The sequence below is a fragment of the Mesotoga sp. UBA5825 genome (assembly GCF_002432955.1).
GTDB lineage: Bacteria > Thermotogota > Thermotogae > Petrotogales > Kosmotogaceae > Mesotoga.
Genome location: NZ_DJHG01000099.1, coordinates 1 through 57,671 on the forward strand (window position 1 = coordinate 1; position 57,671 = coordinate 57,671).

53 protein-coding genes and 3 tRNA genes (1 of these 56 running past the window's edge) are annotated in these 57,671 nt (G+C 44.8%); 24 read left to right on the forward strand and 32 right to left on the reverse strand.

Annotated features, from left to right (window positions below; all coding sequences use genetic code 11):
• Positions 1-327 precede the first annotated feature (327 nt).
• On the forward strand, positions 328-1,146 hold the full coding sequence (locus B3N33_RS09820; protein ID WP_214060964.1) for a protease complex subunit PrcB family protein: 819 nt from the start codon (positions 328-330) through the stop codon (positions 1,144-1,146).
• Here the strand turns inward: B3N33_RS09820 and B3N33_RS09825 are convergent.
• The 10 genes from B3N33_RS09825 to B3N33_RS09870 all read right to left on the reverse strand — a co-directional run bounded on the left by B3N33_RS09825 (position 1,121) and on the right by B3N33_RS09870 (position 7,419).
• Positions 1,121-2,467 carry a deoxyribodipyrimidine photo-lyase gene (locus B3N33_RS09825; protein ID WP_292593216.1) on the reverse strand — a complete coding sequence of 449 codons (1,347 nt, stop codon included), beginning with the start codon at positions 2,465-2,467 and terminating at the stop codon, positions 1,121-1,123. The two genes, B3N33_RS09820 and B3N33_RS09825, sit on opposite strands and share 26 nt — an antisense overlap.
• Positions 2,464-2,853 (reverse strand): YbgA family protein, encoded by a 390-nt coding sequence (locus tag B3N33_RS09830; RefSeq protein WP_292593218.1) that lies wholly within the window; start codon positions 2,851-2,853, stop codon positions 2,464-2,466. Before B3N33_RS09830 ends, B3N33_RS09825 begins: the two co-directional genes overlap by 4 nt.
• A 290-nt stretch (positions 2,854-3,143) precedes the next feature.
• Positions 3,144-3,431 (reverse strand): DUF523 domain-containing protein, encoded by a 288-nt coding sequence (locus B3N33_RS09835; RefSeq protein WP_292593220.1) that lies wholly within the window; start codon positions 3,429-3,431, stop codon positions 3,144-3,146.
• 17 nt (positions 3,432-3,448) lie between these two features.
• A complete protein-coding gene (locus tag B3N33_RS09840; protein WP_292593222.1) occupies positions 3,449-4,366 on the reverse strand; it encodes an alpha/beta fold hydrolase in 918 nt (305 codons plus the stop codon).
• A gap of 309 nt (positions 4,367-4,675) precedes the next feature.
• Positions 4,676-4,891: a DUF2089 family protein gene (locus B3N33_RS09845; RefSeq protein WP_243392211.1), complete on the reverse strand. Its 216-nt coding sequence runs from the start codon at positions 4,889-4,891 to the stop codon at positions 4,676-4,678.
• Between the two features lie 380 nt (positions 4,892-5,271).
• A complete protein-coding gene (locus tag B3N33_RS09850) occupies positions 5,272-6,549 on the reverse strand; it encodes an MFS transporter (protein WP_292590330.1) in 1,278 nt (425 codons plus the stop codon).
• Positions 6,550-6,561: 12 nt separating this feature from the next.
• Positions 6,562-7,074, reverse strand: a complete 513-nt coding sequence (locus tag B3N33_RS09855; RefSeq protein ID WP_214060682.1) for a 3H domain-containing protein — start codon at positions 7,072-7,074, stop codon at positions 6,562-6,564.
• Positions 7,075-7,180: 106 nt separating this feature from the next.
• A tRNA-Phe gene (locus B3N33_RS09860) sits at positions 7,181-7,256 on the reverse strand.
• Positions 7,257-7,263: 7 nt separating this feature from the next.
• Positions 7,264-7,338, reverse strand: a tRNA-Val gene (locus B3N33_RS09865).
• 5 nt (positions 7,339-7,343) lie between these two features.
• A tRNA-Glu gene (locus tag B3N33_RS09870) sits at positions 7,344-7,419 on the reverse strand.
• A gap of 149 nt (positions 7,420-7,568) precedes the next feature.
• Between B3N33_RS09870 and minC the strand changes: the two genes are divergently transcribed.
• Genes minC through B3N33_RS09970 form a run of 20 tightly spaced genes read left to right on the forward strand, consistent with a single transcriptional unit; the run spans position 7,569 to position 25,069 of the window.
• Positions 7,569-8,225, forward strand: coding sequence for a septum site-determining protein MinC (gene minC / locus B3N33_RS09875; RefSeq protein WP_099828751.1), 657 nt, complete (start codon positions 7,569-7,571; stop codon positions 8,223-8,225).
• Entirely contained in the window at positions 8,222-9,235 is a 1,014-nt protein-coding gene (locus B3N33_RS09880) for a M20/M25/M40 family metallo-hydrolase (protein WP_214079197.1), read from the forward strand. The genes minC and B3N33_RS09880 overlap by 4 nt, the downstream gene beginning before the upstream one ends.
• Entirely contained in the window at positions 9,232-10,272 is a 1,041-nt protein-coding gene (locus B3N33_RS09885; protein ID WP_292590332.1) for a M42 family metallopeptidase, read from the forward strand. The genes B3N33_RS09880 and B3N33_RS09885 overlap by 4 nt, the downstream gene beginning before the upstream one ends.
• Positions 10,269-11,279 carry a M42 family metallopeptidase gene (locus tag B3N33_RS09890; protein ID WP_292590333.1) on the forward strand — a complete coding sequence of 337 codons (1,011 nt, stop codon included), beginning with the start codon at positions 10,269-10,271 and terminating at the stop codon, positions 11,277-11,279. Before B3N33_RS09885 ends, B3N33_RS09890 begins: the two co-directional genes overlap by 4 nt.
• On the forward strand, positions 11,276-12,265 hold the full coding sequence (locus B3N33_RS09895; RefSeq protein ID WP_292590334.1) for a 3-dehydroquinate synthase: 990 nt from the start codon (positions 11,276-11,278) through the stop codon (positions 12,263-12,265). Before B3N33_RS09890 ends, B3N33_RS09895 begins: the two co-directional genes overlap by 4 nt.
• Positions 12,262-13,002 (forward strand): SPOR domain-containing protein, encoded by a 741-nt coding sequence (locus B3N33_RS09900; protein ID WP_214060889.1) that lies wholly within the window; start codon positions 12,262-12,264, stop codon positions 13,000-13,002. Before B3N33_RS09895 ends, B3N33_RS09900 begins: the two co-directional genes overlap by 4 nt.
• Entirely contained in the window at positions 12,999-13,775 is a 777-nt protein-coding gene (locus B3N33_RS09905; protein ID WP_292593223.1) for a ComEA family DNA-binding protein, read from the forward strand. The genes B3N33_RS09900 and B3N33_RS09905 overlap by 4 nt, the downstream gene beginning before the upstream one ends.
• Positions 13,772-14,551, forward strand: coding sequence for an epoxyqueuosine reductase QueH (locus tag B3N33_RS09910; protein WP_292590336.1), 780 nt, complete (start codon positions 13,772-13,774; stop codon positions 14,549-14,551). The genes B3N33_RS09905 and B3N33_RS09910 overlap by 4 nt, the downstream gene beginning before the upstream one ends.
• On the forward strand, positions 14,551-14,856 hold the full coding sequence (locus B3N33_RS09915) for a hypothetical protein (protein WP_214060892.1): 306 nt from the start codon (positions 14,551-14,553) through the stop codon (positions 14,854-14,856). Before B3N33_RS09910 ends, B3N33_RS09915 begins: the two co-directional genes overlap by 1 nt.
• Positions 14,853-15,746, forward strand: a complete 894-nt coding sequence (locus B3N33_RS09920) for a DNA-3-methyladenine glycosylase family protein (RefSeq protein WP_292590337.1) — start codon at positions 14,853-14,855, stop codon at positions 15,744-15,746. Before B3N33_RS09915 ends, B3N33_RS09920 begins: the two co-directional genes overlap by 4 nt.
• The gene (trmFO, locus tag B3N33_RS09925) at positions 15,743-17,041 is read left to right on the forward strand and encodes a methylenetetrahydrofolate--tRNA-(uracil(54)-C(5))-methyltransferase (FADH(2)-oxidizing) TrmFO (protein WP_292590338.1); all 1,299 of its coding nucleotides are present in this window, start codon (positions 15,743-15,745) and stop codon (positions 17,039-17,041) included. The genes B3N33_RS09920 and trmFO overlap by 4 nt, the downstream gene beginning before the upstream one ends.
• On the forward strand, positions 17,038-17,829 hold the full coding sequence (locus tag B3N33_RS09930; RefSeq protein ID WP_214079205.1) for a type I phosphomannose isomerase catalytic subunit: 792 nt from the start codon (positions 17,038-17,040) through the stop codon (positions 17,827-17,829). Before trmFO ends, B3N33_RS09930 begins: the two co-directional genes overlap by 4 nt.
• Positions 17,826-18,998: a tetratricopeptide repeat protein gene (locus B3N33_RS09935; protein ID WP_292590339.1), complete on the forward strand. Its 1,173-nt coding sequence runs from the start codon at positions 17,826-17,828 to the stop codon at positions 18,996-18,998. The genes B3N33_RS09930 and B3N33_RS09935 overlap by 4 nt, the downstream gene beginning before the upstream one ends.
• The gene (thyX, locus tag B3N33_RS09940; protein WP_292593225.1) at positions 18,988-19,680 is read left to right on the forward strand and encodes an FAD-dependent thymidylate synthase; all 693 of its coding nucleotides are present in this window, start codon (positions 18,988-18,990) and stop codon (positions 19,678-19,680) included. The genes B3N33_RS09935 and thyX overlap by 11 nt, the downstream gene beginning before the upstream one ends.
• Positions 19,677-20,039, forward strand: a complete 363-nt coding sequence (locus B3N33_RS09945) for a hypothetical protein (protein WP_214060631.1) — start codon at positions 19,677-19,679, stop codon at positions 20,037-20,039. The genes thyX and B3N33_RS09945 overlap by 4 nt, the downstream gene beginning before the upstream one ends.
• Positions 20,032-20,991: a CBS domain-containing protein gene (locus B3N33_RS09950; protein ID WP_214060630.1), complete on the forward strand. Its 960-nt coding sequence runs from the start codon at positions 20,032-20,034 to the stop codon at positions 20,989-20,991. The genes B3N33_RS09945 and B3N33_RS09950 overlap by 8 nt, the downstream gene beginning before the upstream one ends.
• A gap of 1 nt (position 20,992) precedes the next feature.
• A complete protein-coding gene (locus tag B3N33_RS09955) occupies positions 20,993-21,328 on the forward strand; it encodes an iron-sulfur binding hydrogenase (protein WP_214060629.1) in 336 nt (111 codons plus the stop codon).
• A gap of 6 nt (positions 21,329-21,334) precedes the next feature.
• Entirely contained in the window at positions 21,335-22,054 is a 720-nt protein-coding gene (locus B3N33_RS09960; RefSeq protein ID WP_292593227.1) for a PHP domain-containing protein, read from the forward strand.
• Complete coding sequence (locus B3N33_RS09965; protein WP_292590342.1) at positions 22,045-22,608, forward strand: ATP-binding protein; 564 nt, start codon at positions 22,045-22,047, stop codon at positions 22,606-22,608. The genes B3N33_RS09960 and B3N33_RS09965 overlap by 10 nt, the downstream gene beginning before the upstream one ends.
• A complete protein-coding gene (locus tag B3N33_RS09970) occupies positions 22,598-25,069 on the forward strand; it encodes a POTRA domain-containing protein (protein ID WP_292590343.1) in 2,472 nt (823 codons plus the stop codon). Before B3N33_RS09965 ends, B3N33_RS09970 begins: the two co-directional genes overlap by 11 nt.
• Positions 25,070-25,122: 53 nt before the next feature.
• Here the strand turns inward: B3N33_RS09970 and B3N33_RS09975 are convergent, their stop codons facing one another.
• The 17 genes from B3N33_RS09975 to hpt all read right to left on the reverse strand — a co-directional run bounded on the left by B3N33_RS09975 (position 25,123) and on the right by hpt (position 50,323).
• Positions 25,123-26,085: a histone deacetylase family protein gene (locus B3N33_RS09975; RefSeq protein WP_292590344.1), complete on the reverse strand. Its 963-nt coding sequence runs from the start codon at positions 26,083-26,085 to the stop codon at positions 25,123-25,125.
• Complete coding sequence (gene rpiB, locus B3N33_RS09980; protein ID WP_292590346.1) at positions 26,082-26,543, reverse strand: ribose 5-phosphate isomerase B; 462 nt, start codon at positions 26,541-26,543, stop codon at positions 26,082-26,084. Before rpiB ends, B3N33_RS09975 begins: the two co-directional genes overlap by 4 nt.
• 26 nt (positions 26,544-26,569) lie before the next feature.
• A complete protein-coding gene (lexA, locus tag B3N33_RS09985) occupies positions 26,570-27,196 on the reverse strand; it encodes a transcriptional repressor LexA (RefSeq protein WP_099828772.1) in 627 nt (208 codons plus the stop codon).
• Between the two features lie 31 nt (positions 27,197-27,227).
• A complete protein-coding gene (gene gyrA / locus B3N33_RS09990; protein WP_214079209.1) occupies positions 27,228-29,654 on the reverse strand; it encodes a DNA gyrase subunit A in 2,427 nt (808 codons plus the stop codon).
• 22 nt (positions 29,655-29,676) lie between these two features.
• Positions 29,677-31,590, reverse strand: a complete 1,914-nt coding sequence (gene metG, locus B3N33_RS09995) for a methionine--tRNA ligase (RefSeq protein ID WP_292593229.1) — start codon at positions 31,588-31,590, stop codon at positions 29,677-29,679.
• 60 nt (positions 31,591-31,650) lie between these two features.
• Positions 31,651-34,425, reverse strand: a complete 2,775-nt coding sequence (locus B3N33_RS10000; RefSeq protein ID WP_292590350.1) for an O-antigen ligase family protein — start codon at positions 34,423-34,425, stop codon at positions 31,651-31,653.
• A 102-nt stretch (positions 34,426-34,527) separates the two neighbouring features.
• The gene (locus B3N33_RS10005; RefSeq protein ID WP_292590351.1) at positions 34,528-36,738 is read right to left on the reverse strand and encodes a GumC family protein; all 2,211 of its coding nucleotides are present in this window, start codon (positions 36,736-36,738) and stop codon (positions 34,528-34,530) included.
• A 14-nt stretch (positions 36,739-36,752) separates the two neighbouring features.
• The gene (locus B3N33_RS10010) at positions 36,753-37,415 is read right to left on the reverse strand and encodes a CpsB/CapC family capsule biosynthesis tyrosine phosphatase (protein WP_214060328.1); all 663 of its coding nucleotides are present in this window, start codon (positions 37,413-37,415) and stop codon (positions 36,753-36,755) included.
• A 12-nt stretch (positions 37,416-37,427) separates the two neighbouring features.
• Positions 37,428-42,155, reverse strand: a complete 4,728-nt coding sequence (locus tag B3N33_RS10015; protein WP_292590353.1) for an SLBB domain-containing protein — start codon at positions 42,153-42,155, stop codon at positions 37,428-37,430.
• A 23-nt stretch (positions 42,156-42,178) separates the two neighbouring features.
• A complete protein-coding gene (locus tag B3N33_RS10020) occupies positions 42,179-42,538 on the reverse strand; it encodes a response regulator (protein WP_214060387.1) in 360 nt (119 codons plus the stop codon).
• Positions 42,516-45,227, reverse strand: coding sequence for a GAF domain-containing sensor histidine kinase (locus B3N33_RS10025; protein WP_292590354.1), 2,712 nt, complete (start codon positions 45,225-45,227; stop codon positions 42,516-42,518). Before B3N33_RS10025 ends, B3N33_RS10020 begins: the two co-directional genes overlap by 23 nt.
• A complete protein-coding gene (locus B3N33_RS10030) occupies positions 45,224-45,673 on the reverse strand; it encodes a Mut7-C RNAse domain-containing protein (protein ID WP_292590355.1) in 450 nt (149 codons plus the stop codon). Before B3N33_RS10030 ends, B3N33_RS10025 begins: the two co-directional genes overlap by 4 nt.
• The gene (gene rsmD / locus B3N33_RS10035) at positions 45,670-46,227 is read right to left on the reverse strand and encodes a 16S rRNA (guanine(966)-N(2))-methyltransferase RsmD (RefSeq protein ID WP_214060389.1); all 558 of its coding nucleotides are present in this window, start codon (positions 46,225-46,227) and stop codon (positions 45,670-45,672) included. Before rsmD ends, B3N33_RS10030 begins: the two co-directional genes overlap by 4 nt.
• 1 nt (position 46,228) lies before the next feature.
• Complete coding sequence (gene recG, locus B3N33_RS10040) at positions 46,229-48,586, reverse strand: ATP-dependent DNA helicase RecG (RefSeq protein ID WP_292590356.1); 2,358 nt, start codon at positions 48,584-48,586, stop codon at positions 46,229-46,231.
• Positions 48,586-49,482 (reverse strand): DegV family protein, encoded by an 897-nt coding sequence (locus tag B3N33_RS10045; protein ID WP_214060391.1) that lies wholly within the window; start codon positions 49,480-49,482, stop codon positions 48,586-48,588. Before B3N33_RS10045 ends, recG begins: the two co-directional genes overlap by 1 nt.
• Positions 49,479-49,790: a hypothetical protein gene (locus B3N33_RS10050; protein WP_099828783.1), complete on the reverse strand. Its 312-nt coding sequence runs from the start codon at positions 49,788-49,790 to the stop codon at positions 49,479-49,481. The genes B3N33_RS10045 and B3N33_RS10050 overlap by 4 nt, the downstream gene beginning before the upstream one ends.
• Positions 49,790-50,323, reverse strand: coding sequence for a hypoxanthine phosphoribosyltransferase (gene hpt, locus B3N33_RS10055; protein WP_214060392.1), 534 nt, complete (start codon positions 50,321-50,323; stop codon positions 49,790-49,792). Before hpt ends, B3N33_RS10050 begins: the two co-directional genes overlap by 1 nt.
• Positions 50,324-50,494: 171 nt before the next feature.
• Here hpt and trmB point away from each other — a divergent pair, with 171 nt between their 5' ends.
• Complete coding sequence (gene trmB / locus B3N33_RS10060; RefSeq protein WP_292590357.1) at positions 50,495-51,436, forward strand: tRNA (guanosine(46)-N7)-methyltransferase TrmB; 942 nt, start codon at positions 50,495-50,497, stop codon at positions 51,434-51,436.
• A 118-nt stretch (positions 51,437-51,554) separates the two neighbouring features.
• Here the strand turns inward: trmB and fabF are convergent, their stop codons facing one another.
• Genes fabF through B3N33_RS10080 form a run of 4 tightly spaced genes read right to left on the reverse strand, consistent with a single transcriptional unit; the run spans position 51,555 to position 54,938 of the window.
• Positions 51,555-52,778: a beta-ketoacyl-ACP synthase II gene (fabF, locus tag B3N33_RS10065; protein WP_292590358.1), complete on the reverse strand. Its 1,224-nt coding sequence runs from the start codon at positions 52,776-52,778 to the stop codon at positions 51,555-51,557.
• Position 52,779: 1 nt separating this feature from the next.
• Positions 52,780-53,028, reverse strand: a complete 249-nt coding sequence (gene acpP, locus B3N33_RS10070) for an acyl carrier protein (protein WP_099828787.1) — start codon at positions 53,026-53,028, stop codon at positions 52,780-52,782.
• Between the two features lie 27 nt (positions 53,029-53,055).
• Positions 53,056-53,991, reverse strand: a complete 936-nt coding sequence (fabD, locus tag B3N33_RS10075; RefSeq protein WP_214060395.1) for an ACP S-malonyltransferase — start codon at positions 53,989-53,991, stop codon at positions 53,056-53,058.
• The gene (locus B3N33_RS10080; protein ID WP_292590359.1) at positions 53,985-54,938 is read right to left on the reverse strand and encodes a DUF561 domain-containing protein; all 954 of its coding nucleotides are present in this window, start codon (positions 54,936-54,938) and stop codon (positions 53,985-53,987) included. Before B3N33_RS10080 ends, fabD begins: the two co-directional genes overlap by 7 nt.
• 132 nt (positions 54,939-55,070) lie before the next feature.
• Here B3N33_RS10080 and fabZ point away from each other — a divergent pair, with 132 nt between their 5' ends.
• Entirely contained in the window at positions 55,071-55,484 is a 414-nt protein-coding gene (gene fabZ, locus B3N33_RS10085) for a 3-hydroxyacyl-ACP dehydratase FabZ (protein ID WP_214060397.1), read from the forward strand.
• A 103-nt stretch (positions 55,485-55,587) separates the two neighbouring features.
• Here the strand turns inward: fabZ and B3N33_RS10090 are convergent, their stop codons facing one another.
• Positions 55,588-56,985: a Do family serine endopeptidase gene (locus tag B3N33_RS10090; protein ID WP_214060398.1), complete on the reverse strand. Its 1,398-nt coding sequence runs from the start codon at positions 56,983-56,985 to the stop codon at positions 55,588-55,590.
• Positions 56,986-57,108: 123 nt separating this feature from the next.
• On the opposite strand from B3N33_RS10090, the gene B3N33_RS10095 reads away from it, so the two are divergent.
• A protein-coding gene (locus B3N33_RS10095; RefSeq protein WP_214060399.1) for an SLC13 family permease crosses the window boundary here: on the forward strand, positions 57,109-57,671 show its 5' end (the start). The gene runs 712 nt beyond the window's last position; the window shows 563 of its 1,275 coding nt (coding positions 1-563); it begins with the start codon at positions 57,109-57,111; its stop codon lies beyond the right edge, outside the window.

Sequence of the window (57,671 nt, forward strand, 5' to 3'; positions counted from 1 at the left end):
GCAGTAAGAAACTTAGTAAGTAGGGGGGGATCAGAGGTAAGGGGAATGAGGCTAGAGGTAAGAAGATCAAGATCTCTTCGCTCTTCCGACCTCTTGCCTCTGACCTCAGGCTCTTCCCACCAGATCCTGACCAAGAGCACGTCAGGATGACCAATTGAGTTAGTTCATGCAACCTAACGTCCTGCCCCTAGAAAGGTTCTCCCTCCCGGCGAAGCCAGCCTTACGTCCCCGGATGGTTGGGGGTGAAATCCCCCTGGGCTACTCACCAATTTGTTCGTACAAACAAACTGTCAGTTTATGTAGTCTTATTACCAGGGAGGTGATTGAATGAAGAAGACATTCTGGGTTTTCGTTGTTGTTTTCTCTCTTCTATCCTATCTATTTGCTTTTAACGTTGGCTATATTGAGCTTGCAGAACTTGAGCCGTTTGTTCTTACGGAGAGTGTAGGAAGTAGAACAAGCAATGTGAACTTCACAGTTCTCTCGAAAAGCAATTCAGAAGAAGTCGCAATTGTCTTGTCCGGCTGGTTGTTCGATCCAGGAAGCGAGAATTCGGAGCGAGAAGTATTCATTCAACTTAGAGGAAATGGGGAGAGTTATGAAAAAAAGATTTCATTGATGAGAGAGGGTATATACTACACAATGAATCCCTTCATTCTCTCGTTTCGAAGAGGTTATACACTCGTGGTAATGGGACTCGAAGTTGATTATGATAAAAATAGGGGGGATGATGCTATAGAACTTGCGTTTGAGGACGTCTCGATTGAAGTTGAGTGGCATAGCGATGTGAGCATTCTTCTCGGGGAGGTTAATGAAGGTCTTTTTACTCAGGTCTCTGCAGTCCTTGAAGAACCTGTATTGTTAGTCAAGGGGGGAGAAAGGCCTACGGGCGGCTACAACATCGTGATAGACGGCGTTTATCTCCACGAAGATAGAACCATTGAAGTAGCTGCGAAACTGCAGACTCCGGGAAGCGGAGATTTCGTTACACAGGCCTTCACTTATCCTCATAAAGCGATAAGAATTCTGGGGCTTCATTCCGGCAATTACGATGTCTCAGTTCGAATGGAAGTGCTCAAGGATGGCGAGGTGATTGATATCTATGAATACAGCTCGTGTTTCACTCTTTACTCGTCAAAGAACTGATCTTTTGTACATAGGCATCGGCATCAAACTTCCTTTTTAGGCCGTTTGAGTTCATATATCTGACTTTTCCGAATACTGAACGCTCCGCCCAAGCTCTGTCGTGTTTTCCGAAGCACCAGAGAATGCCGCTATAACCATTCGGATCTCTACCGTCTAGTTCGTACCTGTCGTTAAGATAGTTCGCCGAGCTGATTGCAGTTTCAGGATCAGGACTCCATTCGAGGATCTTCTTTCCCCAATACATACGCATATAACCGTGCATTTTGCCCTTCGCGACCATTTCTCTCTGTGCTGCGTTCCAGTAAGGATCGTGAGTCATCCCGTCCTCCAGTTCAGAAAGTGAGTATACGTATTCTCGCCTATCACTTCTATGTTCATTGAGTGTCTTCTGAGCCCACGGGGGGAGTGCTTCGAAGGAATCGTACCTGGAGTTATAGAACACGAAATTCATGCTCAGTTCTCTTCTAACAATAAGCTCTTCAAGATAAGCTTCTATTCCCGATGAACCAGACTCCATAACCCTCCTGGCGATCAGACAAGGGGAGATTTGTCCGAAGTGAAGAAATGGACTCATCTCTGATAGACAGTCACAATTGGGGTCATTTCTCTCTTTCTCGAACCTATCTATTTTGGTTTCTAGAAATATCTCAAGTTGTCTATTTGCTTCTTCCTGTCCGCCAGGAAAGTTGCTGACCACGGATGCCGTGTGGTCGATATTTGAAAGGTCCGGATTGTCGAGATCAAATGTGGTCTCAAAGTCGGTTACAGGGTCTCCGGGTTCGAACACGACGGATTCGAAGTCAGTTATGAAATCTTGAAGGCGACTCAACACTCTTGGCCTAAACGTAGCTGCGCTGTATTCCTCCTTATTACTGGCTGCTTTGACAGGAACAACTACGTTGGCTTCGACCGCGATTACCGGGCACGAGGATGCTTTCGCAATTTCCCTTCTCCATGCGATCTGGTGCCTGAGGTATCCAACGTCTGTGACGATCAAAGCACAGTTCCTTGAGGCCCGGGGGACGATTTCTGTTGGATTACCCTCTAGAACAGTGAATCTGATACCCATTTCTTTGAGCTTTGATTTAACGGCCTTGAGCCCGTCAATCATAAAGGAAAAGTTCCTGAGATTTGCAGAGGGGTAATCGGTGTTGAAGACGAAAAGGACTATAAGAGGAAGGCTATTTCTCTTGGCTTCTTGCTTTGCGATCTCGAGTGCGGGGTTTTCTTCGGTTCTTTGAGAGGCCTGCATCCAGTACATAATGAATCTACCTTTGATATCTCGTCTCTTACTCAGGTTATGAATCCTATCACTCTTCATTTTCCGGACCTTCCCTTCCCGGAGTCCGTTATCTCAATCAATTCAGCAGGGTAGGGTTGGAAAAATGTTTGACGAGCAAGATACTCACTGTCAAATGCAACAATGTAAGAACGCAATATGTAGAGAGGAACACTTAGCGGGATTTTTCCGTCTCGATATCTTTCAAGCGTCTCTAGAAAAAACCTCTTCTCAGAAGAAGAGATGTAATTGGAGAAGTAACCAAGCCCATGCATCAAGACGTTTATGTGTGAAGTATGTTTTGGGGGGGTGGACATCATCTTGTAGAAGTGGGATGAATAATCGCTGTATACTTCTTCAATACCTCTTGAATCCATCTTTCCGATTATTCTTCCCATGATTCTCATTTCGTTCTGGTTGTAGGACATGAAGAGCAGCTTGTTATCCGACTGAAAATCAACCAGACCTTTTCTGGTGAGATTTATGGAGAGGTCTCTGAAGCGCGTGACGGTGAATAGAATAGTTAAGAAATGCTCTCTTATTGTGAAATTAGAAAGTCTTCCCTCGTCTTCTATAGGAAGCCCACAGTATCTTTCTAGTACAATGCCTCCAAAAAAACCAGAATCCCTTCCTGAAGAGGCGACTTTCCCTTCTCCTGGATAGACCTTAACATCCTTTATGCCACACGTAGGTGAGGCCGACTTAAGAATGAAGCCATCTACCCTTTCCAGTCCAAAAAAAAACTCTCCGTAAACTCCAAGAGGCGTTCAGTAACGTCAACTCCCGTTAAGGGTTGCACTAGTCTTGTTTCGTTAGATCTGAAAACCATGCGGATGGGCGGCCTAGGAACTCCGAGCCCGATGTCGTATTCCGGACATACGGTCCTGTAATTGACGAACTTCTCCAGCTTCTCCACGAATTTGTTCGGGATCATCTGAGCGTTGTATCTGCAGCTTTCGAAGCCCAGGCACCTGCTCACGACCACTTCGGGTTTGGCTAGTCTCAACACATCGCCCTCCTCGTTTATTCCAGAAAACCGATGATTTCTTTTGCTATCCTTTCAGGTGATTCAAGAAATGGAGCGTGTCCGCTTCCCTCTACTACTTTCAGAATGCTATTGGGAATCTTTTTAGCCAGTGGCTCTCCATGCTCCGCAACTGGGAGAATAATATCATTTTCTCCCCAAAGGATCAGCGTGCTGCATTCGATTTCGCCAAGTTTATCCGATACAGAAGCTGTGTCATCACTGTTTATGAATTCATAAATAAAAGAAGAGGACATGTGGTCCACGAGCGAGAAATATCTGCCGAAAGTCTCAGAACTGAATAAGGATTTGTCTCCCAATCCTTTAGTGTAAAGTAATCTTTGAACCGGAAAAGTTTGGAAATAGAACCTCATAGCGATCCGCGTCATTATCTTGCTTCGCGCAAAGAAACCGGGGAGAATATCTCTATCCCCGTGAATGGAAGAGTCAATGAGAACAAGGCGGTTGACCCTTTCGGGAAAATAGTAGGCGATGTACAAAGAGACCTCTCCTCCAAATGAATGGCCAATCAAATCAGCTTTCTCAATGTTCAATAGGCTCATTAAATCAACCACAAGCTCAGCATAACCCTTTCTTGAATAGTCACCTTTGTTTGAGGCAGTGGACAGCCCAAAACCGGGCAAGTCCAACAAGTAGACTCTTCTATTCGATGAAAGCAGTTTAGCAAGCTCTAGAAAATCAAAATGTGATCCAGCAAAACTATGTATCATTAGAACTGGGTCCCCATCTCCAATAACCTTGAAGAAGACCTCCTCTTGTTCTACCTTCAAATACCTTCCGTCTCTCTCTATTCTTCCGAAATAAATCCTGGCTATGGTAACGCTGAAGATACTGTTGATAACGAGGAGAGCAGCACCTATTAGCAGAATCAAAAAGAGCGCTTTAATCAATTTCATCAGATACACCCCTTCACGGGAAGTATTCAAGCAACAATAATATACCATTTTTTCTTTGCAGATCGTTGGATGGTTACGAATACCGAGTATCTAGGAAAGCAATTCTTCTTTTCGAAGAGCAGTGCTTCTTTCTTTTGGAAGAAGCCACCATTCGAGAACGATTAAGAGAAGCTATTGCCTTTTCTTCTTCTTGCCTAGAAGCTCTACACCTTCCTTGGCACTGAGATTTCCTTCTTCCAATTTCCTGATGATCTTCGAAGCTTCCTGAATTTGGCGATTTGCAAGCTCATATCCGAGACTTGTGACCAGTTACTCCAGTTTGCTTCTTGCAGTGGGATAGGAAATACTTAGCTCCTTCTGGAGTTCAGAGAGATTTCCTCTATTCTTAATGAACACTTTCAGGAAGTCAAGGAGTTCTTCGGGCAGGTAAAGCAGCTCGTCTTGCACAAAGGTCCCGATAATCTTAATCTCGCAGTTCTTAAAGGTATACTCGGTAATTGTAGATATCCGCCGCAGCTGGGACACTTAGCAAGCCGCTTCTTCATCCAGAGCCCTCGATCCGATCGGCAATATGCGTGCTGCAAGAGAAAATATCGGTAAACCCGGGAAGAAGTCAATCTTTGGAGAGTCATCAATTCAATAAAGTTCAATAATATTATCTAATAATTGATAAATATATGACAATAACTAATAAGTGCAAATATTGCATAAGCAAAATCTTATTTCTTCTGAATTCTAGATATATTCCAACGATTCGATTTGATGGAGTGTGCGCATGACAGAGAAATGACCATTATTGAAACAATTCCTGAAATTCACCTGGAAAGAAAACTTTAGGTGTTTTCTGCAACGGAGACACGCTTCTGCAAGACAATCCTTGATGTAAATGAATGCGGAGATTCAAACTATTCAATTATCACCTGTCTTGTTTCGACACCCATTCTGAAGACAACTATAGCTGCAAATGTACTGAGAGCAGCCATAAAAATCATTACAACAAATACGCTACCGGTGGCTCCCATTAAAGTGCTGGTGAAATAGGGCGCGATAATTCCTGCTGACCTTGCCACAGCTCCTGAAGTACCGTTTCCAAGGCCACGCATCTCGGTTGGGTATAATTCAGGGGTATAAGCGTATACCATGCCCCAAGCTCCAAGAACGAATAGAGAAATCAGAACGCTGGCGAAAAGAAGAAGCGAAGAGCTGCTTACAAAAGCCATCACAATAGACGATACTGCCATTCCCGCAAAAAAGAATGTGAGAGATGGCCTTCTACCGAACCTCTCTATAAGAAGCGCTGCGGCAAGATATCCTGGAAGTTGCATGATAAGCATGAAAAAGGTGTACCAGAGAGATGAGACTGGGGTGAGCCCTTTCGACATGAAAATCTTTGGAGCCCAAGTATAGATTCCGTAGTACACAAAGCTAACCGAGAACCAGCTTATCCATATCATGATTGTCCTTCTCGCAAGACCGCTTCTAAAAAGCCCCAGAATAGGCTGCTTTGAGCGTTGGTGCATCTCAACTTCCTCATCTATACTCGTCGAAAGAATCTTTTCCAGAGCTGATTTTCCCTTCTTCATGAATTCATATTTTGGACTTTCAGGAAGAAGAAAGGATACGAATATAAGGGGAATACTGAAGAAGGCAAGCAAGTAGTATGACCACTGCCATCCAAGGGATTCCAGCGTTAACATTGTGAATCCGCCTATCAAGATACTTCCAATTGCCCAGCTAGATTCCAGGAGAGCAAGATAAAGGCCCCTGATTCTGATGGACGAGAATTCGGTAAGGTAGGCGTTTACAACAGGTAACAGTCCGCCATAACCAAATCCTGAGAAAAATCTTCCCAGGGAGAACACTCTCATTGAGTTAGAAGCGCCGGTGAGTCCTGTTGCAAATCCGGCGATCAACAAAAGAACAAGATTAGTCCACTTTCTTCCGAATCTATCTGAAATTGCACCGGAGAATAGTGCTCCAAGAAGCATACCTGCAAACACGGAACTCGCCATCATGTTCTGGCTTCCAACAGTTCCTGCGAGATCGTCAACAATAGAAGGAAGAGTCAGGGAGGTAATCATCACCCCTCCGGCCACAAGCATCCACTCCATTGATGTCAAGAGAAGCATTCGTCTTCTTCTACCGGAAGTGATATATTTCTGAATGACTTCGTCTATGTTCATTCGCTCACCCCTCTACTTGGCAAAAAAGCCCTTCTCCTCCAGCATGTTTCTGATACTCTCCAGTACCTCTTCAGAGTCCGCCTCAATAGTGTGAAGGTGGACTCCGTCTTTTGAAAGACTAAGAAGAGGAAGTGCATCTGATGCTTTCAGAGCAGATACAAACCTGTTTAGATGATCTATGCTTGATAGATTAAGCTGACCTTTGAGCTCACCATAGACTGCGTGAATCACGCTGACATCGATTACGCGTCCTCCAGCTCTTATTATTGCTGAAAGTTCATCGTAGATATCCTTTTCCTCGTGTTTTACGGAGACAACCATTCTTAAACTCTTTCTTCCGTCAAGAACATATCCTCTCGGAGTAGAGACGATTCTATAGCCTCTTTCCCTTAGCTCGTCAACATCCTTTACGATCATCTGTCTACTAACGCCTGTTTCAGCTGCCAGAGTCTGTCCCTTTACCGGAACGGTCGAAGCTTCAAGAGTCTCTAAGATGTGTTTGTATCGCGAAGATCTCTCCACCACCTCACCCCCAGCATAAAGCTAATTATAGCAGCTACTTTACAGTAATTCAGTCTAAAAAAATATGTCCGTAAGGACATGTCGTGAATTAAGAATCCACGAAAAACTCTGGTGGCAAGGGACGGAATCGAACCGTCGACACACGGATTTTCAGTCCGCTGCTCTACCTGCTGAGCTACCTCGCCATCAATCTGGTGGAAGCGACAGGGATCGAACCTGTGGCCTTCTGCTTGTAAGGCAGACGCTCTTCCTCTGAGCTACGCTTCCACCTCTGGCGCCCTCACGGGGATTTGAACCCCGGTCGCCGGCGTGAAAGGCCAGTGTCCTAGGCCACTAGACGATGAGGGCCGAAGCACGAATTTATATTACACTATAAACCGTCCCCGGTCAAGAGGTCGATGCTTTTCTTTCGTGGCTTTCGCCCACTACTTTGGGTTCATAATCCGCCTTGGGTAGGGTTTTTTCATGATAGAATCTTGAAGAAAGGGGTGATCGTGATGCCGATTGACTTCAGAATGACAAAAAAAGGGCTGATTCTTCTCATTGACTCTTACAGAACCGTCGATGAATTGAGGCAAGACATCATGAAGAAGTTTGCTGACGCGAAGGATTTCTTTCGTGAAGGAGATGAGATCTCGCTCATGCTTACTCAAGATACAAGCAAACCGGATGACATCGTTAAGATCGTCTCGCTGTTGAGTGATCTTGGTGTCCACGTTAAGGACATACTCGTGGGTAGTATGGAGCAAAAGGATGTGAAAGTCGGTCAGAAGTATGATCTTGTTAGAGAGAAGATTACTGAAGTTCGAGGAGCTCAGATCATTAGGCGTAATCTCAGATCAGGACAGATAGTCGTTCACAATTATGATGTTGTGGTGGTTGGCAATGTTCATCCCGGTGCAGAGGTAATCGCCGGTGGTAGCGTTGTAATATTTGGAAGTGCAAGAGGGGTTGTTAGAGCCGGTTACTCTCAGGGTGAAATCGGGATAATCGCAGCGATCGATTTGCAGCCTTCACTGATCCAAATTGGGAATTTCATAACTCAGGAATACGATCGTTTTGATAAGCCTGCCGTGGCACACGTAAGGACGGGTAGGATAGTAGTTGAAGAGGCGGACAATGTTAAGTTTGAAGTAAAGGGGGAGGCGAATTGAGTTTAGCCAGGTTATTGATTAATCTCTCCAATGCCTTTGGACCTGTGGGATACGAAGATGAAGTCCATTCGGTAATTAGGGAAGCGATAGGTCCGTTTGTGGATGAGACCTATACAGACGAGATTGGAAATCTGATTGCAGTTAAGAAAGGAAGTGGGAAGAGAATAGGCGTATTCACTCATGTTGACGAGGTATCGCTTGTGATTTCGAGAGTCGATGAAAGAGGGTTTGCAAGGTTTGAAGAGCTAGGAGGCGTCGATCCTAAGGTATTGATTTCTCAGAAGGTTAAGATCAGGAGCAGAGATGGAAAGGAAAGATCAGGAGTAATTGGAATGTTGGCTCCCCACCTTCAGAAAAGGGAGACAAGAGGAGAAGTCCCTTCTTTCGATGAGCTCTTCATTGATGCTTCGATTAATCCGGATTATGAGAAGATAGGTGTTGGCGATCTTGCAGTAGTAGACATTTTGGCGTTTGAGATGAACGGCAAGGTTGCTGGGAAAGCTCTTGACGACAGAGCGTGTGCAGCGATTAGCATAGAGACTGCAAGAGAGCTCTCGAAATACAGTACAACTCCTACCGTCTATTTCGTGTTCACAACAAGAGAAGAAGTCGGGGCAATAGGAGCAAAGGGCGCCGCTGAAGCTTTGGAAATCGATCTTGGTGTTGCCATGGACGTTACTCACCATGACAAAGAGAACGATGTCGAACTTGGAAAGGGTCCGGCCTTAACTGTTGGAGGCCCGAATATCCACAAGAAGTACTTTGAGTTACTCGATAAACATGCGAAAGACAATGAAATCAAAGTTCAATATGACTTCAGCTCAGGTAGAACGGGAACTGATGCAGACAATGTCCAAATAGCCGGTACCGGAGTTCCAACGCTTCTGCTTTCTCTCCCTGAAATGTTCATGCACACTCCAGTCGAAGTAGTTCAAGTTAGTGATGTTGCAGGAACGGCCAGATTACTTGCAGGATTTTTCATATCTCTGAAGGGGGCTGAGGAGCAATGAAGCTAGAACGCCTGAAAGACCTTTGCGAACTCCCGGGAATATCAGGTTTTGAGGAAAAAGTCTCTTCCTTCATCAGGAGCATTGTCGAGCCAAGAGTCGATTCGATCTGGACCGATACAGTTGGAAACCTAATCGCGGTGAAAAAGGGGACGGGGAAGAGTTCTAAGAAGCTTATGCTTCTTGCTCATACCGATGAGGTTGGTCTTATGGTGAGGAAGATCAATGAAGACGGCACACTCTCCTTCACCAGTGTAGGAGGAGTCGATCCAAGAGTATTGATGGGTAAAAAGGTTTTGGTGGGAAAGGATTTTGCTCCTGGAGTGATAGGGTTTGAAGCCATACACACTCAGGATCCAACCGCTTTGCTTAAAACACCAAGCATGGGCAAACTGAGAATCTATTTGGGTTATTCAAAGAAGGAAGAGGCTCAGAAGAACCATCGCATTGGCGACCCAGTATTCTTCGATACTCAGTACGAAGAGATTGGCGACTATGCGATTGCGAAATCATTTGACGACAGGACGGGGTGCGAAGTACTAATAAGGATTCTTGAGAGCCTTGAAGGATACCGTCTGGATTTTGATGTCTATTTCGCCTGGGTGGTCCAAGAAGAGGTTGGTCTGAGGGGAAGCGGGGTCGCGGCGAAACAGATAAAGCCGGACGCAGCTCTTGTGTTCGAGAACACTACGGCTGGAGACAACCCGGAGCTTCCTGATTACAGGTGGGCCACAAGTCTTGGAAAAGGCCCCGTCTTAACATTTGCCCACAGTGGATTGGTGCTAGATAAGAGGATACTCGACACAATCGTGGATACTGCTAAGAAAAACTCAATAAAATTCCAGTACAAGAGCAGGATAGCTGGGGGTACTGATGCAGCTAGGCTTGCAAGAGTAATTTCGGGTATACCGTCAGGTGTTATCTCGACTCCTTCGAGATACATACATTCTCCAACTTCTGTAATAAACGTCAATGATTTTCTCGGAGTGGTAAAACTTGCCAGTTTACTAGTTAAGGAAGGGAAGGTGCTGTCTAGATGAAAAAGCTGATTGAGAAACTGGTTACGATTAGTTCTCCCAGTGGTAGGGAGGATGCTATAAGGGAAGCGATCGCCGAAGAGATCAAACCATACGTTGATAGCATGAAGATAGATCCGTTAGGCAATCTTGTTGCTCTGAAGAAAGGAAAGAGTGGTAAGAAGCTGCTATTTGACGGTCACATGGACGAAATCGGTGTCGTGGTCACACATATCGACTCAAATGGTTTTCTCAGGATTGATTCGATAGGTGGGCTGTCTCCATATATGCTTTTGGGTTCGAGATTGATTTTTGAGACAGGAGCATCAGGTGTCGTTGACCTAGAAGGGGAGACGATCAAAGAGCTCGGGGAGACCATCAAGAATCTTGATTTCGACCACATTTTCGTTGACATCGGAGCAATAGATAAGAGTGATGCAGAGAGGAAGGCACCGATCGGGACTTTTGGAACATATGATTCAGAGTTCATCGATCTTGGAAAGAGACTCATCTCGAAATCTATGGACGACAGGATCGCCTGTGCTATTATGATACAGGTCTTGAAAGAGCTAAAGGATCCCAAAGACGATGTTTACTTTGTCTTCGCCGTTCAGGAAGAAGTTGGACTAGTGGGTGCAAGTGTCGCTGCATTTGATATTATGCCAGATATGGCTGTTGCAGTAGATGTTACCGCAGGACCCGACACCCCGAAATCTTTGAAGAGAATGGGATTCAAACTTGGAGAAGGACCTACGATAAAGATAAAGGATCGCGGAAGCATAAGCTCTTCGAGAGTAGTATCTAGATTGAAGGAGATTGCTGAGAAAAAGGAGATTCCCACTCAGTATGAGGTCTTGATTTTTGGAGGCACTGACGCTAGAGGTTACCAGACGACCGGAAGAGGAATAGCCTCAGGAACGGTCTCGGTTCCTTGCAGATACGTGCACTCGCCTCACGAGATGGTTGATTATGATGATGTTATTAATGCGGTTCGTCTGTTAAAGGCACTTGCTGAAGAAGGAGTGGAATGAGAAGAATCACATTTACCAGTGAATCAGCTGAAAGGTGTCAGTTGATTTTTGGGAAGGCTTTTGCTGGAAGACTTCCAGAGTCCCTGAAAATAGTAGACTCTGGTTTTAGAAAGGTCTTTGGCGAAAGACTGGAAGACGAATACTTGATGCCCGGTGGAGAACATGTGAAGTCAGTTGACAGAGTGTTCGAAATATATCAGGTTATAAGGGCTTCGAGAAGAAAAGCAATAACAGCCGTTGGAGGAGGTTCTCTCATCGATCTGGTAGGTTATGCGTCATCAGGTCATACCGATATTGAGAAGCTCTTCCTCTTTCCTACGACGACAGTTAGTCAGGTGATGCCTGCGCTGAAAGGATTCAGGGTGAATTTCGAGTTTGTGAAGGACCTTCTCTCTTTCAACTGTCTCCCGGACAAAGTCTTCATTGATTTTGAGGTCAGTTACAGAGAGTATGCTTGCTCGTCTAAGAGTGTTCTGATCTTTCCTTTGCTGGTTGCCCTTTCGTTTGATAATAGGCTTTTCAAGTATCTTTTTAACGTTGTGGTCTCTGGTAAAGATATCTCTGCTGAGCAATGGGAAGATATTGTTTTCTCGTCAGTGAAAGCTTATCTTAAGGGAATTGAAACTGGCCGATTCGTTGTAGGCACGGAAATTGGAAGGCTTATTGAAACTGCTTCTAGGCTTAAGGCTGGATATGATGCTTCACTTCTATTTGGAGCCATGATGGAATTACGTCTGGCCGAGAAATTTGGTACAGGGGATAGCAGTGTGACAGAAGACTTTTTTAGAGTGGTGAAATTGCTGTGGGACAGTAGATGGTCTTCCAGAATTGATATGTCGTCCTTGGTTGACTTGGTCGAACAGAAAGGTGGTGTAAGAATCAGTACTCCTGACGGAAATCTCGACAAGACTTACTTCGTGGGGTGTTCTGTATTTGAGAGATTTGTCAGGGAAAAGACCTGGAGGGGATTGGAGAATTTTGTATGAGCGAAGTATCGCATGATTATGTTCTGAAGACTCTTATCGTTATCGTTCTTGCATTGTCGGCAGTTGTCATGACGCTTGGAGGATATGCTATTTTTCTCCGGGAGGAAAACAGAAAGTCGGAACTCATAATTGAGGAAATCAGAAGTTCTGTGCTTTCTCAGGGGATCGATCAGCCTGAACAGCCGGACAATCCCGTACAGTTTCCCACAGGAACACAGGTTGTCAGAGAGACAATATCGATTCCAGAGACTCAGAACTTCTTTCTTGAGGTATTCGACTATAGGCGGCTAATACTGAACTCCTTCGACTTTCTTGCAGAAGGTTCCGAGTTTGGTTATGTTGTTGTGGAAGAAGATACAGCATTCAAGTTGTGCGTGGAGAAAGGTCTCGGGAAGTACTTTATCACCAGGGTGGGGGATAGTTTTGGCGTGATGTTTCTGGGGAAGAACCCACTTGACGGACTTTATGACTCAAAGACGGCGTATGGAATTCAACTCGTATCGCACACAGTCTCAGATGGGATAGCACCACAAGTAATGGATCTGAGGAGTGCAGGTTACCCTGCCTTTGTGTATAAGTCAATAACCGCGGACGGGAGAACATTCTATGCAGCTGTTTTAGGGGTTTTCCCTGATGCGGCAGCGGCCAGAGAGTACTCTTCATCAGTCGACGTTCAGGCACTCCAGAGGATAACGGGCTGGAATATCACTGACAGGTTTCCGAGGCAGTTGAGATGAGGAAGATTTCGGTCAAGGAGTTACAGATAATCGGATCAATTGTGATACTAGTGATCATGGGGTTTGTGGCCCTCTCAGGGTATAGCGGTAGCAACACAATGGCCATCGGTGAAAACTCTGATAAATCGAAGTCGGTTAGCTTCCCTATTGATTTGAACTCTTGCTCGGAGAAGGAGCTGGAGCTGTTGCCGGGGATAGGCCCTGCCAAGGCTCGAGCAATAGTCGATTACAGAGCTACGTCCGGTCCGTTTTTTTCCATTGACGATCTTCTTCTTGTCAGGGGAATTGGTGAAAAGACCCTGAGTAACTTGAGAGAAATGGTGACCGTTTCCGGTCAGCTGTATTCCAACGCAGAAGGAGTGGTTTTAATCGACATAAACACGGCTTCCTCTCAGTCTCTTCAGAAAATTCCAGGAATCGGTGAAGCTAAGGCAGCTGCTATAATCGAATACAGGGAACTCAAGGGACCCATAATAACTGAGGAAGACCTTCTCAATGTACCTGGAATCGGACCTTCCATACTTCCTGAAATCCTTGCTGCCATTATTCCTCTTATCGGGGCTGAAGAACAATCCGGTTCGAGAAAGGTGAATGTTAATAACGCAGATGTGGAAGACCTCTGTAAGCTTCCAGGCATCGGGCCCGTACTTGCTCAGAGAATAGTTGAGGCGCGTGCTCATTTCGGTCCATTTCGTTCGTGCGATGATCTGGCTAAGGTAAGTGGAATTGGTGATAAGACCATTGCCAGTTTGAAGGAGCTGGTTGAGTTTTGAATCTGCTTCATGTTTGCTGCGCACCGGATCTAGTTAGTTCTGTTTTGAGGAGAGAGGAACTGAAGCATTCAATGCTGCTTTTCTATAATCCGAATATCTATCCTGAAGAAGAGTTCTTCAAAAGATATCATGCTTTCCGAAGAGTCTGTCAAGAAATGGGAGTTGAGTGTCCTGAACCAGACTACAGCCCCGAGGACTTCTCTGCTATTCATGATTCCTTTGAAGATGAGCCGGAAGGGGGCATGAGATGTACGAAATGTATAGAATTAAGGCTGAGAAAGGCAGCGGAAGCTGCAAAATCCTTAGGTGCCAAGAGCTTCAGTACCACGCTTCTTGCAAGCCCCCAGAAGCCAATTTATCTGATCTGTCAGATTGGGCAGAAAGTTTCGGAATCGTTTGATTTGGAGTTCATTTCGGAAAACCTAAGACTAGAAAGGGGAAAGCTAAATCAGTTTTTGGGTAATGTCTATGTCCAGAATTACTGTGGCTGCAAATCTAGTCTCAACGAAATTGTCCAGACCAGAGAGATCAAGAAAAGGAGAGATAAAGAGGCGCTAGAGAGAGACTTTTCATGCTTCGCCGATCTCTGGAGATTCAGAGGTGCCGTAATTTCTCGAAGCAGCATCCCCGTTGAAGAGGTCTCCGTGTTGAAAGAGCTGATAACTCTCATTAAGCCTTGTGCACTTCTTGATGATGTCGAAGATGTTTCACTACAAGGCAAAAGATGGTTGAAAACCGGGAGTTACAACTGCCGGATAATCAGGGAGAAGAAGTAATGGATACTCTGGCAAAAAGAATCAGATCACTGGGGGAAGAGTGTGGCATGGTCTTTCGCCTGGTCGACGAAAAAGGAATTCCTTATGATGGGGATTTGGAATTTGATATCCCTCAGCTCATAATAGCGCTTTCAAAAGCTACGGGTTCGAGAAGCTCAACGGTTGTGAATGGGACGCAGATTACCGCTCTATATCTTGATGGAATTAGAAAGAGTTCTTATCTCATAGTGCTCGGTGAGTTCCTTGAAGACAACGCATATAGGCTTTTGAAAACGGTTATCGAGTCCCATGAGGCGAACCTGTGATTGAATTCACTTTGAAACCTGCGGGTCTAATTGATCTTGATTCGACACTTGACTGTGGTCAGACTTTTCGATGGCGAAAAGAAGGAGACTGGTGGAAGGGAGTTGTTCGAGATACAGTTCTCTTCCTGAAAGAGAACTCAGATGGAATTATTGTCAGATCTTCCTCCAAATCTTTGCTCGGAAAAGATATCTATGAGGAAATTGGGAACTACCTTGGACTTGGAGATAATCTGGAGGAGATTCACTCAATAATTCTGGAAAGACTGAAGTGTTTTGATCAAAGGGTTAGAATCGTGTCTGAAAAGGCTCTCAAGGAAGCCGAAGGATTGAGAATACTTAGGCAAGATCCTTTTGAGATGGTTGTGGAGTATATTCTCTCAACTAGAAACAGCATTCCTATGATTCGATGGATGAGCGACAAACTATCGGAACTCTTTCCCGAAAACAGGATCGATCTATGTCAGGAGAGTTACTACACGTTTCCTTCATTGGAGCAGGCCAAGGGAATCTCAGCAGAAGCTCTGACCGAGCTCAAAATCGGTTTCAGGGTTCCGTGGCTTATGAAACTCTTTTCAGACATAGAGACAGAAGGGTATTTCTCACGGCTTTCTTCACTGGCTGCCGAAGACTTGCTCGAAGAATTGATGAAGCATGACGGCATTGGTTACAAGGTAGGTAGCTGTGTAATGCTCTTTGCCTACGGTAAGCTGAGCGCCTTCCCGGTAGATATCTGGGTGAGCAGAGTGATGAAAGATCTGTTCGCGCTGGACGGTTCAACAAAGAAGGTAATGCAGTTTGGAATGGATTCCTTCTTTCCTTATGGAGGGTACTATCAAGAAGCACTATTCAGGTACTATAGAACTCACAAACTAGGAAGAGAGAAGAAATGAGGATAAATGTTATCGGTGGAGGACTGGCCGGTTCTGAAGTTGCTTTGAGCCTCGCGGATTTCGGAAAAGAGGTAATGATTTTTGAGATGAGACCTGCCAGGAAAACCGATGTTCATCAATCGGAAGACTTTGCGGAACTAGTATGCAGCAACTCTTTGAAATCTAAGTCACTGGACAATGCATCGGGCCTGTTGAAGGAAGAGGGTTTGCTAATTGGCTCCCGACTTCTGGAAGCCGCCCACCGTCATAGAGTACCTGCCGGAAAGGCTTTGGCAGTAAACAGAGAGACCTTTGCAAGAGAGATCACTAGGAGGATAGAGAACCACCCACTTATCAGTGTTCGGAGAGAAGAGGTGTGCCAGCTAGACATCTCCGGGTCAGTCAATATAGTGTGTACCGGCCCACTAACTTCTGAATGCCTTGAGAATTATCTAGGTGAACTGTTTGGCAACGCACTCTTTTTCTTTGATGCTGTAGCTCCAATAGTCGCTTCGGATTCGGTAAACTTCGAGAGAGCCTTTGTTGCTGACAGATATTCCGACACCGGAGACTACGTGAACTGCCCTCTTACGATTGAGGAGTACGAAGTTTTCTGGAAGGAGATTGTATCGGCAGAAGTTTTGGAGATCGAAAACTTCTCGGATCGATTTCTCTTCGAACGCTGCCAGCCTGTTGAAGAGATAGCGCGAAGCGGAAAAGAAGCTCTGAGATTTGGTCCAATGAAGCCGGTGGGACTGACCGATCCTGCAACGGGAGAAGAACCTTTTGCGGTTGTTCAGCTTAGAAAGGAAAATCTATCAGGTTCACTTTTAAGTCTTGTTGGGTTTCAAACGAGGCTGAAATGGAGCGAGCAGAAGAGAATCCTAGGACTTATCCCAGCTCTAAGGAACGCCGACATTGCCAGATATGGAGTAATGCACAGGAACACCTTCCTCGATTCACCCAAGCTTCTGAATCCCGATCTTCAGTCCAAAGATTACCAAGGGCTGTTCTTTGCAGGACAGATTTGCGGTCTTGAAGGATACGTGGAGGCAATAGTCTCCGGAAGGCTTGTGGCAATCAATGTCAATCGATTTGTTGACGGTCGCAGAACGTTAATTCCTCCGAAGGAGACAATGCTTGGAGGGCTGGTCAACCATGTAACAGTATCTGGCAGGAGTCCCTTAAGACCAGTATATGCGAATTTTGGTCTTCTACCGGAGATAAGGATGAGAGATAAGAGAGAGAAGAATAGAAGAAAGGTATTAAGAGCGCAAGAGCAGATGGAGGATTTCCTGAAAGAGGTGAGAAAGTGATATACAGAAGCAAACCCGTCTTTTCGAGTAGACCGTGGGGTGATAGTGATTTGAACACCATCTACGGAGTAGATTCTGAAGAACCGATAGGAGAAGTTTGGCTTCTGTCAGATACAGCTAATATGAAGACCAGTCTTGAGTCAAGCTCTTCAAGACTGAATCCTGAAGATGTTACTGAAGAGCTTTGTGGACGAGCTTTGCCTAGGTTTCCTTTGATGGTTAAATATATCTCGGCAAAGGAATGGCTTTCAGTCCAAGTTCATCCTGATGATGAATTTGCCCGTCGCATTGAAGGAGAACCATGGGGTAAGAGCGAATGCTGGTATTTCTTAACAAATGGTCAGGTGCTTGCAGGCTTAAAGAAAAAAACCGAGACAATCGACATCAGAGAGAAAGACCTGAATCACATCAGTCTTAATAAGGGAGATCTTCTGGCTTTGCCTGCAGGTGTCGTACACGCAATAGGGCCGAGTTCTAAGCTGATCGAGATTCAGCAGAACAGTGACACAACGTACAGGCTCTTCGACTGGAACAGGGGTCGGGATCTTCATCTTGACAAGGCAATCAAAGTAATTAAGCCGTCTGTTAATCCAGAATACTGTAAGAACATGAAGAGTTTTCAGTGGAAATACTTTTCGATAGAGAAGACAGTGACATTCTCCGGTACTGGAATATGTGTCACAATTGAGGAAAGACCTAATCTATATGTGGTTATCAATGATAATGTTGAATCCCAAATGCCATTTCTTGCTATCACTTTGGGACCATTTTGGAGTGAGGACTTGTGAAGCACATTTTGGTTCTTGCCTTTATATTGACCGTTTCAGCTCTTGCCTTTTCTGTTGACAAAACGGATTTGCTTCTTTCGAAGAACTACCTTATGGATATACAATCACTTGACAGCAGAGATTTGGAAACGAAGGCTTATCTTACGTTAGCCGTGGGTCTGAAGTACAGAGAGACTATCCAACCAAACTACAAGGTTTGGTTTAGTAATCTCTATTCAGAGCTTCAAGGAGAGGTACTTCCTCCGTACCTTCAGGAAGCCATCGAGGTGGTCTACCAGTTAGTCGCTGTTTCAACTGTCTCCGCGTTGAATATGCTCTATTCGTCTGAAAGCGAGGACCATCTCTTGAAGGCGGTATCTCTGAGAGCCTTCTTCTATGATTGGGTTGATACAAGAGACCCGAGATCGGCAAAGCAGATCGCGGAGACGGCAAATGAGTTGATTGACGCTCGACCCGGGCAGTATTTCCCATACAAAGCTTTGCTGGAGTTGTATTCCAGCATCGGCTCAATGGATATTGAAAGGTTAATGGAAATCCGAGAAACGGTATTCTCTGAAAACCTTCAGGGACTGCTCGGAGACGATCTCATCGAAAGCGAATTTGTCTCAGGGCTTACAGAGATGGTTATAGAGGACTTTTCGAGGCTGGAAACAGAGGATCCACTTTCAAGCTATTATGTGGCGATGTCCTATCTGCAACTTGGTGAAGTACCTCAAGCTTGGGAGATCTTAGACTCCCTCGATCTAAATCAGATTCCTCCCAGATTTGCGTCTAATGCTTCGATGGTAATTGGAGACATTTACCTTGAAGATGGTAACTTTGAAGAAGCAATTGAGCGCTATCAGGAGGCAGTACGTTTTTGGCCGAACAACTCAAGGGCTATTAGGAATCTTGGAATGGCCTATTATGAGACGAAAGATCGAGACTACTATGATTTAGCTAGGTTCTATCTTCAGCTGAGTGGATTCGAAGATTATGATTATGCAGTAAGTTCTGCACTGAAGGAGTTAAGGCGAAGAGTAATCTTTGAACTGGCGCTTGTTACAGTAGTCCCGCTTACTGCCGTAGTAGTCCTAGGGCTCTTTCTGTTAGAATACTTTAGTAGAAAGAGAAAGAGTTCACAAGAGAGAAAGGCGATGAAAGAAGACGGAGGAAATGATGAGAATTGATGTTCTTGACAAAGGGTTCGTCGAGCTTGTAGACCGAATGGGAGATGACTACTCAGCGGTTCAGGCAGCTAGAGTAAGTTATGGTAAGGGCTTAACTAGCAAAGATAGAGATGATCGCCTAATTCGTTATTTGATGGAGCATGGTCACCACTCCCCTTTTGAACACATAGTGTTCAAGTTCCACTTGAAGCTACCGATTTTCGTTATGAGACAGCTCGTGAGACACAGAATAGCGTCAATAAATGAGCGAAGCGGAAGATATACTGAGTTCTCTGATGAGTGGTATCTGCCCGATTCCATAAGGACTCCAGACGGCGAAAACAAACAGGGTTCAGTGGAATGTGCAGATAAGGCAATCACTCAAAAGGCGATTGCAATAATCGGAGAAGCCTATAAGAACGCTTTTGTCGCTTATAGTAGGCTCATAGAAATGGGCGTTGCAAAAGAGATGGCGAGAATTGTACTTCCCACATCTATGTACACAGAGGCGTACTGGACTATCAATGGAAGGTCGATTATGAATTTCCTAAATCAGAGAGCAGATTCTCATGCTCAGCCAGAAATCCAACTGTATGCTAGTGCAATCGCAGAGATTTTCGAAGCTAAATGTCCGGTAGTATATGATGCTTTCATCAGGTACAACTACACAGGTGATCTTCTGAATAAGGAGGTTAGGGGATGAGACTTGCCAATATCATCCGGTTACTTGATTGCGAGATACTGAATAATGTAACTGAAGATCCTGAAATAGAGTCGGTAGGAGCTGCAGATCTGATGAGTGATGTGCTTGCTTTTGGAGGACCTGGAATGATTCTGGTAACAGGCCTGAACTCTCCTCAATGTGTTAGAACTGCCTCAGTGGTTGGAGCCGCTGCAGTGTTGATAATAAGGAAAAGAAATGTTCCTGAGACCACGATTCATCTGGCTCAAGAGCTTGAGATGCCTTTGATTCACGCGAGAATGTCGATGTACAGGGCTTGCGGAATTCTTTATAGAGAGGGTCTTCGAGATTCACTCGAAGAAGGGAAGAACTTTGACTGAACGAAGTGTTGACGACCTCCTTGATAAGTTAAGAGGGTTATTTGTAGATATAACGGCAAAAGACATAATGTTGAAGAGCGTTATCACGCTTACCAAAGATAGAACGATGTGGCAGGCGAAAGAACTGATGAGGATCTGCAAGATATCAGGAGTTCCCATTACCGATGCCGATAACCAGCTGGAAGGCATAGTGAGTATAGAGGACATTATTGTTGCTCTGGAGGGCAACTACATAACTGATTCGATTGAAAAGCATATGACAAGGGATTTAGTTACACTCTCTCCAGAGATGAATCTTGAGGCACTGATTGAAAAGTTCAACAGATATAGATACGGGAGATTCCCGGTTGTTGATTCCGAAGGGAAGCTCATCGGAATAATTACAAAGAAGGATATTATCGGAGCCATTCTTGATAAATTCAGGCTAATCTATGTTCACGATACCCGACGAAGGGAAGTTCTGGAGAGAAGCGTTGACTGGTTTGATAAGTCTCTTATTTCGGGAGATGCCGTTGAGAAAAAGAGTGCTGACTTCGTATTCCATATTGATTATTCGGAAATTGACATGGCCGGAGTTGGATCTGCGAAACTGAAGAGCTATCTGAAGACGCTTACAGAGGACGACAATCTGATACGGAGAGTATCAATCGCCTGTTATGAAGCTGAAGTGAACGTCGTAATTCATAGCGGTAGCGAAGGTTATATCTTCGCCTGGTACGATGAGGCCCTGGTAAGAGTGAGAGTTGAAGACTATGGAAGAGGTATTGAAAACGTGGAGCAGGCAATCAAGGAAGGATTCTCCACGGCGTCTGATCACATTCGCGAGCTGGGTTTTGGAGCGGGGATGGGCCTTCCGAACATGAGAAGGTACTCAGACAAAATGGTTGTAGTATCTGAGGCGGGAAAAGGGGTTGTGGTTGAAATGCACTTCTATCGAAATGGGAGGAAATGACATGAGATTGAGCGAACTGGTTGACAAATGTGGGACAAAAGTAGTCACAGACTTACCTCTTGAGGCTGACATATCGGATGCTTACATTGGAGACTTGCTTAGCGACGTAATGGGAAATGCCCCATCGAATTCTATCTGGTTGACTGTTCAGTCTCATATGAATATTCTGGCAGTTGCCACTATTGTAGGGGTCAAAGCAATTGTGTTGTGTAATGGTCTTCACTTCGACGCCGCGACTATTAGAAAGGCCGAGGAAACGGGAATCGTCCTTATGGAAAGCGAAGAAACTACCTTCGATCTTGCTTACAGGCTAATAGAGAGTGGTTTGAAGGGCTGAAGTGTTTTGCAGTTTCTTTGTGACTTTCACATTCATAGCTGTCTCTCTCCATGTGCCGAAATTACAATGACGCCAGGCGAGATTGCAAAAGTATGTGTATCAAGAGGGATCGATTGGATTGCTATTACGGATCATAACAGTGCGGGTAACGTTAGAGTTTTCAGCAGTGTTCTTCAAGAAGTGGGGGTTTCCGTGATCCCCGGCGTAGAAGTACACACACTTGAGGATGTTCACGTATTAGCATATTTTCCAGATGTTTCGTCAGCAGAAGGGTATTCTGCATTTCTTAAGAGAGAGAAGCTTCCGATAGTTACGATAGACCCTGAGATATCTGGTTATCAGTTGTTGGTTGATGAGAATGATTCTTTTGTAGGTATGGAGGAAATCTGGCTTGGACAGCCAGCTTCTCTGAGCATTTCTGAGACTCTTAAGACTGTAGAAGAGAATGGTGGGATTTCAGTAATGGCTCATATTGATAGGAAAATGGGTCTCATTGTGCAGCTCGGACTTGTACCAGAAGAATGTATAGAAGTGCCCATGGAGATTTCTTTTGAACGGACTCTGAAGCGGGGGCTGCAGACGAAAAACATTATACATTCAAGTGATGCACACAGTTTAGACCTAATCAAGCCCACGGTGTCAATTTCGGCCAGCACAAGAAGCTTCGAGGAGTTCAAAGCTGCGATTTTTTCCTCAGGAAGGGCGTTGAGTATAATATGGGACTGAGAACAATCTGCGACCATATACTGGATATTGCTCAGAACTCAGTAGATTCTGGAACAAAAACAGCGAAGTTAACGATCGAAGAAAGGAAGGAAGAGACTCTCTTTTTCTCGGTTGTGGATTGGGGTAAGGGGATTAATGCTCAATCTTTGGAAGCAGTCATGGATCCTTTCTATACGGAAAAGAAAAAGAAAGTCAAGTTCGGATTAGGCTTGCCGATGTTGAAGTTTGCAGCTGAATCTACGGGAGGCAACTTCGAAATTCGTTCAGAGCCTGGGATTGGTACAGAGGTTAGCGCACTGTTCATTCTTTCAAGTGTCGACTGCCAGCCTGTAGGTGATGTCCCATCGACTCTATTTGCTGTGATTACTATGAAAGAAAATGTAGACTGGACAATAGAGAGAGTTCTAGATGAAGATGGTTATTCTTTCTCCTCGGCTCAATTCAGAGAAGTTCTGGGGAACGACTGTTTCGTTTTTCCAGTCAAAATGAAGATGATTCTTGAAATTCTTCAGGAGGCAGAAATTTCATTGGGAGGTTTATCGGATGTCCATTAGAAGATTATCGATTATTCTCAGTATGCTTTTGCTATGTGGGTTTGGTTTGGCAAGCATCGTTCCGTCAAGGATCGCTGTTCTTGACAACAGAGTGATCTCAGACAACGAAGTTCTAGAGATTCTGAACATTCAGCGTGGAAAGGAAATAAGCGGTTCTGAACTTGAAGAGGCGATAGAGAGAGTGAAGAACAGTGGTTACTTTTCCGATGTTTATCACAGCTTCGATGAAGCATCCAGACTTCTGACAGTTCAGGTCAAAGAGTACCCTGTTGTAGAGGTTTCAGTTGTTTTCGACGGTCCGAAAATCGTTGAAACATCTCTACTCGAAGCTGCTTCAGTTATCAAGAGTGGCAAACCTATGAATCCTTCAAGGTTGATGTATGATATTCCCTTAACCCTAGAAGCAATAGAGAGCAAACTGGCTGAAAGCGGTTATATAGAACCGTTTGTACGGGTAGAGTGGGAGACCGATAAAGACAGAGCCGACATTTTTTCAGGTAATGTTACTGATAAGGTGAAGGTCACTTTTACAGTTAAAATCTCTTTCCTGTGGGAGCTTTCGATCGATGCTCCAATATCGGATGAAGCTAAATCCTATCTCCTTAGTAGATTGGAGATAGATTATTTGAAAAAGTATTACGATACTTCGATCCTGATTAGATGGGTCAATTCTAAGAAAAAGTATGTTCCAAGAGTCGAAGACATTAACAGAGTCGTTCAGACGATTTACTCCACTTATTATGCTAATTCAAACGGACAGTGGGGATTCGATGACAGAACTTATCAGGCGATGATCGTGACATTGAATAACGCCCTGAAAAGCGTGAGACAGGTGACGCTTCCCGATGAAGTTAGGGAAAGCAGCGCATTATCAATGAGTATCACTTTCACGCCGATAGAGTATGTAAAATCGGGATTCGAATTGAGAAGTGTCTTTATTGAGGGGAGCGTTAACTTGCAGAAAGGAGAAATCCTTAGACAGACCGGTCTTGCTGAAGGTCAGATGGTTGACAACGAGATTGCGACAAAGGCAATTCAGGCAGTTCAAGACTTATACACCGATAGGGGTTATCCCTTTATGAGAATTGAGCCGGTAATTGATGAAAAAATCGGCTTCTTCAGTCTGAAGATAACTGAGCCTTTGGTGAGAGATGTAACAGTTGAATTTGATGGTCCAAAGAAGACTCAGGATTATCTCATCAATGACAAAATCGTCATTGAGAAGGGTAAGGTTTTGTCCTTGGATGAGCTTAGAAACACATATGCCTTCCTAAACAACACAGGTTACTTCTCGAAAGTGGATATTGCTCCTGTTCCTGTAGGTAGCGATGCATTGGATGTGAAGATCACACTTATGGAAACCGATAAAAACAACAGGATTGGTGGCGGCGGAGGATGGCAGAATGGTCTGAATCTTTATCTTGATCTCGGACTGCTCAATGTGTGGGGTTATGGTCAGAATATCTCAACTACGTTCAGTGTTACCGTTCCAATGCCCAACAACAAAGAAGTTTTTGTGACTGAAGGAGCCACGGAAACAACAACGAGAAGACCTGCCTTTGATGCCACTGTAGGCTATTCGATTCCCAAGATCGGTGGTTCCAGGCTTGACTTGGACACGGCCTTCAGACTGAAATTTACTGGATTTACGACAACAATCGATTCCACCGATACCATAGTAACCAAAGCTTCTCAGGATACAGAGTTCATGTTCTCATTTACTCCAAGTTACAAGCTGTCACCCGGACAGAAAATTGGGTTCACTGCGGGGTATGAGTATATTATGTCAGAGAGCAAGGTTTCTACAGAGACCAAGCCTGCGACTGGCGACGATACTGGGAGCGTCTCGGAAAGCTTTGACGGGCTGTTTACTGGGATAAGTTATCAGCTCTCTACCCGAGATGACATCCTAAGGCCGACAATGGGAAGTGAGTATCTTGCCGGCCTCACTGCTAGAGGTATCCTTGGGAAGGACGACAAACTGTTCCTTTCGGGATATGCAGAGTACAAGAATTTCATGTCAATAGGAGATCCAGTTCTTGGCTTCAGAATAAGAACGCAGCAGCTTTTCCCGCTCTCTTCAAACGGTGTCTTCAGAAACTATCTGTTTAGCCCGGACTCTCTCATTAGGGTAAGGGGTTCTCAGAGCATCGGTCAGAATTCCTACGGTGTAACTGTCGGTTCTGCCCAGCTGAGATATCCGTTGACACCGGAAACATCGTCAATACCTGTTGACATAGTTGGGTTCGGCGACTTGCTTTTCTATCGGAACAGTTCGGGCGGGGACATAATCGGAGGAAATTTTCTTGCTGACTTTGGTCTTTGCATAGATATATCAATTCCAATGATTGGGTTGGTTCGTCTTGGTTACGGATACAACACGAGCCTTGCTGAACAGAATTCCAAGTATGGCAAGCCGTATTATGGAACTCCCTTCTTTGGTTTTGGGCCTGCATTCTAAGAAGATAAAGAAAGCGCGGCTTTAGCCGCGCTTTCTTTATTGGTGAGTCAAGGTTAAACTACTGCAGTCAAAAAGTTAAGCACAGATTCTGAGTTCGCAACAGGGTTGTAGCCACCCTCCTGTACAATAAGCTTTTGAACATCAACTTCCTGTATGAGTTTCCCCATCATTGAGAAGTCCTCATTGTTCAAACTGAAATGGCCTATCCCGTCGTCTTTGTGGCTGTCAACTCCAAGAGAAATAATAAGCAAGTCAGGGGAAAAATCATCGATTTCCTGAAGTGCTTTCGAAAGAGTTCGCATGTATTCAGGTCCCTCTGTGCCACCCGGAAGAGGGAAATTCATGTTGAAGCCTTCGCCCGAATCGGAACCAATCTCCCAAGAGTTGCCGCTTATCCAGGGGTAGAATATCTTTGGATCGCCATGAATGGAGACATAGAATACCGTGTCGTCGTAGTAGAAGATCTCCTGAGTTCCGTTTCCGTGATGGAAATCGACGTCAAGAATTGCAACGAAGCCTCTAGTGTGTTTTTGGTAGTATCGCGCGGCAATTGCTGCATTGTTGAAGTAGCAGTATCCTCCACCAGTCGATATACCGGCATGATGTCCTGGGGGTCGGCAAAGAGCATAGGAAACACTCTCACTGTCGAGGATTGAATCGACGGCGTTTAAGGCTGTGGAAACGGCAGCAAGCCCTCCAACATAGCAACCCGAGGTGACCGGCGTGCCAGTATCGAAGAGTTTGTCATATCCAAAGACCTCGGGGAAGTACTCTCTGTCTCTTGATACTGAGAGACTCTTTTCTCTTAACCATTCAACGTATTCTGGTGTATGCACCTGATAAAGATGAGAACAGTGGTAATCCCTTGGTTCCCTAATACGAAAGCCCGCGGTCTCCAGCGTGCTGCGGATTGCCTCTATCCTTTCAGGTTTGTCCGGATTTTCGATCCAAAGACCGTCTTCCAGTTCTTTCATAGGTAGATGAAAGAGATGTCTTCTGTCATAGTAAGTTATCAATTTCCATTCACCCTGTCCCCGGAAGGTCCAGTCTCAAGCTTGTCCACTCTGACCTGGTGACGTCCGCCCTCTTCAGTTGAAGTGAGAAAAGCTTCCACTATCCAACCGGCGAGTTCGCTGCCTATCAACCTTCCACCCAGCACGAGAACGTTAGCGTGGTTGTGTCTTCTGGCAAGTTCGGCCATTTCCGGAAATAGACAAAGAGCAGCGCGAACACCCCGATATTTGTTTGCGGCAATCGACATGCCAATTCCAGTCCCACATAGTAAAACACCGAAGTCGGAGTCTCCGGTGGTTACCGACTTACATACCTTATCAGCATAGTCTGGGTAATCAACAGATCGTTCACCAGATTCAGGACCGAAGTCGACCACTGAATGCCCCTTTTCTCTGATGTAGTTTACAACGAAATCTTTGAGCTGATAGGCAGCGTGATCAGAAGCAACTGCGATTTTCATGTTCATACTCCTTAGAAATGGCTTTGCTATTTGTACCAGCGGAGTACACCGGAAAGCCGTCCCTGGATTTTCACCCTGTTTGCTTCAACGACAATTGGAAGCATCTCCGGGTTTGAAGGCACCAGCCTAATCTTAGGTCCCTCGTTCTCATATCTCTTAAGGGTAGCATACTCGTCGTCTATTAGGGCCACAACAATATCACCGTTATTAGCCCATTCCTGTTTTCTAATGATAACAAAGTCACCGCTCATGATATGAGAGTCAATCATGCTGTTTCCGGTTACTTTCAGCATGTAGTATTCAAAACCTCTTCTTATCATCCACAAAGGAACAGGAATTTTCTCTTCCTCAGTCTGGACAGCTTGGACAGCCTCACCCGCTGCTACGTTACCAATAACAGGGAGCATGACAACATCTTCGCCAGGTTCAAGCGATGAGCCGTCAGGACTCTTCAAGACTCTTATTCCTCGAGAAACGCCGGTTCTTTCAATGTAACCCTTCTTCTCAAGTGACTCAAGATGCTTTGCCACTCCCCTTGGAGAAGATATTTCAAAGTCTCTGCAGATATCTCTTATGCTAGGCGGGTAACCATAGAGCTTAATGAAATTCTCAATGTACTCCAGGATCTTCTTTTGTTTCTCGGTCAGAGTCAATTCATTACACCCCCTATTCTTGGCTGGGTTACTAATCAACGACAACTGCCATCGTAGCGACGGTATCGTTTTCTTTTAGGTCCACTATCCTAACTCCCTTGGTTATTCTTCCGGTCGGTCTAACTTGTGAGATAGGAATTCTTATTGACATGCCCAACTTGGTCGCAAGAATAATCTCGTCTTCGCTGGTCACTACGAGAGTTCCGACAACAGGACCGATCTTCTCGAGTCCGTAGATGTTCTTTACACCCATGCCTCCACGATTCTGGCATCTATACTCGGAAATGCAGGTTCTCTTTCCTCCTCCCTTTTCTGTAGTTGTCAGGAGGAATCTTTTGTCGTCAGCAGAAACGATGCTGGCTCCAACGACCTCGTCATTCTTCTTCAGTCTTATGCCCATAACTCCTGCTGCTCCTCTTCCCATTGCACGTACCTGTACAAGCGGAAATCTAGTTACCATACCGTTCCTTGTTGAAATAATAATGGTATCATCTTCCCTTGATGCAAGTGAAGCATCTATCACCCTATCGTTCTCGTTCAAACCGATTGCCCTAATTCCAGATACCCTCACATTCAGGAAGGCCTCGAATACCGTCTTCTTGATCTTGCCAGATCTAGTGGTAATAACCAGATGCTTTCCTTGAACCTCTTCCTTTCTCGTTGAAAGGACTGCCTGTACGTTCTCATCGGGATCGATCTTGATGTAGTTGGCGAGAAGCTTTCCCTTTGAGTCTCTCGAAGAGTGATCGATGATGTGGTTGCTAAGTACGTATGCTTTTCCCTTTGATGTGATGATAACTGTCTTGCTAAGCCTGGTTGTTGTAAGAATGTTGACAACGAAATCCTCTTCGCCCGTTCTTACTCCGATGACGCCTTTGCCACCACGCCCTTGCTTTCTGTAACTTTCAAGAGGTGTAGATTTTATGTACCCCTTCTTTGTTACCATCAAGACGATCTCTTCATCCGGAATCATGTCTTCGATGTCAAAATCCCTTCCATTGCCCAAATCAATCCTAGTGCGTCTAGCATCTCCGTACTTGGTCTTTATTTCATCGAGCTCCTTAACAATGATCTCATAGACCTTTTCATCACTTCCTAGAATCAATCTGTACTCGTTGATCTTGGCTACCAAATCCCTGTACTCACCGAGAAGCTTCTCGATTTCCATTCCTGTAAGCTTACCCATTCGCATGTCTAGAATCGCGGCGCTTTGCTCCTCAGTTACTTCAAGTGTTTCCATCAGATTCCTGGATGCCTCTTCCGTATTAGCCGAATTCCTTATTATGTCTACAACTGTATCAATAGATCTTGTCGCCTTCGTCAGCCCCTCTACAATGTGAGCTCTTCTGGATGCTTGCTCAAGATCGTATTCAGTCTTTGCTCTAATTACATTGAACCGGTGAAAAAGAAAGCCCTGAAGTATTTGCTTAAGATTCATTACTCTTGGGCGCTTCTTCTCGTCGATAACCAGCATGTTCACGCTAAAGGTTGTTTGAAGCTGTGTATGCTTGAAAAGAAGATTAAGGACTACGTTAGGATCGGCACCGCGTTTCAGTTCAATAACTACCCTGAGCCCTTTTTGATCGGACTCATCCCTTATGTTTCTTATCTGAAGGTCGCGGTGGTTCTGAGTTGCGCTAACTATCTGCTGAATTAGATCTGCCTTCGATGTGTTGTAAGGTATCTCATGGACAACTATTTGAGGACTTCCACCTGACTCTTCAATCTCGGCAATAGCTCTAACGGTGATTCTTCCTTTCCCCTCCTCATATATTGAAGGGATGGATCCAGCATCCATTATCATTCCGCCAGTAGGAAAATCCGGTCCCTTCACGAATTTCAAGAGATCGGAAACCGTACAATCTGGATCCTTTATCAGCAGATTTAGGGAATCAACGATTTCGATTAGGTTGTGTGGTGGTATGCTCGTCATCATTCCCACGGCAATTCCAGAAGTGCCATTCAGGAGTAGGTTTGGGATTTTCGTAGGAAGCACATCAGGTTCTGAAAGAGACCCATCGAAATTCGGCATCATCGGTACGGTGCTCTTATCGATGTCCTGAAGCAATTCTTCTGCAAGAGTTTGCATTCGTGCTTCGGTATACCTCATTGCAGCAGGAGGATCTCTATCGACTGATCCGAAGTTGCCCTGCCCTTCGACAAGAGGATAACGCATAGAGAATGGTTGAGCCATTCTCACTAGAGCGTCGTAAATGGCAGCATCGCCGTGGGGATGGAACTTTCCCATGACTTCTCCGACTATACGAGCGCTTTTCTTGAAACTCTGATTATGGCGAAGACCCAATTCCGACATCCCGAAAAGAATCCTTCTCTGAACAGGTTTCAGACCATCGCGCAGATCCGGAATCGCTCTCCCTACTATAACGCTCATAGAGTAGAGCATGTATGAATTAATCAGTTCATCATCAATATTCTTGTGGATAATTTCTTCGGGCAAAGACTTATTCCTCCTCTACTTGTCATGAGACTTTGGCGCCTGGAAGCAGATCCTTATGAACAGTTAGCAGTGAAAGCGCATTTCCTATCTTTGCGGCAAGAAGCATCCCGTTTGACTCAATCCCCATCAGTTTTGCAGGTTGAAGATTAGCGACCACCACCACCTTCAGACCGACCAATTCTTCCGGGCTGTAGAATTGAGCGATTCCAGCTACGACCTGCCGCTTGCCAAGTTCACCTAGATCGAGCTGCAACTTGACAAGTTTCTTGGATTTCGGAACGTTCTCCGCCTCAATTACAGCCGCCACCCTAAGTTCAACCCTGGTGAATTCGTCGATTGATATTAGAACGTTATTTTCAGTTTCGGGCTTAGTATCCTGACCGTTCAAATCTGTCACCTTCTTATGTTTTTCTATGTCAATTCTCGGAAAAATCGGTTCACCGTGACTGACTCTACTTCCAGAATACGGATCGGCCCAGTCAAGGTCTTGAAGAGTCATTCTCGACTCAATACCTAATCGTTTTCGAATCTCCTTTGCAGTATTGAACATAACCGGTTCAATCATTAACGACACATTTCCAAGAACACAAACAAGATTGTGCAGGACAGTGTCTAGTCTCTTTTTCTTTTCGTTGTCTTTCCCGAGCTTCCATGGCTCAGTCAGATCGATGTATTTGTTACCATATCTTATGAGTTCCCAGACACTTTCAAGTGCCTGTGTGAACCTGAGTCTATCCATTGAGTCCACATATGTGGAAAAGGTGCTTTCCGAAAGCTCTTTAAGGGACTCATCAACCATCTCTTCTACGCCTCTTTCAGGAACAACTCCGTCATTGAACTTCTGAATCATAACGACTGTTCTATGCAGAAGATTACCCAGATCGTTTGCAAGATCTGCGTTGATCCTGCCAATAAGGTTGTCTTCGGAAAAGTCGCCATCGCGACCAAACTGGATGTCCCTTAGGAGGTAGTATCTCAGAGCGTCGTTACCGTAAACCTTGACAAAGGTCATCGGACTTATCGCGTTTCCCAATGACTTGGAGATCTTCTGACCATTAATTGTTAGCCATCCGTGGGCATAAACCTGCTTAGGCAAAGAGATTCCAGCAGACATAAGCATAGCTGGCCAAATAATCGAGTGAAAACGATTTATCTCCTTTCCAATCAGATGCACATCGGCGGGCCAATACCGTTCAAAGGAGTCGTGATCATTCGGGAACTCGATTGCACTCAAGTAGTTTATCAGCGCGTCCACCCAAACATAAATCACGTGTTCTGGATCGTCAGGCATCGGTACCCCCCAATTGAAAGACGTTCTCGTTATACTTAAATCCTTCAGCCCGGATTCGAGAATTTTCAGCATTTCATTTCTTCTAAAATCCGGTTGGACAAATTCAGGGTTCTCTTTGTAGAGTTTGAGAAGAGGATCATTGTACTTAGAAAGTCTAAAAAAGTAGTTCTCTTCACTCACCCATTTCACTTCGCGACCACATTCTGGGCAAGTCTTTCCTTCCTTCAGATCTTCCTCATTCCAGAAAGTTTCATCTGGTATGCAGTACCACCCTTCATATCTCCCCTTATAAATATCACCGTTTTCCTTTAGTCGTGAAACGAATTCCTGCACGGCTCTCATGTGATTCTCATCAGTAGTTCTCACGAACCCATCGTTCGTCAATTCAAGATCTTTCCAGAGCTTTCTAAATTTGGCGGCCATTATATTGNNATTGCAGTATTCCTGAGCATTGATATTTCTCGTTAGCGCTTCATTCAAGACCTTTTGACCGTGCTCATCGGTGCCAGTGAGGAAGAATACTTCATAGCCGGAGAGTCTCCTGTATCTGGCAATTACATCTGCAATTATTGTAGTATAGGCAGAGCCAATGTGAGGCTCACTATTTATGTAGTATATTGGCGTGGTAACATAGAACTTCTTCACAGGACACCTCCAGAAGTATTATATCATTTACCTAGCTAAATGTATACCAGGGAAAATCACTCAAAGCGTTTCGAAGAGCGAGATTAAGCTTTGTATCTGATCAACGGTTTTCTCTGGAAGATTGGGCGTCTTCTCAATCAGATCCCTATTTAGATTGACCACTCTTTCGTAAATATTTTTCAGATTTTGCTCGAAGCTACTTAATTCTTCTCCAGATAGATTTGATCTGCCCCACTGTACTGCGAATTGCAGTGTTTCGTCTGGAGTTGCCGGTCCCATGTTCTCACAGGCCCATACGTGTTTCCGGACAACCTCAAGTATCTTCAGTTTCTGTGCATCTATAGAATCAACAATCGAGGGTATTGAGTTCAAATATTCAATGTAGATGTCCTCCCAGTCCGGGTATCTGTTCCATGTGCCGGGAAGAAGAGTGATCGCAAGATCAAACCAGTAAGTTGCTCGATCACCACTTTCGTATACCAGATCTATGATTATCTGCCTGAACTCTCCGCTTTCTCCAAAGGCAGAGACCACAGTGCTTTCTCTAGAATTGATGAAGTTGAAGTACTTCTTGAGTTCGCTATTCAAGCTTGTGTATAGGCGGCCAAGAATCCTTGGCGTCTGGCGCTCGCTGAACAGTATAACAGATGATTCATAGTAGTCGGCAGCATCGAGTATCATCTGAATCTGTGTAATGAAGTAAAGCTGTAAGCCCGACACAAGTTCAGGATTGTCGAAAACCGAAGCGTGCTTCTGGAAGAACTCAGCGAACGGAAGAGTTCTAATGCTTGTTCTATGAACCGGAATTATTTCGGGATCTCCCTTGAACTCAAGTATTATGTCAGAGGAATACTCATCCTTCCCTGTTAGAATCGATTTCATGAGCTCCGGGTTGTCTCTCGCTGTCTCAAGTCGCTGTGCCTTTGTTCCCAGGCCTGCAATATACCATAAGGGTTTGCCAAATACGGGATACAGTCTGTTTGAAAGTTTGAAATCGGCTAATGCCTTATCATAGAACTCCGCCGCCTTGGAAATATAGAAGTTGTACTGGTTTATTCGATTGTTTATCTCATCCAATAGTTTTCTGATCTCGCTCTGTCTCTCTTTTTCAGCTAGCTCAAGAAGATCGATTTGATTGGCGCCAGGATACTTCGATCGGATCTCGCTTCCCTTCACATTCATATAACTCGCGACATCTTGCAGGTGAGCGTAGTTGCCAGAGAAAGTGCTGATCTCATTCTTGATTTGCTGAAGAGCACTTAGATTGATGTTCTGTGCTTGATTATAGTAAGCAAGATAATACTGCTGGTTAGTTTGTCCAATTCTGAAGAAGCCCTCTCCAAGAAACGCCGACGTCTTCAGGAAGATCAGTACGGCGGCTATAGCGAACAAGGCAATCACAGCAGGAACTCTTGGAAGCTTTCTTTCCTTCAGATCTGGATTGAAGTACTTTCCAACGGCGATAGATCCCAAAAAGATGGCCAGCATAAGATTTGGCTGCATGTGGAGAGGAAATTCAAAGAAACTGTGAACTGCCAGGGAAAATATTCCCGCTCCCAGGGAGCCATAAAGCAGCAGATCCCTCTTATTGTCTATTCTGAACAAGTTTTTTACGTACCTGAAGACCAGTAGGCCGACCATCAATACAATGAAGAGGAGGCCGATGATTCCCATCTCTCCCAGACCCTGGACGTAGTCGTTGTGAGTCCTCTTGAAATTATTCCATACAGGCATGAAGTCAGGACTATGGTTAAGTACTTGAGGACTGTATAAGAGATGATACAGCTGAAACGTTCCGATTCCACTCCCGAAAGGAATTCTCAGCTTATTGGTATCATCGAGCCACTGGAAAAGCGAGTTGTACCATGCTGAGAACCTCTCTTTCCACGATCCAGAGGAAGTTAATACATATTCAAGTCTGGCAGTGATATTGATTTTTCCGTCGCCGGTCAGGGGAGATGGTGTGAGATAAAGATATGACAATACGGCTATGATTACTAGAGCCAACAGAAGAAAGATGAGTGAGAGTCTTTTCAACTTCTTCTCTTCAGAGGTTTCCAGAGCTTCTGGCTTCTTTCCTTTCCTCAAGAAGAAGTACAATAGCAAGAATAGTAGATTGCCTATGAATATCGCAGTTATTACCGTTCTCGTCTGTGATACAAATACAGAGGCTACCATCGGAATCAAGAATACCAGCATGATTATCTTAAGGATAAGTTGACTTCTTGCACTCTTGAACAGAATCCCGAGTGGTCTTCTGGAGATCAGGAAATAGAAGATCATAGGAATTGTCATGCCCATGTAATCAGAGACGAAATTCGGGTTTCCAATAGTCGATCTAGCGGAGGCTCTTGCAAAAGGTTCTCCGACCTTGCCTAGAAAAATGTCAAATCCCAGGTAGAAGTTAAGGAGTGCATCAGCTGCGACAACGGCTGCTCCAATCAAGAAGAACAGCATAATTACTTCAATCTTCTCGACGGAGTCCCATTTACTGGAAATATAGATCGCGGTGAAGGAAAGGAACACAACATAAAGAGCAATCTCCAAAGAGTACCTGAAGTACTGAGGATTGTCCATCGAAACCACAATCAACGAGAGTAAGGCAGCGATTCCGATTCCGAAAAAGGCCAGATGTACGTACCCAAACCGCATCAAAACCTCTCTCTTCCTAATAAACACAGAAAGGAAGATTACTGTGAATCCGACAACGTAGAAGAGATGTTTTCCGGTTGAAGGCTCGTGTGTGAATCCCTTGGTGACAAACAAAGGAATAAACAGAGTCAGAATCAGATAAACAATGGTTTCGAAGTCTATTAGGTGTTTCTTCTCCGTCATTAAGACCACCTCGAAAAATGAGATTAGAATTCTACAAAGAGATACCTTCTCAATATGTTGTCTTCATAGCTTGCCAAAAAGCAACGTTATTGCCTGAAACATCTACTTGCTGGTCCTCTTCCTTCTCTTTTTTCTTTTTCCTTCTTCGTTGTAATAGTAATAGTAGTGGTAGTAATAGCTTGAATTCTTCTCATCTACTCCATTGACTATTACTCCAAGAATCTTCACTCCCACGGTCTTGAGATTCTCCACAACTATTCTCAAGCCATCTTTTATTGCCTTTCCGGGCCTAACAACTAGCACGATTCCGTCTAACTTGTTTCCCACCAAAGAAACGTCTGAAGTGACAACCGCCGGTGGCATATCTATCAGAACCCTGTCATATCTCTGCTTCAGTTCAGAAAGGAGAGTGTCGATCCTTTTCGACGAAAGGACTATTGTGGGATTCGGGGGAATGCTTCCCACCCCTATGAAATCCATGTTTTCAGCGTAGTTCTCGACAACTTCATCAATTGAGGCAGTTCCCATTATCACATCCACCGCGCCCTTGGTTCTCTTGCCAGCTTTAAGTATCTTTTCGACCCTGGGGCGACGCAGATCAAGGTCCAAGAGGACTACTCTTTGACCGCTGTTTGCCATTGAATAGGCGATATTTGCAATTACAAAACTCTTTCCCTCAGTAGGGAGAACCGATGTAACTGCCACTGTCTTTCCCTCGCCCATCGTGAAAGAGAGATTGCTTGCTGCAAGCTTTATCGATTCTGAAGAAGGGGCGGTCGGGTTTTTCTCGACATACATTTCTTCGCTTGTTCCTTCGATACTCGGAATTCTTCCGATTATCGGCTGCCTACTGAAACGTTCTATCTCTTCCTCTGTCTTGAGAGTTTTGTCGAGGTACTCGGCAAGAAAGACCATTAGCATTCCAAGAAAGATCCCCAAAACTCCTCCAATGGCCAGAGATAGTTTCTTGTTGGGTTTCACCGGCGACTGAGGCACGGTCGCGGGGTCGACAATTGCAGCGTTTCCAACTACGGCAGCTTCACTGATCTTTGCCTCCTCAAGTCTCTCCAGAAGCAAGGTGTAGAGGCTCTCTTTAACTGCTATCTGCCTCTCAAGATCGAGCAGCTGTTGCTCCTTTGCCGGCAGGTTTCTCAGTTCAGATTGATACTGGTCCCTCAAAAGACCGACTGCCTGAATCGAAGCTTGAAGGATTTGAAATCCTGCTTCTGAACTGATGACGCCAGTTATTATCTGCTGGTACGCAGGATTCAAGGTCATGCCCTGGCCTGAGATTATGAACTCGTTTTGAATCTGTTCTGCAATCAAACTCTCAGTCTTCGAAATCTCTGTGATTTTCGATCTCACTCTAGGGTCAGTTTTTGGATATTGCTCCTCCAGCGAAGCAAGCTCAACTTGAAGAGTTGCAAGGCTCTGTCTTAGACTGGTAAGCACGGGGTTTACGGAAAAACTCTCAGATGTTTGAACCCAAAGTGCCTTTATGCTCTTTGAATCAGTGCTGTCAAAATCGTCGAGCATACTCTGGTAAGTTTCGATTTCTGCTTTCTTCTCTTCAGCGGAGATCATCAGTTCGTTGTGTTGCTTGTCATAGTTGCTGAGCATTTGGAATAGTTGATCGGCATGCTTGTCGAGTACGTAGATGCCTGTTTCTTCTTTGAACTGCTTTATCTTATCGGTAGCCTCGTTCAGATCGCTCTCCAGAAGTGGGATCTGTGCCTCAATGAATTCACGTTTTCTTGTCAGGTCTCTTTTTGACAATTCTGCCAGTTTGGTATTGTAAACCTCGGCTAGGGTATTGGCGATATCCCTCGCAAGAACGGGGTCCTTGTTCTGAACTGAGACTCTGACAATCCTGGTATCCTTAACAGGTGAGACAGTTATCATTGATGAAATACTTCGCGTGAGTGAAGCTACTAGATCACGGTCCGAATAACCTTCCGATAGTAGCCGAGCCTTCGTCTCTTCTGAATATACTCTGTCGACCAACCCGAGCACTTCGATTATCTCTTCGATGTTCGTCCTGCTCTTAATAAGTTCAACTTCGGTAGAGATATTCGATCCCGAGCTCCCTGTAAGGGAACTACTAAAGAGATCCCCCACAGATGATTGAGAGGTTGGATCGACCTTGATGGTGACGCTGGCTTCATAAATTGGCGTAGCGAAAATGAGATAAACGCCTGTGACAACAACTACTGCAAGTACAATAGAAACGAAGAGAACCATTCGCTTCTTAAACATTCTAAAAATGTCTTCAAGAGTTAGTTCCCTATAATCGCTGCCCTCGAACTCGCTCACGAAAGCACCTCCATCTAGAGATAGTAATCGTTCAAAAAAAACCTACATCGATCATCGTGAAAATCTATGAAGAGTCTGTTGTCGCCAGACTTGTGTTTATCGCTTCCAATGATCTCGGCTATTCCCTCGTTGATAAGAACCCGAGTCTTGGGATTCTTGTCCAGACTGTTCCAGTTTACCTGAAAGAGAACTCCCATGTCTCTAAGCCTAAGTATATCGTCTGTAAGCTCTTGCTTGCCAAAAAACAACCCGCCTTTTTTGAAAAGGTATTCATAACGCTCAACATGAGCAAGTATTATTCTTAATCCCTTGACCTGCAGTTTTTCGATCACTTCAAACAGATAGTGAGGTCTTCGCTGCGTTGGAAGCTCCAATAGAACAGTGTCTGACCCACCCATAGTAATCAGATCGACGTCCAGTATCTCTGGTCTAAAGAATATCTCAGAGCCAAGCAAGACTTCAACTGAGTGAGAGTTCAGTTCAAAATGGTATTCGTTCCATCTCTTCACTATCTGTTCAGGATCCGAAGGACTCATCGGGGAAAAAAGGTGAGGTGTCAAGTAAAGTCTCTGAAGCCCCTTGAGCTTCATTTCTTCAAGGAGTGCCAGAGACTCCTCAATACTATCAACACCGTCATCCACTCCAGGGAGCAGATGGCAGTGAGAGTCGATATTCAATGCAGATCAACCTCACTTGAATATGCCGACGGCCGAATTCACTATGCTAAGCGATGAAGCAACAATCGACATGATGTCTTTGATGTTCACGATAGACGACTGGGGAACGAAAATGATGTTTCCCGGCGTCAAAGGAACGTTGCCTTTCGCAGGCTTCCCCTTCTGCTGATCAAGATCAAGTACCAGAGGCTGTTTGTCAGGGTCCTGGAACAGCAGCGCGTTACCTAAAACTGCATAGCTTGTGGGACCTCCCGCCTCGACGACCGCCTCGATTGCCGTTATGCCATCATAGAACCTTACAACTCCCGGTCTCTGCACTTCGCCAAAGACGTACACTCTGGCGGGTTCAGAATAAGGAACATATATCGTTGACCCCGGTGGGACAATCCTTCTGGTTAATGTGAGGAAATCTTCCGGGGTAGTAATCACTTCTTCAGTCTTTCCGGAATAAGAGATGAAGATTCTGCCCCTGGTTTCGAAGCTGGCAAGACCCCCTGCAAGACTCAGTAGTTCTGCAAGCGAAAGCTCCCCATATTCTGAAACAGAGAATATGCCTGGTGACTTGACGTCTCCTACGACAGTAACGAATGAATCATAGTTTCTTAGCGCAACAATGGTATCATCATCCTTAACATAGCTTCTAGCCAGTTCCTCGGTCTTCAGTGCATCTACCAGCTTTATTGTGCCATCGATTCCTACAAGACTGAGCGTAGTCACTGATTTGTCGAGTCCTCCAGCAACTGCAATCGCTGTCGCCAATGAAGGTTTTTCTCCGCTGATCTCGTACTTTCCAGGTCTTACTACATCGCCGAGCACTGTGATTGATATCAAAGATTTGCTCGACACATAAATGTATGAGTTGTCTGATAGAGGATCCCCTCGCTTTTGCAGAACCGATGCGGTGAACTCGCTGACGGATTTTCCATCATGAATTACTATCTTTCCAACCTGATTCTCGTCAACTATTCCGCCCGCTTTTGCTATTGCATCAGAAAGAGAATGGCTTTCATCTACGCTAAATGTGTAGAGGCCTGGATTGTTTACTGCACCCAGAACAGTTATCCTAATCACCTTTCTTGGAACGATAACCGTGCTTCCCGCTTCAATTACCGTGTCTCTACCTTCGTTCTTGACTTCAGCCAGACTAATCGGGAGAATCTCTCCGGAAGGCATAAGAATCCTAACTTGGTCTGAAGCAGTAATCTTCTCTCCTCCTGCTCTCGCAAGTGCTCTGAGAACAGTGATCTCCTCTTCGAAGGAAAACTCATACTTGCCAGGAGAATTCACCTCTCCGCTAACATAAACGTAGCGGTCATCTCCGGCAATATACACAGTCTGACCTGCCGACAAATGAATGTCTTCACCTTCAATTAGATCGAACCAGCGAATCTCTCTATCTTGATCTGTGATCTTTATATTCGAAGCGGCCCTATTTGTTAGACCGCCGGCCTTGGAAATGGCTAGCATCAGGCTAGGGGTCTCATTCTTGTAAAACTCGACGATTCCCGGGTTTCTAACTTCTCCAATTACATTCACTCTAACAGCCTCATAAACTGGTACATATACGAAGGACCCATCTTCAAGCGTAAGATCGAGGGCCTTTCCTAGTAGTATTGGGTCAACACTTACTGTGGAAGTTCTACCAAAGGGATCTGTTATCTGTATCTTGTTGCTGAGTGCAAGTGGCGTCATCCCGCCAGCTCTTGCAATTAGAGTAGTCAATGTAACTTTTTCTCCTGGTTCGAACTGAACTAATCCTGGGCTATTTACCGCACCAACCACAAATATCTGGCGGAGAACGTTGGGATACACGATTATCGATCCGGGTGAAAGTACCATGTCATTATCTTTGAGATCGGAGATCTGTCTTTCTCTTCTTGTTCCGTCGGGGAGAATCACAGTTACTCTACTGTTTGAGTCAAAATCAAGCAGGTTATGCTTTGCAAGGGCAGTTCTAAGGGTGATCTCCTCATTACTAGAAAAGTCAACTCTCCCGCCTTTTTCTCTTGAGATAACGTAAACGAACCGTTCTGAAGTCTCGGGCACGTATACTATTGAACCACTTGTTATCTGTGGATCAAGTGATATGCCCTTTATAACTGCCTGAAGGTCAAGTTTCTTGCGTTGGTCGGATTCAACTATTTCAACGTTTTTTGATAGAGGATCGATTAACCCTCCGGATATTGCTATTAGCTTTGTCAGGGTGGGATTCGGTTCTTCTCTGCTAATCAATTTGAGCCCAGGCTCCTTTACACCACCAAGAATGTACACATATCTTGATTCTATCTCGGGCACGAAGACTGTTGCTCCATCAGGAATAGACGGAGGGGTATCCTTCGATAGATCATCCATAGTATATACGGTTATTGAGGCTGCTCTCGAGTCAATTACTGTTATGCCGTATCTGTCAGCATAGTCATCAAAACCACCGGCAGCGGAAATCACGGTAGCCAGGTTGAAGGGGATACCGGGTTTCAGGGTGATTGTACCGGGGTTTCTTACTCGCCCAAGAACATTCGCCACGTTGCTTGCCTGCGGATAGAACACAACACTTCCTGTCTCAAGTTCCCAGTCAGTCTTTATTAGAGAACTGATAGGAATCCTTCTTTCGCCGCCGTCAGGAGATATCACTCTTATTTCCTTCTCTGAGGAAATCTCTACGAGATTTAGTTTCGCCAGAGCGTTTCTCAATGTGATCTTCTCTCCCGAAGAGAAGTCAACTTTGCCTCCGCTGTTGTCGGAGATAACGTACACGAATCTGTTGTCGATTCTTGGAACATAGATTAAATCGTCATACTCAATTTTTGGGTCTATTGAAAGACCTTTAAGAACTCTATCGAGATCGATGTCGATTATTTTCGTTCCTGAAAGAACCTGTACTGAAGAAATGTCGGCATTTTGCGAAAATCCTCCACCCGCGCTAATGGCTCTGGTTAAGAGAAGGTCATCTTCATCTAGCTCGATTTTTCCGGGTCTTCCCACTTCTCCAAACAAGTATACCCAAGTGCTGGTGTCAGGAACAATTACGATTGAGCCGGGTTCAAGGAAGTAATCCTTCTCTTCCAACTCCGAGGCAGGGATCTCTAGATTAGTACCGTTTGAACTAATAATCGAAATGGACTTGCTTGACTTGAAATTAAGGAGATTGATTCTGGCAAGGAGGTTTCTCAGGGTGAAGGCTTCATTCTCTTGAAAGTCGACTCTTCCTCCCTCTGTGGAAGAGACAACGTAGACAAATCGCTGTTCTTTCTCCCTAACAAGAACGATAGATTGCGGTTCTAGGACCAGAGAGCTTCTAGTGGCCTCTTCTATTGACAAGAGCCTTGTTCCATCTTTCATAAGAACCTCGACAAGTCCTGCCTTTTCACTAAGACCGCCTGACTTAGCAATTGCTCTACTGAGAGTGATTTCTTCGAAATTTGAAAAGGGTAGAGAGCCTGGGTTTCTAACCTCTCCAGTTACAAAGACCGTCTTCTCTCCGTGGGGCATAATAATCATCGAGCCTGCCTCGAGAAGCATATCCTCTTTTTCGATGGAGTCATAACGTTTTCCAGAAGGTTCAACTATCACGACAGAATCGAGACTAGATGGGTCGTATAGGTCTACCTTAACCAGAGCATTTACAAGAGTAAGATTCTCGTCGATGCTGAATTCTACTTTTCCGCCGAATGATGCTGAAGCGACATAGACGAACCTTTCTCGCAGACGAGGAACGAAGACCGTGTCACCCGGATTCAATTTCACGTCCTCGATTGAACCGCTCAAGAGCTTATCGACTTCAAAGGACTCAGGTACCGCGACGCCGCTTCTCAGAATGTACAATCCTTCTGATGCAGTTTGTCTTAGGCCGCCGGCCTCTCCAATTGCCTGTAGAAGGGTAAGTGTTTCACGGTATGGTAGCGATGTTGGGTTGTTGAACTCACCAAGAAGTTTCACGGATTTTGATGAAGAATCGTTTGCTATTACGATACTCCCGGCGGGGACTTCCGGGTCGCTTACTCTTCCAAATAGTATACTATTCAGGTTTATTGAGGATGAGTTGCCCTGGAATTCATCGCTAATGATCAGAATCTCTTCTTTGTCGGCCGTTTCGGCAAGGCCGCCCGACTTAGCAATAACCTGGGTTAACGTAATGCCTGGATTGAATTTCACTAGAGTAGGTGACCTGAACTCTCCCATAGTCAAGATCCATGCTTTTGTACCCGTTGGAACGTATAGGGTTGAACCTTCGGTAATCTTCTCCTTCAAAGCTTCGCCTGCCGACAAAATGGAAGACAGATCGACGTGCTTTCTGGTTCCATCCTTATAGACAACGAAGGCAGAAGAGAGATCTGCCCCATCCTGGAGCCCGCCAGCAAGGGCAAGAAGCTGAGAGATTCCGATCGTGCCTTCATGCCACTCTATCGCCCCTGGTTTGTTTACTTCCCCAAGGATGTAGAACATGAATGGTGCATATGATTTCACAGATACTGTAACCTGTGGTTTAGATGTAAGGATGCCCTGATTTAAGAACTGAGAAGAAAGCAAAGATTGGATTTCTTCGAGAGTCTTTCCCAGTAAAGCAATATTTCCTAGCGGTGGAATAGAAGCGGTACCGTCAGGACCAACAAGTACTTCGCTGGAAAGATCGCCTGAACCATAAACAGATATTGATAGCAGATCACCTGGTCTAACCGAGTATCCGAAAAGGGAAACTGTAATAACAAGCAATATTAGAAGCGGGATGATTCTCAAACGCATGTAACTTCCTCCTTCTCCAATTTTCAGTTCTCTTCCAGGAGTCTTTTGATCTGAGACTTCAATTCCGAGAAATCGGGTGACTTAACGACATACGCGTCAGCGGCCCAAGAAGAGAGATCATGTTTGTAGTGTGTATACGCTGTCAAAAGAACGATCTTCTTATCGGGATATTTTTCGCGCAATATGCCGGCTAGCTCAAGTCCATTTATCCCTTCCATTTCAACATCGATAGTAATGAGATCAAACGATGTTCCCTGCTTTAAGATGCTCAGAGCTTCTTCTGCGCTACTTGAGCCCTCGACTTCATATCCCGATTCCTTGAGCTCTTCTTCAAGGAGTAGCCTCATGTTCTTTTCATCTTCAACTATCAGCACTCTTTTCAAGATCAAACCTCCCAACTCTTCTAGTCGGCAACCTGAAAGTGAAGTTAGTTCCTCCGCTTCCGCTTGAAGCGGAAATCTCTCCCCCGTGTTCCTCAACAATCTTCTTGCATATCGAAAGTCCTAGACCCGTGCCAAGGGTCTTGGTAGTGAAGAACGGCTCAAAGATACGCTTCAAGGTCTCCTCTGGTATCGTTCTTCCGCCATTCCAGACGGAAAAGTCTATACTATCATCTTCTTCTTGAATAGTTATCCGTACTTCACCATCACTTTCAGAAGCCTCAATAGCGTTCTGAACAAGGTTAATTATTACCTGTTTAATCCTGTCTTTGTTGCCGTAATACTCAATTTTATCTTTTCTTGAGTATAGAACAAGTTTAACACTTTCTTGGTCGGCTTTTTCTTCAAAACCGGCAAGTATCTCGCGTGTTATGGAAACGAGATCGAACTCCTCGTCCGTTGTTACACTCCTTCTTCGCGAGGCTTCTAGTACTTCTCCAACTATGCTGTCGAGTCTACGGAGTTCGTCCATAAGTATCTTCGCATATTCTCTAGTTTTTTCCCTGTCGGAAGAGGCCAGAATCCTCTTAACAAAACCGCCGATTATCGTGATGGGGTTTCTGATTTCGTGAGCAACTTTGGCAGACATTTCTCCGAGAGCAGCGAGTTTTTCTCTGCTTTTCAACTCCTGTTCCAGCTTTCTTCTTCTAGTTATTTCATCTAGAGATAGAATCACACCGGTAAGCTTCTTTCTTCTCTCTTCTCTCAAGGGTGTTATTTGAACATCGAAATACTTGTCGCCAAAAGCGTTAAAATGCTGATCAGTCAAAGTAATCGTCTCTCCAATTCTCATCGCGTCAAAGAGTAGTTCGATGATACCGTCGAGTTTCAAATTCATGGACTGGATGCTCTTTCCGATAAGGTCATTTCTATTGACGTCAAGAAGGAACTCAGCGGTTCTGTTTACCTCTGTTATTTTGCCTTCAACCGAACAGACGATTATTGCCGATTCGAGAGACTGAAGAATACTTGATACAAACCTACGATAGTAATTAGATAGGTTTTTCTCCTTCTCAAGGCTCTCAGCCATTTGGACAATTCTCTCGTAGTTCTCCGTAAGCTCCAGAGCTACCCCTGTGCTGTCGGCAAGCAACCCGAGAATCTCCGTATCGGCATTGCTGATTCTCTTTCCAGAATCACTGTTGTCGATTATCAGAATTCCTAATACTTTTTCTTCACCGGATACGGGAACAATCAAGTATTCATCTGAACCGATGATCCTATTGAGAAGAGCCAACTCTTCCCCTCTCAGCCTAAGCATTTCGGGTGTGACATGAACGATTTTCTTCCTCAGGACTACTCTCTCAAGGATGATATTACCCGGGTAAGAAATCAACGCCCCAGATTCATTTTCATCTTTTGAAGATTCCTCAAGCGACACATCCTGAAGATATCTTGCTAGATCGCTATACACTGATCTGTCCGAGTTTTCTCTGCTTTTTGAGAGCATTTTGCTCTCTTCAACAAGAACAGAACGTGCGTTATCCACTCTGAAGAATATTGCTCTATCGAATTTAAGTCCGGAGGAGTGGGTTGCGCCCATAAGAAGAATTCTAATTATTCTCTCTCTGTCAAGGCTTCTCTTCATTGCCTCTGTGATTTTGTGAAGCACGCTCAATTTGAAGAGTTGCTCTTTCTGTTCGCTTATTAGTTCCTCATGCTTCTTTCCGAGCTGCCTGAGTTTTCTCACTTCTATTTCCAGTCGAGAAGTAAGTCTTAACCTACTTATGGCAAATGCCATCCTTCTACTCATATCATCAAGCATCTTCAAATCTTCTCTGTCAAGGTGTTTGTAAGCTCTGAATTCACCTTCTACCTCTTCTCTATCGGCAGCAACAATCAATCCAACTACCATTCCCTCGACCAAGAGTGGAACTGCTATGAACGAACCCACGGAGACTTCTTCTGTGAAGATTACTGATGAAAGATCCGACTTCTTGGCTGAAACAAAAAGCCTCTCTCTTGAGAGAACATCAAGTTGCTCATCGGAAATACTCATCTCTATTCCTCGTAAAGGACTTGTTCCTTCACCAATCGCTGCCCTAAGGTGAAATGAGGTGTCAAGCCTTTCAAGAAAGAAGATCCATCTAACCCTTAACATCTCTCTGGCAATTTCAAGAGATCTATATACAAGCTCTTCCGAATCGGTTTCCGTTTCGAGAACCGAAGTCAATCGAGAGACAAGCTTCAGTCTCCTGTAGCCTTCTTCTTCTAGCGATCTCTTGATTGAATAGTGCAGAACCATTTCTAGCTCCTTTATCCAGCTTCCGAGTGAGCCTTTGACTTTAGATTTTGTAGGGAAGGTCAAAAGGCCAAGCGGTTCACCCTCGCAAAACAAACCTATGAACTTAACCTTTTCCTTGTGTTCCTCGAGATGAGTAGAAAGGACTATCTCCTTCTCGAACACTTCAGCTTTGTTTAGTTCTCTCAGAAAGGGATTCTTATTCAATCCAATTTCCCTTCCTGTACGGGTGAATCCTTCTCTGAAATTCACTTCCTTGAAGACATCCCGGTACTTCTCCAGAATAAAGAGTGATGGTTCCGATGAGATTTCCAGCGCTATTCTTTTCAGTATTCTCTGGATTATCTCATCAGAAGATGTTTCAAACCCCGTTCCTCTCAGTTCAATCACCACTTCTCGACAATCTCTATTATCAGTCTCATGTGCTCAACATGACTTCCCTCCCAGTAGATATGACCGCATTTCTTGCACTTTGAGAAGCTCTCTTTTGTAAGTAGTATATAGTCCGGTACTCCGCAAAGATCTTCAAGAGAGGCTATTTCTAGCTCGCCGTTGCATTTTGAACATCTGCTGAGGAAATCGATATCTTTGTAATTTATCCTGAACCTGTGAACGACCGACTTCAGTTGCGACTTCCAGTTCTCAGATTTGATAAGGTAACATCTGATCCTGAATCTCATTGCAATTTCGAGAGCTTTCCTGCTCTTGGTAAGAAATACGTCTCGATTACTGACAGCTCCTTCAATCTCATTTCTTGAGCATATCTCGGTGTCGAAGCCAAGAAACCGGAGCTTCTTCGCCAGCTTTGTAAGAGAGTCTTCAACTAGGAACTTCATTTCTTCACCATGATCGAGAATACTATCCCTGCATATTCTCTTTGATCGATAAGCCTAAACAGAGTACCGGTTCTTGCAAGAGAATCGCTTTCTCTCTTTGAAGTTTCGACTATCAGGAGACTTCTAGAGTTTAGAACGACAGAGTTTTGTTCTAGCAATTCAATAAGAGGTTTAATATATTGTTCATCAAAAGGGGGATCTGCAAAGATAATATCAAATTCAACACCCTTTCTTACGAGGGAAGGGATGGCTCTGCGAAAGTCGGAGCAGACTATTTTCAAGTCCGCTGAAGGATCAAGTCCATTCTTGCTTTCGAGAATTGATTGACATGCCTTCTTTGATGAATCAACTGATGTTACATCTATTGCGCCTCTACTCAATGCTTCAAAAGAAATTATTCCGCTTCCTGAGAAGAGATCAAGAAAGGTCTTCGAGCTCACGTCCACTATATCGAAAAGGGCCTTTCTGGCGGACTGAGGTGTATATCTTGTACTCCTCCTTGGAGGAGTCTTTATAGATCGTCTAGCCCACTTCCCTCCCGTTATGACCAACATACTATCCAACCTCTATCAATCTTACTCTTTCCGAGTATAGCCTCTGCATTTCGATTCTGAGAGCTCCATGCTCCAGAAGATCGGGGTCTCTTTCAATAGTCTCCTGAGCATCTTCCCTGGCTTTGAAAAGGAGATCTCGATCATCGACAATGTCGCCGAGAAGAAATTGAGGCATTCCGTGCTGCCTCAAACCAACGAACTCACCGGGGCCTCGAAGTCTAAGATCGAGCTCAGCAACATCAAATCCACTTGCGGTCGAAGCAAACTCTCTCAACCTCGAGAGCGCTTCGCCCGAAATCGCCCGGTTCATTAGCATGACGCAGATCGACTTGAGATTGCTTCTTCCTACACGTCCTCTGAGCTGGTGAAGTTGCGCCATTCCAAATCTTTCGGGGTGTTCAATAACCATAACGGTTGCCGAAGGTATATCAATTCCTACCTCAACAACAGTTGTGGAAACAAGAATCATGCTCTTCTTTGATTTGAATCTCTGCATAATCTCTTGCTTTTCGGTGTCGGTTAGTCTTCCATGGAGCAGTTCCACTCCTGTACCAGGGAAGACTTTCTCTCTTAGCCTTGCCGCTTCATCTGTTGCATTTTTCAGGTCCACTTGCTCTGACTCTTCTACGAGAGGATAAATGAAGAAAATCTGATGACCCATCTTTATTTCCTCAGAAATGAATGAATAGAGATGATCGATCCTGCTTCGGGCAAGCAGTATCGTTCGTACTGGCGATCTTCCTTTTGGCATCGTATGAATTGTTGATACGTCAAGATCACCGTATACCGTCAAGGCAAGTGTTCTGGGGATAGGAGTCGCAGTCATGACAAGACTATCAAGAAGTCTCCCCTTTGAAGTCAATGTTTCACGTTGCTTAACTCCGAACCTGTGCTGTTCGTCAACCACAACAAGACCAAGGCTTCTGAACTCCACACCCTCCTGAATTAGGGAATGGGTTCCAACCACTACGTCTATCTCTCCCTTTGTCAATCTGGTTCTGATACTCTCCTGATCAGTCTTCTTGAGTGAACCAGTCAACAGTGCGACGTCGATACCGAGCGGTTCAAGATCCTTCTTCATCTTTTCGAAGTGCTGCATTGCCAAGACAGACGTTGGAACCATCAAGGCGCTCTGATATCCAGCTTCATAGTTGTCTGTGATTGCCAGTTCGGCTACAAGTGTCTTTCCAGAGCCCACATCTCCCTGAAGCAACCTGCTCATTGGCGAGGTGGCCCTCATATCATCTCTTATCTCTCTGAAAGCCTTTACCTGATCTTCTGTTAACTCAAAGGGCAGGGACTCTACAAGTCTTTCGGCGAGAATCCCGGCGATTTCCTTAGGTAGGCCTTGGTATTTACACCTCATCTGTCTTCTACGAGAAAGAACTGCAATCTCAAATAAGAAAAACTCTTCATATGCAAGCGTTTCGCGAGCCTTTCTTGCTTCGAACATGCTCTTGGGAAAATGTATCGCAGTGAATGAATGCTTTCTTTCGAGGAGCTGCCTTCTTTCTTTGATCTTCAGAGGGATAAGGTTTTCTAGGGATCTCACAACACCAAGATTGCGCTTGGTTATTTTCCTCATCATTTTCATAGAGATTCCTGAAGTAAGGGAGTAGACGGGCAGAATCTCACCCGAGACTTCGCCATTCACTTCTTCGATTTCCGGAGAGTTCATCTCCAGAGGACCAAATGGGGTCTTCTTTGCCAATCCGTGAATGAGATACTCTTTGTCTTTCTTGAGCTTTTGTAGAATGTAGTCCTGATTGAACCATTTGAGAAGCAGTTGACCGAAGCCATCGCCTGCGACTGCAGAGATTATCGTGTAGCCTGAAACCTTCTTAACTGAGAAGTTAAGTATTCTCGCCCTTACACTTACCTTGGAATCAGCTGAAAGTGACGAAATCGGGAGAATCACCCTTCGATCTTCGTAGTCTCTCGGAAAGTAATAGATTAGATCACCAATTGTTTCGATATCCATTCTCTTAAGAATTTTGGATCTTGCTTCACCGACTGAGTAAGCATACTTTATGGGTGTTGAGAGTGATGCGGGCCTTCCTAGTAGCGCCTCGATTTCGTCAACAGTTCGCAGAAGGAAAATCCTTCTCAACTTTGCTACCATTTCGAGTCCATTTATCAGTCTCTTTTTCCTTCTATCTTGACTAAGCGCTTCGCTTTTCGAGAAGTAGGAGACGAATTTGGACAAGTATTCGTTGAGTAAGGGAAATCGGGAAAACTCCTCTTTGTCTGTCTGAGATACGATTCGCTTCAGTTCTGAGAAGAGAACTTCATTGTCTCTTCCTGAGAGCGAAGCTTCGAAAAGCATTTCACATTCGTCAAGGACTTGCTCAAAAAGCATTACTTTCTTTCTTTCTCCCCGTAACACGCCAGGCCAAAGACTGCGGGTCCGCTATGGCAGGCTATTGTTGGCCAGATTCTTCCGGTAACAAGTTCAATCTCATTTCTTTGGATGCCTAAATTCTCTTCGATCAACTCGACGGTTTTTTCGGTTGTTTCTTTCGCAATATCCGAGTACTCCTCGCTCCCGTAGATCGAGTACAAAACAACTGATTCTCTCCTTCTCTCGAGAAACTCAAGGACGTTTGAAACCATCTGCTCCTGCAACTTCTTCATACCTCTAAGCTTCGCCACAGGACTAATATATCCTTCTTCATCAACTGAAAGAATCGGCTTGATGTTGAGCAAGGTTCCGGCTAGCCCCTGTGCTTTTCCTATTCTTCCATTCTTTATCAAGTATTTCAGCGTGGGAACGCTGAATTCCATGAACGTGTCTTGAATTATCTCCGGCACTCTCGATATTGCCTCATCGATCTCCAACCCTCGTTCTATTAACTCAATAAGTTTCTTAGCGATCAAATGAGCTCCAATAGAGACTTTTCTGGTATCAACAACTGTGACTTCCAGCCCCTCCACCATTTTGGAGGCCATAACGCAAGTATCATACAGACCCGACATCTTCGATGAGAAATGAATATCAAGTAGCTTCGTGTAACCTTTTGACTTTATGTCATTGTAGTAATCAAGAACCTGTCCGAGTGGCGGTTGAGCTGTGTGAAACTCTCTGGAGCTTTCGACGATATTGTAGAAAACATTCTCCATGAAGTCAAACTCGTCGTTATATTCCTTGTCATCAATAATGATTTTCATTCCCATGAAAAAGAGTTTATGCTCCTCAACGAAACTTCTCGTTGGCGCACAACCTGAATCAACGGATACCGCAATCAATTCGTTCACCTTCCTTCGGCGAAAATCTGCTCTTGGTCGTCTCCGTTATCTATTCTCACGCACCATCTACCATCGACAAAATCAGTCTCCAGTGAATACCCGTTAAGTTCCACAGCAAGTGGTCTGCCATTATCTATGCTGAACTGAAGAAGTCTTTCGGCAGAAACCCTTACTCCTCTCTTTACTGAAGCCTCAAGCATTAACTGCGTGTTTTTGCGATTTGAGTTCACTACACTCAGTGCAAAAAAAGAAGTTATCATACAGATACTCAGAAGTAAGACAGAGAGAACAAGTGTAACAATGTTGCCTCTTCTCATCAATCACCTTTCAAATAACCTACGTAAGGTAGATTTCTGTATACTTCATCATAGTCAAGTCCATATCCAACAATGAACTGATCGCCTATTCTTTCGCCGGTAAAGTCTATCACAACTCCATGATCGTGAATAGTCTTTTCAAAGAGCGAGACCAGTTTCACGTCTGCCGGTTTCTGCTTCCAGATATAGTTTATTATGTATCTCAAAGTTCCTCCGGTGTCAACTATGTCTTCAACAAGAAGAACGTAACGGTCCGTAACAGATTCATCCACCCATGTCTTCACACGAATTCTTCCCGTAGTGGAGACTCCTGAATAACTGGAAACATGAACGAAATTATAGCGCACCTTCAACTCAAGTCTCTTTAGGAGATCGCTATAGAAATGAACTGAGCCCTTCAGAATGCAGACAGCCGTTATCTCTTCAGTAATCGGGGAGTAGTAACTGTTGATTTCTTCTGCAAGTCTACTAACAATTCTCTCAAGGGCCTCTTCTGAGTAAAGAACCGCGATCTTAGCAGGATCAAAGAGCATTTCCTTCACCTCCGGCAGTCATGATAATTATACCATCGTAGAAAGACTATGAAACGATCTATTCTTATGAAGCATTAAGTGGAAATGCGAGGTTGAGTAGGTTACAATCCTTCTTGTGAAGTTGCACGGATTTCTTGGCTAATCTTTTTGCCTACAGAATGGGGCGATTGTATGGATCAGCATTTTCTGAGTAATTACCTCGACGCTTCCGAATATGAGATTCCTCTAGATTTGCCTACAATCTTTGGGAGGGAAAGCGAAACATACCTGGAAGTGGGGTTCGGTAGTGGCGAGTTCCTTGTTCAGAAAGCGATTGATAATTCTGCAAAAGATTTCCTGGGAGTTGAGTTGTCTGTAATAAGCACAGAGAAACTTCTTAAATCGCTTAAGAGAGAGCTTGTAGAAAACGTCCGAGTGCTTCTGACGGATGCGTCTTTCTGTTTAAATAACGTAATTCCTAAGGATTCACTGTCCGGTGTTTATATGAATTTCCCCTGTCCGTGGCCAAAGAAAAGACATTCAAATCGGCGGCTGAACGACCTCAATTTCGTTTTGAAGATTGGGCGGGTTCTAAAAAAAGGGGGTTTCTTTCAGCTCTATTCCGATTCGAAGGAATTCATCTCTGAGATGAGCTCGAGCGTAGACCTAACTGGTCTCTTCGATTCGGACACAGTCGAAATAAATCCAACGGCCGGAGTGGGAACTAGATACGAGAGAAAATGGCTGGCTATGCAGAGGGAGATATTCAGACTCATCTGTAGAAGAAACAGCAAAGCAGTGAAATGTGAAGAGGATGTGGTTAACTTGTCGCATTTGTGGGTGAAGAACATCGACAAGTCCCGGCTCGATAGAGTTGCAGGGCGGTCGTTTTCTAGTGATGAGATGTTTGTCAAGTTCATGGGGGTCTACAGAAAGCTTGACAATGAGGTCTTTCTAATTGAGACTCTTTCGGTTGACAGAGGCTATTCTCAAAGATTCTATATAAGTCTTTCCAAAAGGGAAGAAGTTTGGCTGATTCAACTAGATAGTCAAGCGAAACCTTTTAGGACCAGAGCGGTAAAATTCGCCGTTAGAACGCTATCTCGGATACTTGGTGACGAAAGTCGAGCTTAATAGTGAGGCGCATTTTTGGGAAGTTCTGCTTTTCTTAATAGGGTAGGAAGCGCTTTCATTGAACCGGGCAAATCATAGCTATGGCGGGGCGCAGATGCGCCCCGCCCGATTAAGATAGTTAGAGCTTCTTGAATAGCAAAGAAGCGTTATGGCCTCCAAAGCCAAATGAGTTTTTTAGGGCGTAGTTGATTTTCCTATCAACTCCTGAATTTGGTGTGTAGTTCAGATTGCATTCAGGATCGGGGATAGAGTAATTAATCGTTGGTGGAACGAAAGAGTTCTGAATTGCAAGAAGAGTTGCTACAGATTCAATTGCTCCTGCGGCTCCCAGGGCATGTCCGACCATTGACTTCGTGGAACTTATGTTGAGCCCATTACTACTCCCAAATAGACGCTTTATGGCTCGTGTCTCCATCAAGTCGTTTAAGGGTGTAGAAGTGCCGTGAGCGTTAATATAGTCAACTTCTGATGGGTCAACTTCGGCTTCTTCAAGAGCCATTTTCATAGCTCTGTAAGCTCCATCGCCAGATTCCTCGGGTGAAGTGATATGAAACGCATCATCGGTTGAACCGTATCCGGCGATTTCCCCGTAGATCTTTGCTCCACGCTTCAAAGCATGCCCGTATTCCTCGATGATCAGTGTTGCGGATCCTTCGGCCATAACAAATCCATCGCGTTCGCGATCAAACGGTCTTGAAGCATTTTCAGGATTTCCACGTGATAGGGCTGTCATATTCGAGAAGCCGGCAAGAGCAAGGGGCGTGATCGTGGCTTCAGAACCGCCGGTCATCGCGATATCGATTATCCCATTTCTTATAAGCCTCGTTGCTTCACCAATCGCATTTGTGCCAGAGGCGCAAGCTGTGGACACAGTGAAGTTTGTACCCTTGAACATGAAACGTATGGCGAGAAGTCCTGGTGCCATATTCGCGATAGTCATGGGAATCAGGAAAGGGCTGATTCTCGAGGGGCCTTTTTCCATCAAGACGGAGTGCTGATCCTCAATGACATCCATTCCGCCTAGACCTACACCATAGACCACCCCAGCCCTTTCAGGATTAGAAATCTTTCCGTCCAGACCGGAATCATCGTACGCCTGGCAAGCACTTGCAACAGCCATCTGAACAAATCTTGCGTTTCTTTTTGCTTCTTTTTTGCCCATAAATGCAACAGGATCGAAGTCTTTTACCTGACCAGCAACCTTTGATCCAAACTGAGTGACATCAAAAGTGTCAATCCAGTCAATACCAGATCTACCAGATTCTAGCGACTCCCAAAACTCCGATAGGTTCTTTCCTATTGAACAAATTATACCCATTCCAGTTATTACGACTCTTCTCATCCTATCTTTCTTCCAGTTTGATTATGAATTTCACAACGTCATCGATGGTCTTGAAGCTTGCAGTCTGACTGTCGCTGATCTGGATATCAAATTTGTCTTCAAGTTCCATTACAAGATCTACCAAGTCAAGGGAGTCAGCTCCAAGATCTTCTATGAATCTTGAACTTCCGACGATTTCTCCAGCTTCAATACTCAGATTCTCTGCTACGATCGAAATCACTCTTTCCTGTACAGTAGACGTCTTTTCCATTGAACTCACCTCTCATTTAAAAGTATTTTAGTTAGCGATTTCCTGGAATTCTCTTATTACTTCAAGGCTTTCGCAATCTGTTGTGCTAATCGAAACGTTTCTATCAATCTTCTTCATAAATCCGCTAAGAACCTTTCCGGGTCCTACTTCAATGAATCTGTCCGAGCCAAGTTGTATCATTCTTCTTATTGATTGTTCCCATTTAACTGGCTTATATGCCTGGGAGATTATGAGTTCTTTGATTTCCTCTGGATCTTCGGGGAAGAAGTCTCCAGTGACGTTTGAGATCACGGGGATTCTAGGAGGACTCACCTTGACGTCCTTCAGAAAGTCCCGCAAGACATCGCCTACTGGCTGTAAGAATCGACTGTGAAAAGGTGCGCTGACGGAAAGCTCAACGCACTTTCTAGCACCTGCTTCCAGTGCCATTGAAGTTACCAAACGCACTTTTTCTGTAGTTCCCGAAACCACAACCTGGCCTGGACAGTTGTAATTGGCAACGATAACTTCTTCTTCAGAAGAGATTTCCAGACAGATTTTCTCTACGACCTCATTGGGTAAACCTATGATTGCCGCCATTATTCCTTCACCGGGTGGAATTGCTTCTTGCATCGCTATTCCCCTCAACCTGACAAGTCGAAGAGCATCAGCGTACTCAAGTGATCCCGCAACAGTAAGCGCGCTGAATTCTCCAAGAGATAGACCTGCTACAATATCAGGTTTAGCACCCCTTTCCGAGAGGAAATCCGAAAGAGCGATGCTGACAGAGAGAATAGCCGGCTGAGCATTCTGTGTAAGAGTCAACTCACTTTCCGGACCTTCAAGCATCAATCTTAACATATCAAATCCAAGCATTCGGCCCGAGAGCCCAATGAATTCTCGTATTATGGCGCTTTCCTCGAACAGCGTCTTTCCCATTCCAACGTACTGACTCCCCTGACCAGGAAATATCCATGCTACCATCTCTTGATCCCTCCCAAAACTTCGATGACCTCTTCGGCTTCCCCGATGATTTCTTCCAACAACTCACTTACGCTTTTGATGTCTCTGATCAATCCACTAGATTGACCGGCCATGAGCGAGCCAAAATTGAGATCACCTTCTCTTGCGGCTCTTTTAAGGCCGCCAATCGCCACTCTTTCAATTGCCTCGACTCCGTTACCTTGTCTTTCAAGTTCTTCAATCTTCCTAGTCAATTTATTTCGGAAGGCTCTGACAGGATGTCCGGTTGAGATCCCTGTAACGACTGTATCAAGCTCATTTGATGAAAGAACTCTTTCTTTGTAATTATGGTGTGCCGAACACTCCGTCGTGCAAATGAACCTTGTTCCCATCTGGATTCCGCTTGCCCCTAGAGCAAGAGCTGCTACGAGCCCTCTTCCATCTGCGATTCCACCGGCAGCAATAACGGGGATCTTTACTACGGATGCAACGGCAGCCACCAGAACCATTGTTGTCACCTTTCCGATATGGCCACCGGCTTCCATTCCTTCGGCAATTACTGCGTCAGCACCTTGTTTTTCGAGCCTTCGTGCAAGTGCCGTTGAAGCAACAACCGGGATTACTTTTGTCCCAGAAGACTTGAGCCTTTCAATAATGCGTGATGGGCTTCCTGCACCTGTGGTCACCACCGGTACCTTCTCTCGGCAGACAACTTCTATTTGATCTTCGATGTTCTGAGAGAGAAGCATAATATTTACGCCAAAAGGTTTTGATGTGATCTCTTTTGTTCTTCGGATTTCAGTCTGTAACTCTTCCGCCGAAAGGCTACCGCCAGCAATAATCCCTAACCCGCCAGCATTTGAAACAGCCCCTGCCAAGCCGTTGTCTGAAATCCAGGCCATCCCTCCCTGTAATATTGGATACTTTATTCCTAATAGTTCAGTTAGTGTTCTTCCCTGTCTCGTCAATGTCGTTCCTCCTGGCACGGAAATGCTGATAAAGAGTCAGCAACACTATACCAGGGCCCAAGGAGACCAATAAAGTATGGATTTCGGACGCTTTGCGGTCTTATTGACCGGAAACGCTACAGGAGGAGAGCTTTGAAAGACAAGGAGTATGTTCAAGAGAGAATTCCTCACAGAGACCCTTTTCTGTTAGTGGATGGTGTAACATCTATTGGAGAAACGGAGGCTAAAGCTTACAGAGATATCCTTGAAGATGATCCCGTTTTCAGAGGTCACTTTCCCGGGTGCCCAATCTACCCGGGAGTACTAATAATTGAGGGTCTAGCACAAACGGCGGGAATTCTTCTTCTAAAGCCTGGGACAACCCCTTTGTTCGTAGGAATAGAAAGGGCTCGGTTCAAGACCATAGTTAAACCTCCATGCAGACTCGAATACTCAATCAGACTGATTGGAAGAAAGATGAATCTTGCCAAAATAGATGCTACAGCTTTTGTAGACGGCAAACTTTCTGTCAAGGCAGTTCTACTTGTCACTTCGCTAGATCAATGATTTTGGAAAGAAAAAACCCCTGTGCTATAATTTAGGCGTTGATCCTGCACAGGGGACTAAAGGGGGTAAGCCGTCACCTTCGAAGGGTGACGGCATTTCCGTTTTAGAACTGGAAAGAAGCAACGAATCTTACGCCGCTTCTATAGACGAAGAAAGCCACGTAATCTCCCTCTCTTATGCTATCAACAGCTTCTTCAAAAGCACTTACATTATCAATAGCCACCTGATTTCCATTTATGCTTAAACGGGTTATTATGTCGTCTTTGCCTATGCCCAGCCTGTATACTATTCCTTCTGTGCTTACACTCCTAACGATTATCCCTCTGAACTCTTGAGAAAGGCCGAGACGCTCTCTGTCTTCAGGAGTTATCTCGGAAACTGAGAGGCCTAAAGAGCTCTCGAAAGCTTTTGGCTCTTCACTCTCTTCCTGCGAAGAAGTACTTTCTTGAGAAAGAGTCCCAAGGACTGCAGTTACAACAATTCTCTCTCCGAACCTGTCGATCGTGATTCTAACTTGAGAACCAGCAGGGTAGTTGAGTACAGCTGCTCTAAGCTCAGAGGAGTTTGAGATCTCAAGGTTTTCGAATCCGATTATTACGTCTTGTGGCCTAATTCCCGCCTTGTCAGCAGCTGAGTCAGGTACGACATCGGTTATTAAGGCACCTTTATCAACTTTGAGACCCAACGATCGAGAGATTGCCTCAGTGACGGAGTCCATGTATACTCCCAGATAAGCCCTCTGAACCGATCCCGTTTCGATTATCGAATCAACGAATCTCATAGCAACGTTGATCGGTATTGCGAAGCCAAGAGAAGTCCCAACGTCGGGAGATATAATGGCTGTGTTGATTCCGATAACCTGACCGTAAATGTTGAGGAGTGGACCTCCACTATTACCGGGGTTGATTGCTGCATCAGTCTGGATAAGATTCGAATAGACTCCGTTACCGTCGGGTTTCGGTAGCTGCCTGCCGACAGCGCTGATCACGCCGAGGGTAACTGTGTGTTTTAGACCAAAAGGATTGCCTATCGCAATTGCCCATTCGCCTATCCTAAGAGAGTCGGAGTCACCGACTTCAACAATGGGAAGATCGGCACCGTCAGGTTCGATCTTTATCACGGCAATGTCCAGTTCGGCGTCTCCTCCAATATACTTTGCCGGATAGACGTTGCCGTCGAGAAGAGATACCGATATCTTGTCTGCTCCAGCGACAACATGTTCGTTAGTGAAAATATAGCCATCTTTACTGAAGATGAATCCGGACCCAACGCCGGTCACCTTCTGATCGGGAATTTCACCAAAAAAACGCCTGAAGAATTCCTCGAAACCGTAAGGATCTCTGATGGAATATTTCCTTGTCGCCTCAACGTCTACTTTGACAACTGCTGGTCCTGCTGCTTCAACTACGTTAATAACTGGGCTCTCGTAGCCTTCATTAACCAGGGCCAGAGAAGCCACTGATAACATAACTACAACAAGTACTACAAAAACCTTCTTCATAACTCTGACCTCCTTCTTCGAGTTGGCTACTCCGGTATCAATTTGACTGAAGATTTTTGTTCATTGTTCAAGGAATTGGTTGGTGATATACTGTTATAGTTCATTTTCGAGAGGTGACTTGAAATGCAGTGGTTGTTCGTTCTAGTTGTTTTTGTTCTGGCTTACATTCTCATAATATCTGGTAAATTCAATAGATCTACCGTTGCGTTTGCAGCAGGTATAATCATACTTCTTTCTAAAGTAATACCTAACTTCGATATGAAGGAAATTGGTTTTCTTGTAGACTTCAATACGATAGGCATTCTTATCGGAATGATGATAGTGGTCGGCACTCTTAGGACAACCGGGTTCTTCGAGTTTGTGGCTGTTCATGTTGTGAGGATTTCGAAGGGAAATGTTAGAGCATTATTAGTCTTCTTTATGGTTACAATTGCGCTTTTCTCTGCCTTTCTAGACAACGTCACTACTATACTTCTCTTTGCTCCGGTAATATTTCTTGTTGCGGATTCTCTGGAAGTCTCCCCCAGAAACTTCCTGCTTGCGGGTGTCCTCGCCGCAAACGTTGGAGGAACGGCAACGCTGATTGGAGATCCGCCCAATATCCTTGTCGGTTCAGCGAGTGGATTCGGATTTATGGATTTCATAAGGATAGATGGCCCTATTACTCTCATCGCACTGCTAATAAC

Bases quoted from the DNA above. Each gene is read 5' to 3' on its own strand.
- B3N33_RS09850 (WP_292590330.1), bottom strand. From the start codon at position 6,549: ATGAACATAGACGAAGTCATTCAGAAATATATCACTTCCGGTAGAAGA.
- rsmD (WP_214060389.1), bottom strand. From the start codon at position 46,227: ATGTTGGTCATAACGGGAGGGAAGTGGGCTAGACGATCTATAAAGACT.
- fabD (WP_214060395.1), bottom strand. From the start codon at position 53,991: ATGGTAGCATGGATATTTCCTGGTCAGGGGAGTCAGTACGTTGGAATG.
- B3N33_RS09840 (WP_292593222.1), bottom strand. From the start codon at position 4,366: ATGAAATTGATTAAAGCGCTCTTTTTGATTCTGCTAATAGGTGCTGCT.
- B3N33_RS09820 (WP_214060964.1), top strand. From the start codon at position 328: ATGAAGAAGACATTCTGGGTTTTCGTTGTTGTTTTCTCTCTTCTATCC.
- rpiB (WP_292590346.1), bottom strand. From the start codon at position 26,543: ATGAAAATCGCAGTTGCTTCTGATCACGCTGCCTATCAGCTCAAAGAT.
- B3N33_RS09900 (WP_214060889.1), top strand. From the start codon at position 12,262: ATGAGCGAAGTATCGCATGATTATGTTCTGAAGACTCTTATCGTTATC.
- B3N33_RS09955 (WP_214060629.1), top strand. From the start codon at position 20,993: ATGAGATTGAGCGAACTGGTTGACAAATGTGGGACAAAAGTAGTCACA.
- B3N33_RS09825 (WP_292593216.1), bottom strand. From the start codon at position 2,467: ATGAAGAGTGATAGGATTCATAACCTGAGTAAGAGACGAGATATCAAA.
- trmFO (WP_292590338.1), top strand. From the start codon at position 15,743: ATGAGGATAAATGTTATCGGTGGAGGACTGGCCGGTTCTGAAGTTGCT.
- B3N33_RS09885 (WP_292590332.1), top strand. From the start codon at position 9,232: ATGAAGCTAGAACGCCTGAAAGACCTTTGCGAACTCCCGGGAATATCA.
- B3N33_RS09970 (WP_292590343.1), top strand. From the start codon at position 22,598: ATGTCCATTAGAAGATTATCGATTATTCTCAGTATGCTTTTGCTATGT.
- B3N33_RS10030 (WP_292590355.1), bottom strand. From the start codon at position 45,673: ATGAAGTTCCTAGTTGAAGACTCTCTTACAAAGCTGGCGAAGAAGCTC.
- B3N33_RS09895 (WP_292590334.1), top strand. From the start codon at position 11,276: ATGAGAAGAATCACATTTACCAGTGAATCAGCTGAAAGGTGTCAGTTG.
- B3N33_RS10015 (WP_292590353.1), bottom strand. From the start codon at position 42,155: ATGCGTTTGAGAATCATCCCGCTTCTAATATTGCTTGTTATTACAGTT.
- B3N33_RS09965 (WP_292590342.1), top strand. From the start codon at position 22,045: ATGGGACTGAGAACAATCTGCGACCATATACTGGATATTGCTCAGAAC.
- minC (WP_099828751.1), top strand. From the start codon at position 7,569: ATGCCGATTGACTTCAGAATGACAAAAAAAGGGCTGATTCTTCTCATT.
- hpt (WP_214060392.1), bottom strand. From the start codon at position 50,323: ATGCTCTTTGATCCTGCTAAGATCGCGGTTCTTTACTCAGAAGAGGCC.
- acpP (WP_099828787.1), bottom strand. From the start codon at position 53,028: ATGGAAAAGACGTCTACTGTACAGGAAAGAGTGATTTCGATCGTAGCA.
- B3N33_RS09830 (WP_292593218.1), bottom strand. From the start codon at position 2,853: ATGTCCTACAACCAGAACGAAATGAGAATCATGGGAAGAATAATCGGA.
- thyX (WP_292593225.1), top strand. From the start codon at position 18,988: ATGAGAATTGATGTTCTTGACAAAGGGTTCGTCGAGCTTGTAGACCGA.
- B3N33_RS09890 (WP_292590333.1), top strand. From the start codon at position 10,269: ATGAAAAAGCTGATTGAGAAACTGGTTACGATTAGTTCTCCCAGTGGT.
- B3N33_RS09905 (WP_292593223.1), top strand. From the start codon at position 12,999: ATGAGGAAGATTTCGGTCAAGGAGTTACAGATAATCGGATCAATTGTG.
- fabF (WP_292590358.1), bottom strand. From the start codon at position 52,778: ATGAGAAGAGTCGTAATAACTGGAATGGGTATAATTTGTTCAATAGGA.
- B3N33_RS10050 (WP_099828783.1), bottom strand. From the start codon at position 49,790: ATGAGAAGAGGCAACATTGTTACACTTGTTCTCTCTGTCTTACTTCTG.
- trmB (WP_292590357.1), top strand. From the start codon at position 50,495: ATGGATCAGCATTTTCTGAGTAATTACCTCGACGCTTCCGAATATGAG.
- B3N33_RS09915 (WP_214060892.1), top strand. From the start codon at position 14,551: ATGGATACTCTGGCAAAAAGAATCAGATCACTGGGGGAAGAGTGTGGC.
- B3N33_RS10090 (WP_214060398.1), bottom strand. From the start codon at position 56,985: ATGAAGAAGGTTTTTGTAGTACTTGTTGTAGTTATGTTATCAGTGGCT.
- B3N33_RS09945 (WP_214060631.1), top strand. From the start codon at position 19,677: ATGAGACTTGCCAATATCATCCGGTTACTTGATTGCGAGATACTGAAT.
- recG (WP_292590356.1), bottom strand. From the start codon at position 48,586: ATGCTTTTTGAGCAAGTCCTTGACGAATGTGAAATGCTTTTCGAAGCT.
- B3N33_RS10000 (WP_292590350.1), bottom strand. From the start codon at position 34,425: ATGACGGAGAAGAAACACCTAATAGACTTCGAAACCATTGTTTATCTG.